The sequence below is a fragment of the Shimwellia pseudoproteus genome (assembly GCF_016415625.1).
Taxonomy (GTDB): domain Bacteria; phylum Pseudomonadota; class Gammaproteobacteria; order Enterobacterales; family Enterobacteriaceae; genus Shimwellia; species Shimwellia pseudoproteus.
On sequence record NZ_WBXP01000029.1, the window covers coordinates 1 to 48,486 of the forward strand.

A 48,486-nucleotide genomic window follows, 5' to 3' on the forward strand; every position below is an offset into this window, starting at 1 on the left:
TGAACTTTTGCTTTGTCACAGGATGTCGCTACAGGGTCAGGAGTGTGGTGATCTGATCCTAATTTCGGCTAAAAGTTCGATTTATTCAACAAAGCCGTGATGGTGGCGACCCTGGCATTCTTTGGCTTTGCTTGTGGCGAATTTGGCAAGCGCCTGCCGCTGGTGGGCAAACTGGGGGCGGCGGCGATTTGCGCCACTTTTATTCCCTCTGCGCTGGTCTACTACGGGCTGCTGCCGGATGTGGTGGTCGAGTCCACCACCAAGTTCTATAAATCTACCAATATTCTCTACCTCTATATCTGCTGCATTATCGTCGGCAGCATCATGAGTATGAATCGCACCACGCTGATTCAGGGGTTTCTGCGCATTTTCTTCCCGATGCTGTGCGGTGAAATCGTCGGCATGCTGGTGGGCATGGGCGTGGGTATCGCGTTAGGTATGGCGCCGTTTCAGATCTTCTTCTTTATCATTCTGCCGATCATGGCCGGTGGGGTGGGGTGGGGGAAGGGGCTATTCCGCTGTCTATCGGTTACGCCGCCATTCTCCATATGGATCAGGGGGTCGCCCTGGGCCGGGTATTACCGATGGTGATGCTGGGTAGCCTGACGGCGATAATCATCTCCGGATGCCTGAACCAGCTGGGTAAACGCTACCCGCACTTGACCGGGGAAGGCCAGCTGATGCCGGACCGCGCCAACAGTGAGCAAACGGCCAGCCAGGCACCGGCGTTCTCCGGCAAGGTGGATGTCACCACCATTGCCAGCGGCGCACTGCTGGCGGTACTGCTGTATATGATTGGCATGCTGGGCCATAAGCTGATTGGCCTGCCGGCACCGGTTGGCATGCTGTTTGTGGCGGTGCTGGTCAAGCTGTTTAACGGGGTGTCGCCGCGCATTCTGGAAGGCTCCCAGGTGGTTTATAAATTCTTCCAGACCTCAGTAACCTACCCGATCCTGTTTGCCGTTGGGGTGGCTATCACCCCGTGGAACGAGCTGATGGATGCCTTCACCATCAACAACTTGCTGGTGATAATCAGTACCGTTGCCGCCCTGGTGGGCACCGGTTTCCTGGTGGGTAAAAAAATCGGCATGTATCCCATTGATGTTGCCATCGTCTCCTGCTGCCAGAGCGGCCAGGGCGGTACCGGTGATGTCGCCATTCTCACTGCCGGTAACCGTATGAGCCTGATGCCCTTCGCCCAGATTGCCACCCGTATCGGTGGGGCGATTAATGTCTCGGTGTCGCTGCTGATATTGAGCAACTTCCTTTCTTAATCACGATTTCAGGAACTGTTATGAAACTCGCAAGCTTTATCTATCAGGGGAAACGCAGCTACGGCATCGTCACCCGTGGAGGGGTGATTGATTTGGGCCGTCGCCTCGGGGATCGCTACCCGGATCTGAAAGCCCTGCTGGCCGCCAGCGCGCTCCAGGAAGCCAGCCGGTTCAGCCAGGATCAGGATCTTCTGCCGCTCAGTGCCGTGGACTTCCTGCCGGTTATCGAGCACCCGGAAAAGATCCTCTGTGTCGGGATGAACTACGCCGCCAAACGCCAGGAGTTTGATCAGCATAACCCGGCGCCAACGCTTTTTGTCCGCTTTGCCGACTCCCAGACCGGGCACAATCGCCCGGTGGTAAAACCACGCTGCTCCAGCGAATTCGACTACGAAGGCGAGCTGGCGGTGATCATCGGCAAAGGGGGGGAGAATATCTCCCGGGATCAGGCGCTGGCCCATGTTGCCGGGTATAGCTGCTATATGGACGGCTCAGCCAGGGACTGGCAACACAGCTGGTTTACCGCCGGGAAAAACTGGCCCAGCACCGGCGCATTTGGCCCGTGGATGACCACCAGTGACGAGATCCCGGACCCGCACAACCTGGCGATCCGCACCTGGCTCAATGGCCATATGGTCCAGGAAGACAACACCGCCAGCATGATCCACAAAGTGGCGGAGCTTATCGAGTACATCAGCACCTTTACCCGCCTCAGCCCCGGTGACGTGATCATCACCGGCTCCCCGGGTGGTGTCGGGAAAAAGCGCAACCCGCCGCTGTTTATGAAAGCCGGTGACCGGATCGAAGTCGAGATCGAACAGATTGGCCACCTGAGTAATTTGATTGTTGATGCGCCGGTCCAGGCCGCCGCCGCGATTCACTAACTGCCACGGACGGATTTATGCAGGGAACGACAGCCATTGATTTCCGGCTTACCCGGGTGGCCAGCCAGCCGGCGCGGTTGGCGGCAATTCGCTACTTACTGGCCGACAACGGGCTGGGTATCGACAACGATATTGTCTGCTTTGTTGAGGCCTGGCGTGATAACCGGCTCGTGGGCTGCGCCGGGCTGGCGGGTAATGTGATCAAGTGCGTGGCGGTGGAGCGGGCGCTGCGCGGGGAAAACCTCAGTGCCGCACTGCTGGCAGAGGTGGAGCACGTGGCGCTCAGCCAGGGGCATTTTCACCTGTTTTTATGTACCCGCCCGGCGAATCAGGCCCGTTTTAGCCGCAGCGGTTTTTGGCCGCTGGCGGTAAGTGGCGAGGATGCGGTACTGATGGAGAACACCCCCACCGGTCTGGCCCGTTACTGCCGCAGTTTGCGGCAGTTGCGCCGCCCCGGAAAGCAGATCGGCAGCATCGTGATGAATGCCAATCCGTTCACCCTCGGCCACCGTCATCTGGTCGAGCTGGCCGCCGCCCAGTGTGACTGGCTGCACCTGTTTGTGGTGCGGGAAGATGCGTCGTTCTTCCCTTATCAGGCGCGGCTGGAGATGGTGCAGCAGGGGGTAAGCCATCTGGCCAATGTGACGATTCACGAAGGGTCCCGCTATATCATTTCCCGGGCCACCTTTCCGGCCTACTTCCTCAAAGAGAGCGGCAAAGTACACCAGGCCTGGAGCGAGATCGATGCGCTGCTGTTTCGCGACGCCATCGCCCCGGCTCTGGGGATCACCCGGCGGTTTATCGGCTCGGAGCCTTTTTGCGACATTACCCGCCAGTATAACCAAACCCTGCATCACCTGCTGACGGGACAGATAGCCGTACATGAGATCCCGCGCATCAAGGCGACCGGGAGCGCGATTTCCGCCTCTCAAGTGCGCCATTTGTTGAAAACCGGGCAGTTCCCGCGCATCCGCGAGATTGTGCCGCCCACCACTTACGCCCATCTGGTGGCCCATTACGGCGCCCAGGCGGCGGTTGCTTAACATCAGGACATGTTTATGAAAATTATTAACCAGGCGCTGGCCGGGACCATGGAGTCCAGCGACCTGATGGTCAAAATCGCCCCGGCAGACGGGGAGCTGGATGTGGTCATTCACAGTGAAGTTATCAAACAGTTTGGCGAGCAGATCCGCCAGGTCGTGATGGAGACGCTGGCCAGCTTCGGGGTAACCCAGGGCCTGATTATTATTGAAGACAAAGGGGCGCTGGACTGCGTGATCCGCGCCCGGCTGCAAACCGCGTTACTGCGCGCATCCGGCCAGGCGCTACCTATCTGGGAGGTTCTGAAATGAGCACGCTTCGTCGCAGTATGTTGTTTTTACCCGGCGCCAATGCCGCCATGCTCTCTACGGCGTTTATCTACCGCCCGGACGCCATCATGTTTGACCTCGAAGACGCCGTGGCCCTGCGTGAAAAAGACAGCGCCCGGATGCTGGTATTCCACGCCCTTCAGCACCCGATGTATCAGGACATTGAAACTGTGGTGCGGATAAACCCGCTAAACACGCCGTTTGGCCTGGCGGATCTGGAGGCGGTGGTCCGTGCCGGGGTGGATGTGGTGCGCCTGCCGAAAACCGACACCCCGGACGATATTCATTTACTGGAAAGCCATCTGGAACGCATCGAACAGGAATGTGGCCGTCCGGTGGGATCAACCCGGCTCATGGCGGCAATTGAATCCGCCGTGGGGGTGATTAACGCGGTGGCGATTGCCCGCAGCTCCCCGCGGCTGATTGGTATCGCGCTGGCAGCGTTTGACTATGTGATGGACATGCAAACGGAGCGCGGCGACGGGACCGAGCTATTCTACGCCCGCTGCGCGGTACTGCATGCCGCCCGGGCCGCCGGGATCGATGCCTTCGATGTGGTCTGGTCCGACGTTAATGACGACGCCGGTTTCCTGCGCGAAGTGGAGCTTATCCGCAAAATGGGCTTTAACGGTAAATCCCTGATTAACCCGCGCCAGATAGATCTGCTGCACAACGCCTACGCGCCGACCCAGCAAGAAGTCGACCACGCCCGGCGGGTGATAGAAGCGGCAGAAGAGGGCGAGCGTAACGGCCTCGGGGTGGTATCCCTCAACGGCAAAATGATTGATGGACCGATTATTAACCATGCGCGGGTGATGATTGAGCGCGCCGCGGCCTCCGGTGTACGCCGCTAAGGACAGAACAATGAACCAGACAGAACGTCTCCATAGCCAATTCCCGGCCCTGCGTAAGCTGGTGCCATTTGATAATGCGCTGGCCGCCACCCCGTGGCTGGCAGATGACCACGCCCGGCACAACCGCAAGATCTGTGATTCGCTGGAACAGGCCATTATGCGCAGCGGCCTGCAAAACGGCATGACAATTTCGTTCCACCACGCTTTCCGGGAAGGTGACCAGGTGATCAACCTGGTGGTTGCCACCCTCGCCAGCATGGGCTTGCGGGATTTGACCCTCGCTTCCAGCTCGCTGATGACCTGTAATGACGAGCTGATCGAGCATATTCGCCGCGGTGTGATCCGGCGGATTTATACCTCCGGTATGCGCGGCAAGCTGGCGGATGCTATCTCCCACGGCCTGATGGCCGAACCGGTGCAGATTCACTCCCACGGTGGCCGGGTGAAGCTTATCCAGGACGGTGAGCTCAACATTGATGTGGCCTTCCTCGGGGTGCCGTGCAGCGATGCATTCGGCAACGCCAATGGCACCCAGGGGGCATCCTGCTGCGGTTCTCTGGGCTATGCCATGGTTGACGCCCGCTACGCCAGCAAAGTGGTGCTGCTGACCGAGTCGCTGGTGCCATTCCCCAATATGCCCGCCAGTATTGTCCAGGATCAGGTGGACTACATCGTCCCGGTTGAGCGGGTCGGGGACCCGGCGAAAATCAGCGTCGGCGCCGCCAGGGTGACCAGTAACCCCAGAGAACTGATGATAGCCCGCAGCGCGGCAGAGGTGATTGCGCACTCCGGCTATTTTAATGACGGCTTCTCGATGCAGACCGGCTCCGGCGCGGCATCCACCGCCTGCACCCGCTTCCTGGGAGAGAAAATGGCCCGGGACGGCATCCGCGCCCGCTTTGCCCTTGGGGGGATAACCGGCAGCCTGGTGGACTTGCATGAGCAGGGGCTGATCGGCACCTTGCTGGATACCCAGTGCTTTGACAGCCAGGCGGCGGCATCCCTGGCCCATAACCCACAGCATGTGGAGATCTCAACCAACGTTTATGCCAACCCGGCCAGCAAAGCCGCCTGCTGCGATCAACTGGATGTGGTTATCCTCAGCGCCCTCGAGATTGACACTGCATTTAACGTTAACGTGATAACCGGCTCCGATGGGGTGATGCGCGGGGCCTCCGGTGGCCATTGTGATGTGGCCGCGGCGGCGAACTTGACCATTGTGGTGGCGCCGCTGCTGCGCAGCCGGATCCCCACGGTGGTGCAGCAGGTCACCACCTGTGTCACCCCCGGGAGCTGTATTGATGTGCTGGTGACTGACCATGGGATTGCGGTTAACCCCGCCCGCCCGGAGATTCGGGCACGGCTGGAAGCGGCCGGATTACCGGTCATGGACATTGAAATGCTCTGGCAGCGGGCGATTTCTTTAACCGGGGTCCCCAAAGCCATCGAATTTACCGATAGAATCGTCGGCGTGATCCGCTACCGCGACGGTAGCGTTCTCGACGTAGTTTATCAGGTGAAGGAATAACGTAATGACAGTAATGGCACCCGAATTATCGGGGGTTACTCTGAACGCGCTGCTGGCGGCAAAAGAACGCCGCGCGGCGCGCCAGGCGGACTGGCTGGGGCACTATCAGCAACCGGTGGTTTCACTGACGCTGGTTACCCCCGGCCCGGTGAAGAACAGCATCCGCTACCGCAATACCATGGGGGTGGCGCTGCAGGCATGCGATCAGCTGTTCTGGCGTAATGGCTGGCAGGTGGTTGATCGCCAGGTATTATGGTTGCCGACCGGGCCGGAGGCACTGTGGTGTGTGGCCCAGCCCGCCCAGGATATTAAGCAACACTGCCGCCAGCTTGAGCAGCAGCACCCGCTGGGGCGTATTTGGGATCTGGATGTCATTTGCCCGACCCGGGGGCCGCTGGGGCGGCAATCCCTGGGGGAGGAAATGCGCCGCTGCCTGCTGTGTGAGGAACCGGCCCACGCTTGTGTCCGCTCCCGGCGGCATCCGCTGGAGCAGGTTGTCTCCCGGGTGGAGGATATCATTGATGACTGGTTTACCCGCGACTAACCCCGGCGAGGTGGATGTGGTTGCCCTGGCAGAGCAGGCGCTCTGCCAGGAGCTGATGCTGACACCAAAACCGGGGCTGGTGGATAGCGCCAATAGCGGCGCCCACCGGGATATGAACTATATCACCTTTACCCGCAGTATTGCGGCGATCGTCCCCTGGCTGCGGGTGTTTGAGCAGTGCGGCCACCGGTATGCCCATTTACCTGCTAAGGCGATGCTGGCACAACTGCGCCCGGCGGGCATCGCCTGTGAACAGGCGATGTTTACCGCCACCGGAGGGGTCAACACCCATAAGGGAGGGATCTTTGCCCTCGGCCTGTTGTGCTGCGCCGCGGGCCGCCTGCAAGCGCGGGGGCAAGCGCTGACCGCCGGGGCGCTGTGCCGGCAGGTCAGCGCCATCTGCCAGGGGATGGTGGCCCGCGAGCTGGCGGGCAGTAAACCGGGCGCTACCGCAGGCCAGCGCCAGTATCAGCAACTGGGGTTAACCGGCGCCAGAGGGGAAGCGGAGAGCGGTTTTGCCACCGTGCGGCGCTATGTGTTGCCTGGCTGGCATCAGGCGCAGGGGGAGCGGCGGCTGCACCATGCGTTGCTGCGGCTGATGGCCATCAACCCGGACAGCAATCTGGTCTCCCGGGGGGGCATGGCGGGGCTGCGTTATGTACAGCGCTATGCGAACACCCTGCTGGAAACCGGCTGGCAGCGTGAGGATTTGCAGGTGATGGATCGGGCGCTGATTGCCAGAAACCTCAGCCCGGGGGGCAGTGCTGATTTATTGTCGGTGGCCTGGGTACTGGCGGGCGTAAATAACCAATAGCTGCGTTTATTAAATATAACGCAGCGTCAAAATTAATGAGCGGTACGAGTCTTATAAAAACAACATTAATTTAATGGCGGTGAGATACCTGTCGTTTTATATATAATAACGTAGCATGGTGATTTATGCAGGGTAGTTTTCTATTTGATTGAAAGATATGATATTTTAAAATTGATAACTGACCGGTGTAATATTACTTTATTTTTAATAAGCTATTCGTGCCGCTGCTTATAGTAAGCCGCTTGACGTGACGTTTCCTGAGTATTAATAATCGTTGTCAGCTAATTATCCCATCCCGGGAAATATTGTTGAGTTGAGAGGCTTAGAATGAAAGGTAAAATTGCACTGGAAGAACACTATCAGTCACCTGATTTTAATGCAGCTGGTTCACATGATTTTACGAAGGGGGATTATTTTGAAAATGTTAAGGAACGACTACTAAATATTGATTTGCGTATCCAGGATATGGATAAGAACGGTATTGAAACGTATATTCTGTCATTAACGCAGCCGGGGATTGAAGGCCTTACTGATGCCGTGGCGGCGCAGAAAATGGCGGTGAAAATGAACGACTACTGTGCCGCGCAGCTGGTTGCTAAACACCCGGATCGTTTACGGGCCTTTGCCTGTGTCCCTTTGCAGAACCCAGAGGCCGCAGCCAAGGAACTGGAACGTGCAGTGAAGCAGCATGGGTTTGTCGGGGCGCTGATTAACGGCTTTTCCAATATTGGTAATGAAGAAACCGCCCAGTATCTGGATGAGCCGCAAGTTGAGCCGTTCTGGGCAAAAGTTGAAGAACTGGGGGTTCCGGTATACCTGCACCCCCGTATTCCGCTGGTCACCCAGCGCCGTATCTATCAGGGATATGATGGTCTGCTGGGCTCTGCCTGGGGCTTTGGGGTGGAAACCTCAACCCACGCGGTGCGTATGATCCTCAGCGGCTTGTTTGACCGCCACCCGGGCCTGCAAATTATCCTCGGCCACCTGGGGGAAGCGCTGCCGTTCACGCTGCCGCGTCTTGAACACCGTCTGCGTCACCAGCGTGCGGAAACCCAGGGCAGCCATAAACTTCCGGTAACGGAATATTTGCGGAAAAACTTTTATTTGACCACCAGCGGCACGTTCCGCACCCAGGCATTGCTGGATACCATGCTGGAAGTGGGCTCGGATCGTATTCTGTTTTCTGTCGACTCCCCTTATGAAGACGCCAGTGAATTAAGCCCGTGGTTTGATGCGGCCCCGATCAGCGATAACGACCGGGTTAAAATTGGCCGTGAAAATTCCCGCCAGTTATTTAAATTGTAATTCGGGCTCTACATCTACCTTGTTTTGTGCCTGGGCTTGATAAGCCCATTAATAAGCTCCCAGGGACGGGAGTTTATTAATAATGTGTTGTGTTAGCTATTAGCTCTGTTTGTATTTAAAAAATGCCCACGCTGATGTGGGCATTTTTTATGGTCCCGCCGGGCGGCAGTACCGCTTAGCGCGCGTTGCGGTAATTGCTCTGGGCGCTATTGACCTTCGATAAATAACGGCGCGACTCTGCCGACGGATGGCGAGTGGTCAGAGTCTGGTAAACGTCATCCGGGGTCATGGTGTTAATAATATTTACCGCTTTCACCCGGTCATTGGAAAATATCCGCAATACACTGCCTGCGCCGCCGTTATAGGCGGTAATAATCGCGTAGCGCCGGGAGGTCGGATTATCGATCCCGGACAGGTAGACGTCGTTTAACATCGCCAGATAGGCGGTGCCGGTATCAATGTTGCTCTGGGGATCAAACAGATAGCTGCGGCTCGGGGTGCCCCATTTCCCCTGGGAGCGGAACACATCTTTCCCGGCACTGTGTTGCACCACCTGCATCAGCCCCAGGGCATCAGCATGGCTGACAGCATAAGGGTTGAAGCTGGATTCAGTCTGCATAATCGCGAGGATCAGCGACTCATCAATACCGTATTTACGGGCGGCCTGGCGCACCATCGCGATATATTTATGGGCGCGTTTATCGAGGTGGTTTGGCACCAGGCTTATCGTCACGCTGTAAATAATGCGCAGGCCATTACTGCGGCTTTTCAGCCGGGTCTGGAGCAAATAGTCGGCAAATTTAGCGGCGCGCCCTTCCCAGCGAATGGGCTGGCCGGTGTTATCCACCACCTGGCCGTAGAGGAACGGCTGGCGTGAGATAAGCACGTCGTTGGCGTCAGAATAGAGGTCAATAGAGCCGGGATCATCCCCCATCAGCAGGGTGGTGATGATGGCCTTGCGCAGGTGCTCTGCCGGATCGGTACCGGCGATGGTTTCAACGGTAATGGTGCCTTCATCAAAGTTGATGTGGCTACGTGTTTGATATTTATCGGTATATTTTACGTAGTCTTTAGGACCCGCAATCAATACCTCATTGAAACCCCACAGATTTTCGATATTGTTGGCAAACTGCCCCATCAGAATATCAAAACCGTTGGTGTCCTTTACCCAGGCTTCGTTATAGGTCTCGGCGTTCTTTTTGTTACTGGAACAAGAGATCAACAACGGTGCCACCAGAGCCAGCGCTAAAAATTTTTTCATGTTCAGGCGTGCATGTTGTTCAACAGGGGTGCCATAGCCCCCCTGTCAGCGGGTGTGAGCACCCGCTTTTGTTGTTGTTACCGGAAGGATATCTGTGATCACTTCTCTGGCGGCGTAAAACCTTCAATATGGACATCCTTGCCTTCGAACAGGAAGTTGACCATTTCTTGTTCCAGCAGCTTGCGGTGTTCAGGATGCATCATGTTGAGCTTTTTCTCGTTAATCAGCATGGTCTGTTTGGTCTGCCACAGTTTCCATGCCTCTTTGGAGATTTCATTATAGATTCGTTTGCCCAGATCGCCCGGGTAAAGCTGAAAATCCTGACCCTCGGCATCGCGCTGCAGGTAGGTGCAAAAAATAGTTCGGCTCATGATTAATCCTCTCTTTTTACCGGCTTACCGGTACGGCGCAATCGGCAACGGCCCCTGCTCGTAATTGTTGTAACAGGCGCTCAACGGGCGCCGCTAACCCCACGGATGGCGGCTGGCCTAAGTTATACCAAAGACCGGGACGCTCATCCATGCATCCGCGGATGGATGACACACTCAGCCACATGGGGACGATATCCAGATGGAAATGGCTGAAAGTATGCCGGAAAGCCGTTAGCTGGTGCAGATTATCTGCTGAAATGTGCCGTTGCGCCAGCCATGCACGCAGGGCGGCTTCATCGTCAAACTGCGGAAAACAATATAACCCGCCCCACAGCCCAACCGGCGGGCGCTGCTGAAGGAAGACCTCGCCGTCGTGCTGCATCAGCAGAAAATAGCCGGTGCGCTCCGGCAGGGTCTGTTTGGGCTTTTTGCCCGGGTAGAGCGCCTGGCTCCCGGTGGCTAAGGCTTCACAGCCGCTGTTCAGCGGGCACAGCTCGCATTTAGGGCGTGAGCGGGTACACACCATGGCCCCCAGATCCATCATCGCCTGGTTGAAACGCGCAACGCCATCGGCCGGGGTAACGGACTCACTTAATTGCCAGAGACGGTTTTCCACTTCTTTTTTACCCGGCCAGCCGGACACCGCATAGCAGCGGGCCAGTACCCGTTTCACATTGCCATCAAGAATAGGAAAATGCTGACCGAGAGAGAGTGATAAAATCGCCCCCGCAGTGGACCGGCCAACACCGGGTAGTGCGGCAACTTCATCGAAAGTTTGCGGAAACTCGCCGTTATGCTGTCCGGCAACCTGTTGGGCGGCTTTATGGAGGTTTCTTGCCCGGGCGTAGTAGCCGAGACCGGTCCACAGATGCAATACTTCATCCAGCGGCGCGTTGGCTAAATCCGTCACCGTGGGGAACTGCGCCATAAAGCGCTGGAAGTAAGGTATCACCGTGGTGACCTGCGTTTGCTGAAGCATTACTTCGGAGAGCCAGACTTTGTATGGGGTTTTCTCCTGTTGCCAGGGAAGGGTCTTACGACCATATTTGTCATACCAGTCAAGTACCTGGCGGGAAAACTGAAGAGGTTGCATCATCACAGGGTCATTTTTGCACAGTAGGGATTTTGGCTGCCGATTCCAGCACAACAGCGCTGTAACTGTAAACCGGAACTTTCCCGTGCTTGCATCCCGGTACTAACTTTGGATAATGCCCGTTTCCTGAACTTTTACGCGAGTAGATTTGAATCTCATGATTAACGACGTCATATCACCGGAATTTGATGAAGATGGTCGCCCAATGCGACGCATTCGTAGTTTTGTCCGTCGCCAGGGGCGCCTGACGAAAGGGCAGCAGTTCGCGCTGGATAACTACTGGCCGGTGATGGGCGTAGAATACGTCGCACAGCCGCTGGATCTGGCGGCGCTGTTTGGCCGCGAGGCGCCGGTGGTGCTTGAGATAGGCTTCGGCATGGGGGCTTCCCTGGTGACGATGGCGAAAAATAACCCGCACCAGAACTTCCTTGGGATAGAGGTACACTCTCCCGGGGTCGGGGCTTGCCTGAGCGCGGCCCATGAAGAAGGGGTCACCAACCTGCGCGTGATGTGCCATGACGCGGTAGAAGTGCTGGAAAATATGATCCCCTGCAACGCGCTGTCCATGGTGCAGTTGTTTTTCCCCGATCCCTGGCACAAAGCGCGCCATAATAAGCGCCGCATCGTTCAGGTACCGTTTGCCGATCTGGTGAAAAGCAAGCTGAAACTGGGCGGCGCCTTCCATATGGCAACGGACTGGGAACCTTATGCTGAACATATGCTCGAAGTGATGGTCTCTATTGATGGCTACCATAACTGCTCAGCAGAAGGGAATTATGTACCGCGTCCGGAATCACGTCCGGTCACTAAATTTGAACAGCGTGGCCAGCGTCTGGGCCACGGCGTATGGGACTTAATGTTCGAGAGGGTGAAGTAATGGCAACACAACGTAGTCGTCGTCTGCGTAAAAAAATGCATATCGACGAGTTTCAGGAAATCGGTTTTTCTGTCGCCTGGCGTTTTCCTGAGGGCACCAGCGAAGAACAGATAGACAGCGTCGTCGATCTGTTTATTGAGCAGGTTATTGATGCCAACGGCCTGGCGTTTGACGGCAGCGGTTATCTGGCCTGGGAAGGGCTTATCTGTCTGCAAGAAATTGGTAAGTGCACCGACGCGCACCAGGCGCTGGTCCGCGCGTGGCTGGAAGAGCACAAACTGGAAGCAATCCGCACCAGCGATTTATTTGATATCTGGTGGGATTAAGTTGTCGCAGGGCCGGTTTTCCGGCCCTTACTGTCTGGGTTACCTATCAGGAGCAGGTATGATTCGTAAAGTTCTCACCGGCGTATTGTTGTGCGCCGCCATGCAGGCCCATGCTGATTACCAGTGCAGTGTTACCCCAAAAGATGATGTGGTTATCAATCCCCAGCAGGTTCAAGTCGTGGGGGAGAACGGCAACCTGGTGATTAACCCCGCCGGGGATGTGCAGTTCAATGGTAAGCAACACACGCTGAGCGCCGCACAGCGCCAGCTGGCGGTAAGCTACCAGCAATCACTGCGCAGCGATTTACCCTGGATTAATAACGGGGCGCTCTCGCGGGTGGATAAAAGCCGGGTCGCCCTGGATAACATCATCACCCAGCAGATGGGGGCCAGCAGCAATATGCATGGCCGTCTGACCAAGCTGGACAAGCAGCTTAAAGAGCAGATGAGCCGGATTATCGAACAGCGCCAGGATGGTCTGACTTTCCACTATAAAGGTATCGATCAGGTGCGTGCCGATGGCCAGCAACTGATTAACCAGGCGATGGGCGGTATCTTGCAGGACAGCATCAATGAAATGGGTGCCAGGGCGGTGCTGAAGGGCGGTTCCAACCCGCTGCAAAGCGTGCTGGGCAACCTGGGCGGTATGCAGACCGCGATTCAGGACGAATGGAAAAATCAGCAGCAGGATTTTGAACAGTTTGGCCGCGATGTCTGCCAGCGCGTTGTCTCACTGGAAGATCAGCGCACTAAGCTGGTTTCCGGCCTGAAATAATTCCCGCACCGCAGAGTAATCCCCGCCGGTTACCACTGCCAGATTCTGGACGGGGTAACCACCGCGGGTAGCGGAATATCCCAGGACTCACTCGGCAGGGCATCGACTTGCTGGCAGTCGTGGGCATAGCCCACCGGCTGCAGCCGGTATTGCCGCCAGTTTTGCAGGGTACGATCATAAAACCCGCCCCCCATTCCCAGGCGCTGGCCGTGAACGTCAAAGGCCACCAGCGGCACCACGAGCACATCCAGCGCCGCCAGCGGCAACACATGGCGCACATCGAGGTGCGGCTCCGCAATATTAAAGATATTGACCCGTAGCGGCGTGTGTGGCGTGTAGTGCAGAAACAGCAGGTTACCCGGGCTGAAGGGATGCAGCACCGGTAAATAGACCGCTTTCCCGGCCTGCCACAGGGCGTCAATCAGCGGGCGGGTATTCAGCTCACCATCAAAGGAGAGCGACACGGCCACGCGCTGTGCGTGCTGTAGCGGCGCATAGTGCATCATCTGGCTGGCGGCCTGATGGGCAAATTGCTGTTGTTGTTCGGGAGTAAGGGCGCGGCGGCGCTGACGAATATGTTTGCGGATATCGTGACGCAGTGTGGCAGTAGTCACATGAATGCTCACAGAAAGAGGATAATGCGGGAAAGGTAGTGGGAATCTCCGAGATGCCGCAGCAGGCTGTAACCCTTGAACCCTTGGTTCAAGGTGAATGTGTCGTCATGGTCTTAAGGCTTCTCGGGCGGACCGAGCATGCGCACCGATCATGGAGCGCCACATTCTTGTGGTTTGAAATATCGGCTCAGGGGACTGGCCCACTTGCAAACATCTCAGAGAAATTTTTATCTGAGGTCACTCTACCATAGTTAACCGCAGATTGTTATTCAAAAGTGCTTCCCGGCCTTTCAGCATTGCGACCTTGCTCAAGGAGCGCGTCTTCAATAGTTTGCTGAAGCATTTTGATCCGCTGTTCCATACTGGAGGCGTAATCCCGGGTTTTGGCTTTTTCCTGCGCCAGTTCATAACAGATGTTAAGTGCCGCGATAAAAACCAGTTGTTCACTATTGGTGACTCTAGTGCGAACTTTTAAATCTTGCAACCGCTGATCCAGCTCTTCCGCTGCCTGGTTCAGCGCATCCCGCTGTTCTGGCGGACAATTTACCCGCAAAGAACGACCGAATATTTGGATATCGACTGGTTGTGCAGACATGCCACCTTCCTGCTGATTAACGCCCCTATAGAATCACAGCCTGTCCGGGGCTGCGCGGGGGGCAAAATATAGCTACCCTGAAACAAAGATACAAGCCCTGATATCGTCCTTTTTGCGGTTCGGTTTCAGGCCGGGGTCAGGTGGTCAGAGGTATCACACCTGCAAATACTCCGCAACTGTGCTGACATAACTACCGGTGTCACCCAGGGGATTCTGGTATCTCCGGGGGCCAAAGTGGTAGCATATCATGAACATTACCTTCCAACGATGGCGAAAGCGCATGTCTATACAGAACACAATGCCTGACTACGAGAAAGTAGCTCAGTTACTCAACCAACAAAACATTGGCCTGACCCCGGCAGAAATGCACGGTTTGATCAGTGGCATGCTTTGCGGCGGTTGCAAAGACAGCGCCTGGCAGCCCTTAGTGCATGACCTGACCAACGAAGGGCTGGCCTTCAGCCAGGATCTGGCGGAAGCGGTGCGCCAAATGCACGCGGCCACCAGTGACGCGCTGGAAGATGACAGCTTTTTGTTTCAGCTTTACATCCCCAATGACGACGACGCCAGCGTGTTCCAGCGTGCTGATGCCCTGGCCGGCTGGGTAAACCATTTCCTGCTGGGGCTGGGTGTCACCCAACCCAAACTGGATAAAGTCAGCGGTGAAACCGGCGAAGCCATTAGCGATCTGCGTAATATCGCCCAGTTGGGGTACGATGAAGACGAAGACCAGGAAGAGCTGGAAATGTCCCTGGAAGAGATCATCGAATATGTCCGGGTTGCGGCGTTACTGTGCAATGACACATTCAATCATCCGGAACCCACCGCCCCGGAAGTGCGCAAACCGACATTACACTAAACGATAGCGGCCCGCAGTCATTGACGTCATCCTGCGGCGGCAGATAACAACACGCCGGTAAAGGGTTAACTGGCGCGTTTGCCGCCAGCATATTCCTGCGTCTGGCATGGCGGGCTCCCGGTTTAATAAGGAGATGTCATGACCCAGCAAGAATTTACCCGTCGCCGCCAGGAGCTGCTCAGCAAAATGGCGCCCGCCAGTGCCGCACTGATTTTTGCCGCCCCCGAGGCGACCCGCAGCGCGGACAGCGAATACCCGTATCGTCAGAATAGCGATTTCTGGTACTTCACCGGTTTTAATGAGCCGGAAGCGCTGCTGGTACTGATCAAAAGCAATGAGTCCCACAGCCACAGCGTGATTTTCAACCGCCTGCGGGATAAAACCGCAGAGATCTGGTTCGGGCGCCGGCTGGGCCAGGAGGCCGCCCCCGCTGCGCTGGGGGTCGATCGCGCGCTGGCATTCTCCGAAGTTAACCAACAGCTCCACCTGCTACTGAATGGCCTGGATGTGGTGTACCACGCCCAGGGCGAGTACCCCTATGCCGATACCCTGGTGTTCAGCGCCCTGGATACGCTGCGCAAAGGGGCCCGCCAGAACCTGCACGCCCCGGCCACGCTAACCGACTGGCGGCCCTGGGTTCACGATATGCGGCTGCATAAATCCCTCGAAGAAGTGGCCGTGATGCGCCGCGCCGGGGAAATCTCCGCGCTGGCCCATACCCGGGCCATGGAAAAATGCCGCCCGGGGATGTTTGAATACCAGCTGGAAGGGGAGATTCTGCACGAATTTACCCGCCACGGGGCGCGCTACCCCTCCTACAACACTATCGTCGGGGGCGGGGAGAACGGCTGTATTCTGCATTACACCGAAAACGAAAGTGAATTGCGCGCCGGGGACCTGGTGCTGATTGACGCCGGGTGTGAGTACCAGGGGTATGCCGGTGATATTACCCGCACCTTCCCGGTGAGCGGCACCTTTACCCCGGCCCAGCGGGCGGTGTATGACATCGTGCTGGACGCGCTGGACACCGCCACCCGGCTGTACCGCCCGGGGACCTCTATTCAGGAGGTCACCGGGGAAGTGGTGCGCGTGATGGTGCGTGGCCTGGTGGGGCTGGGCATCCTGCACGGCGAGGTAGACACCCTGGTGGCGGAAAACGCCTACCGGCCTTACTTTATGCACGGGCTGAGCCACTGGCTGGGGCTGGATGTCCACGATGTCGGGGACTACGGCCAGGAGCGCTCGCGAACGCTGGCCCCGGGCATGGTGCTCACCGTGGAGCCGGGCCTGTATATTGCCCCGGATGCCGACGTCCCGGCGCAGTATCGCGGCATTGGTATCCGTATTGAAGATGACATTCTGATCACCGACTCCGGTAACGAAGTGTTGACCCGCGGTGTCGTGAAAACCGCGGATGAGATTGAGGCGCTGATGGCAGCGTCCCGCCAATGAGCGTGATTATCACCGGGGGAGGTATGGCCGGGGCCACGCTGGCGCTGGCCCTTTCCCGGCTCACCGCCGGCCAGTTACCGATTCACCTGGTGGAGTCGAGAGCACCGGAATCGGCCGCGCACCCCGGGTTTGATGCCCGGGCCATTGCCTTATCCCACGGCACCTGCCAGCATTTGCAGCGGTTCGATATCTGGCCTGCCCTGGCCGATTGTGTGACCCCGATAACCCGGGTGCATGTCAGTGACCGCGGCCACGCCGGGTTCACCACCCTCGACGCCGGTGATTATGATATCGACGCGCTCGGCCACGTGATTGAACTGCATGAGGCCGGGCAGCGGCTGTTTACCCTGCTGCGCCAGGCACCCGGGATCACCCTGCATTGCCCGGCCAGCGTGACCGGGGTGGAGCGTACCGCTGACCACGCCCGGGTGACTCTGGACAACGGCACCGCCTTAAGCGCGCAACTGCTGGTGGCGGCGGACGGGACGCGTTCGGCCCTGGCCGGTCGTTGCGGTATTACCTGGCAACAGCGGGACTATCAACAAGTAGCGGTGATAGCCAATGTGTCCACGGCGCTGCCTCATCAGGGGCGCGCCTGGGAGCGGTTCACCGCCGATGGCCCACTGGCAATGTTACCGATGTCCGGTAACCGCTGCTCTCTGGTATGGTGCTTCCCGGCGGCGCGCCGCCAGGAGATTGAGCAGTGGAGCGACGCGCGTTTTTGCCATGAATTACAACAGGCCTTTGGCTGGCGGCTGGGGCAGATAACCTACAGCGGCCAGCGTCACTGTTACCCGCTGGCGCTGACCCAGGCGGATCGCAGTGTCACTCACCGGCTGGCGCTGGTGGGGAATGCCGCCCGGACCCTGCACCCGATTGCCGGGCAGGGGTTTAACCTCGGGATCCGCGATGTGGTTAGCCTGGCGGAGGCACTTGCCCAGGCCTGGGCACGCGGCGAGGATATTGGCAGCCGTGGGATATTGTCCGGCTATCAGGCCCGCCGGGCAGCAGACAAAGCCGCCACGATTGGGGTAACAGATGGCCTGGTCAGCCTGTTTGCTAACCACTGGTTCCCGCTGGTTATTGGCCGCAACCTGGGCCTGATGACCATGGAATGGCTCTCTCCGGCGCGTAATGCGCTGGCTTATCGCACCCTTGGCTGGGTCGCCCGTTAACAGGAGTGTAGATGTGCAAAGCGTAGATGTGGCAATTGTTGGTGGCGGAATGGTGGGTCTGGCGGTGGCCTGTGGGCTACAGGGCAGCGGCTTACGGGTCGCCGTTCTTGAACAGACCCCGCCGCAGCCTGCCGCGGCGGATGCCTCTGTGGGGCTGCGCGTGTCGGCAATCAATGCCGCCAGCGAAAAGTTACTCAGCCACTTAGGGGCCTGGGAGGCGATTATCGGCGAACGGGCCAGCCGCTACCACGGCATGGAAGTCTGGGAGCGGGACAGCTTCGGGCGTATTGAATTTGATGACAAATCCTTTGGTTACAGCCACCTTGGGCACATTGTTGAAAATGACGTGATCCACCGTGCGCTGTGGGCCCGGGCCGCCCAGTGCCGGGATGTGACCCTGCTTGCCCCGGCGCAAATCCAGCAACTGGCCCGGGGGGAGAACGACGCTTTCCTGAGCCTGACAGACGGGACGATGCTCACCGCCCGGCTGGTGGTAGGGGCCGATGGCGCCAACTCCTGGCTGCGCAAGCAGGCAGATATCCCGCTGACATCCTGGGATTATTGCCACCATGCGCTGGTGGCCACGGTGCGTACCGAACGCCCTCACGATGCGGTGGCGCGCCAGATTTTCCACGGGCAGGGGGTTCTGGCATTTCTCCCCCTCAGCGACGGGCAGTTAAGTTCGATTGTCTGGTCCCTGCCGCCGGAAGAGGCGCAGCGGGTTGCCCAGCTGGATGACGCGGATTTCAACCGCGAGCTGGCGGTGGCCTTTGATATGCGCCTCGGGATGTGCGAGGTGCAAAGTGCGCGGCTGAGCTTCCCGCTGACCGGCCGTTATGCCCGGCAGTTTGCCGCCCACCGGCTGGCGCTGGTGGGGGACGCGGCGCATACCATCCACCCACTGGCCGGGCAGGGGGTAAACCTCGGTTTTATGGATGCAGCCACGCTGATTGCTGAACTGCGCCGCCTGCATAAAGACGGTAAAGATATTGGCGAGCACCTCTACCTGCGCCGCTATGAGCGCGACCGCAAACACAGCGCGGCGCTGATGCTGGCAGGGATGCAGGGCTTTCGCGAACTGTTCGCCGGCAGCAATCCGGCGAAAAAGCTGTTACGTGATGTGGGCTTAGCGCTGGCGGATACCCTGCCGGGCGTTAAACCGCAACTGCTGCGCCAGGCCATGGGCCTGCATGACCTGCCGGAATGGCTGCGTTAACCCGCTAACCGATCCCTTCCCGCTGGCCGGGCGGGGATCGCGCTCCCTCATTTGAAATATTCTAATTTGACTCGCCTAATCGGATTAGTTTTTGTAATCCGACACCGTTTTTGATGTAGTGATTTTGTTTTTGAATTTAGCAGAAATGTTATCTTCTTCTGATTTCTGCGTGGACTAATCACCAGATGTGCGGCATTTGTCGCATTTTACTAGTTAGAATCACTGGCTGCCTTCCGGCTATTACTGGCCATAAGCTAATGTGATGACCACGGCGCACTTATGGTTTAACGCCGGGTTCAGTGGTAAGTTTGCCAGCAAAGAGAACGTTTGCGTCGCCCCCCCATGGCGCGGGGGAACGGGCGTTTTGTGGGCCGCGTCAGGCGGCCCGAGTGGACTGAAAGAGGATAAAATGGCTCAGCAGACCCCGTTATTTGAACAGCACAACCTGTGTGGTGCCCGCATGGTGGATTTCCACGGCTGGATGATGCCGCTGCACTATGGCTCCCAGATTGACGAGCACCATGCCGTACGTACCGATGCCGGGATGTTTGATGTCTCCCACATGACCATTGTTGACCTGCACGGCAGCCGCACCCGCGAGTTCCTGCGCTATCTGCTGGCAAACGACGTGGCTAAGCTCCAGACCCCGGGCAAAGCGCTGTACAGCGCCATGCTTAATGCCTCCGCCGGTGTGATTGACGATCTGATTGTCTACTTCCTCGCTGAAGACGATTTCCGGTTAGTGGTTAACTCCGCTACCCGCGACAAAGACCTCGCGTGGATCAACGAACATGCGGAAAAATTCGCCGTGACGGTGACGGTGCGCGATGATCTGGCGCTGATTGCGGTACAGGGGCCACATGCCCAGGCGAAGGCCCAGACCCTGTTCACCGAACAACAGCGCCAGGCCGTGGCGGGGATGAAGCCCTTCTTCGGCGTGCAGGCCGGTGACTTCTTTATTGCCACCACCGGGTATACCGGTGAGGCGGGCTACGAAATCGCCCTGCCTAAAGACCAGGCCGCCGGGTTTTGGGCCGCCCTGGTCAAGGCCGGGGTCAAACCCTGTGGCCTGGGGGCCCGCGATACGCTGCGCCTCGAAGCCGGGATGAACCTCTACGGCCAGGATATGGACGAAGGTATTTCCCCGCTGGCGGCCAATATGGGCTGGACCATCGCCTGGCAACCGGCTGACCGGGCGTTTATTGGCCGGGAAATGCTCGAATTACAGCGGGAAAAAGGCACCGATACCCTGGTGGGCCTGGTCATGACCGAGAAAGGCGTGTTGCGTAGCGGCCTGCCGGTGCGTTTTTTTGATGAAAATGGCCATTGCAAAGAAGGGGTGATTACCAGTGGTAGCTTCTCCCCGACGCTGGGATACAGTATTGCCCTGGCGCGTGCCCCGGCTGGCGCTGGCCAGCGCGCCGTGGTCCAGATCCGTAACCGCGAACTGCCGGTTACCGTTACCAAACCTGTTTTTGTTCGCGCCGGTAAACCCGTCGCGCAGTAAATATTTACCAGGAGATAACAATGAGCAATGTGCCTAATGAACTGAAATACAGCAAAGAGCATGAGTGGCTGCGTAAAGAAGCAGACGGTAGCTATACCGTCGGCATCACTGAGCACGCCCAGGAGCTGTTGGGCGATATGGTCTTTGTCGACCTGCCGGAAACCGGCGCAACGGTAGCGGCGGGTGACGATTGTGCCGTGGCCGAGTCCGTGAAAGCGGCGTCCGATATCTACGCCCCGATAAGCGGCGAGATTGTGGCCGTTAATGACGCGCTGAGCGACGCCCCGGAACTGGTGAACAGCGAGCCTTATGGGGCCGGCTGGATTTTCAAAATCAAAGCCGACGACGACGCTGAGGTTGCCGCGCTGCTGGATGCCGCAGCCTATGAAGCGCTGTTAGAAAACGAGTAATTGTAGTGGGCCGGGTTTTCCCGGCCTGTTTGTTTCTGATTGTTATATCTGGTCCTATTACCCCGGCCAGGATGTTGCAGGAATAACCGCTCATGACCCAAACCTTACCGCAGCTTGAACACAATGATGCTTTCATTGACCGCCATATCGGCCCCTCTGCTGAACAACAGCAAGAGATGCTGGCCGCCGTGGGGGCCGAGTCGTTAAACGCGTTAACCGCGCGCATTGTCCCGGCCGATATTCAACTGGCCCGGCCGCCACAGATTGGCGGTGCCGCCACGGAATTTGCCGCGCTGGCAGAGCTGAAAGCCATCGCCGGGCGCAATAAACGGGTTAAAACCTATATTGGGATGGGTTACACCGCGGTGCACACACCGCCGGTTATTCTGCGCAATATGCTGGAAAACCCCGGCTGGTATACCGCGTATACCCCGTATCAGCCGGAAGTGTCCCAGGGGCGGCTGGAAGCGTTACTGAACTTCCAGCAGGTGACCCTCGATCTGACCGGGCTGGACATTGCCTCGGCATCATTACTGGATGAAGCGACCGCCGCCGCCGAAGCGATGGCGATGGCCAAACGCGTCAGCAAACTGAAAGGGGCCAACCGCTTCTTTGTGGCGGCCGATGTTCACCCCCAGACCCTGGATGTGGTGCGCACCCGTGCTGAAACGTTCGGTTTTGACGTTATCGTCGATGATGCGGCTAAAGTGCTCGACCACCAGGATCTGTTTGGCGTGCTGTTGCAGCAGGTGGGCACCACCGGTGAAGTACACGATTACCGCGCCCTGATTACTGAGCTGAAAGCCCGTAAAGTGGTGGTCAGCGTGGCGGCAGACTTGATGACGCTGGTATTGCTGACCGCGCCGGGTAAGCAGGGGGCCGATATTGTCTTTGGCTCCGCCCAGCGCTTTGGCGTGCCGATGGGCTACGGTGGCCCGCACGCGGCGTTCTTCGCCAGCCGTGATGAATATAAACGCTCAATGCCGGGCCGGATCATCGGGGTGTCGAAAGATGCCGCCGGGCAGACCGCGCTGCGCATGGCGATGCAGACCCGCGAGCAGCATATCCGCCGCGAGAAAGCCAACTCGAACATTTGTACTTCCCAGGTGCTGCTGGCCAATATCGCCAGCCTGTACGCGGTCTATCATGGCCCTCAGGGGCTGCGGCGCATCGCCCAGCGTATTCACCGCTTTGCGGATATCCTCGCCGCCGGGTTACGCCACCAGGGGCTGAGCCTGCGCCACGATAGCTGGTTTGATACCCTGTGCGTTGAGGTGGCGGACAAAGCCGCGGTGCTGGCCCGGGCGCAAGCCGGCCACATCAACCTGCGCAGCGATATCCACAACGCCGTGGGCATCACCCTGGATGAAACCACCACCCGCGAAGATATTGCCAGCCTGTTTGCGGTGTTACTGGGGGACGGCCACAGCCCGGATATCGACGCGCTGGATCAAGACGTTGCCCTGGACAGCCGCTCGGTACCGGCGGCGATGCTGCGCGATGACGCTATCCTTACCCATCCGGTATTCAACCGCTACCACAGCGAAACCGAGATGATGCGCTATATGCACAGCCTGGAGCGCAAAGATCTGGCCCTTAACCAGGCAATGATCCCGCTGGGCTCCTGCACCATGAAGCTGAACGCCGCGGCGGAGATGATCCCTATCACCTGGCCGGAGTTTGCGGAACTGCACCCGTTCTGCCCGGCGGATCAGGCCGAGGGGTATCACCAGATGATAGCCCAGCTGTCTGACTGGCTGGTTAAGCTGACCGGTTATGACGCGCTGTGCATGCAGCCAAACTCCGGGGCGCAGGGGGAGTATGCCGGTCTGCTGGCTATCCGCCGCTACCATGCCAGCCGCAATCAGGCCCAGCGCGATATCTGCCTGATCCCCAGCTCTGCCCACGGCACTAACCCGGCATCGGCACAAATGGCCGGGATGCAGGTTGTGGTGGTGGCCTGTGATAAACAGGGCAACATTGATCTTGACGATCTGCGGGCCAAAGCTGAACAGTCGGCGGCGCAGTTGTCCTGCATTATGGTGACCTATCCGTCCACCCACGGGGTGTACGAAGAGACCATCCGCGAGGTGTGCGACATCGTGCACCAGTTTGGCGGCCAGGTGTATCTGGACGGGGCCAATATGAATGCCCAGGTGGGGATCACCTCCCCGGGCCATATCGGGGCGGATGTGTCGCACCTGAACCTGCATAAAACCTTCTGTATTCCCCACGGCGGTGGCGGCCCGGGCATGGGGCCTATAGGCGTGAAAGCACACCTGGCCCCGTTTGTGCCGGGCCACAGCGTGGTGCAGATTGACGAGATGCTCACCCAGCAAGGGGCGGTATCCGCCGCACCGTTTGGCAGTGCGTCGATTTTACCGATTAGCTGGATGTACATTCGCATGATGGGCGCCGAAGGGCTGAAAAAAGCCAGCCAGGTGGCTATCCTCAATGCCAACTACATTGCCACCCGCCTGAAAGGGGCGTATCCGGTGCTGTACACCGGCGATAACGGCTATGTGGCCCACGAATGTATTCTCGACATTCGCCCGCTGAAAGAGCAAACCGGCATCAGTGAGCTGGATATTGCCAAGCGGCTGATTGATTTTGGCTTCCATGCGCCAACCATGTCTTTCCCGGTGGCGGGTACCCTGATGGTGGAGCCTACCGAATCCGAAAGCAAAGCGGAGCTGGATCGCTTTATCGACGCGATGCTGGCTATCCGCAGTGAGATGGATCGGGTGGCTGCCGGGGAATGGCCGCTGGAGGATAACCCGCTGGTCAATGCGCCGCATATTCAGCAGGAGCTGGTCAGCGAGTGGGCACACCCCTACAGCCGCGAGCTGGCGGTGTTCCCGGCGGGCATCAGCAATAAATACTGGCCGACGGTAAAACGCCTTGATGATGTTTATGGTGACCGTCATCTGTTCTGTGCCTGCGTGCCGATGAGCGAATACCAGTAGTTATTACCCGTAGGATAACAGGGCGCTGCGGCGCCCTTGTTTATTATTATGACGCCATCTCCGTATTACCTGGCCCGCCGCTGATGGCATCCACCCGGGCCTGATGGCGCCCACCTTCAAAGGTCGCCCCCAGCCAGCCGTCCACAATCATCTTCGCTAACGCATCCCCCACCACCCGGGCGCCAAACGCCAGAATATTGCTGTCATTGTGCTGGCGGGATAGCTGCGCGGAATAGGGCTCGCTACACACTACCGCCCGGATACCGGCCACTTTGTTGGCGGCAATCGCCATCCCCACCCCGGTGCCGCAGATCAAGATACCGCCATCGGCTTCACCACTGGCCACCGCCAGGGAAACGGCCCGGGCATAGTGGGGGTAATCGGTCCGGGTGGCGGATGTGGTGCCTTTATCCATCACCGTAAACCCGTTTTCGATCAGATGGGCCACAATGGCGGCCTTCAGGGAAAGTCCGACATGGTCGCAGCCAATCGCCAGTGTTTGCATGGTGCCTCCTTGAGTGTCGGCTTCACGAATCAATCGCCACTGTGAAGAAATGTCTGAGGAATGCGCCAGAGAACCGGCGCCGGAATAACGGATTCTTAGGGATAACTGCGGCGGTAAACAATAGCGATGCGTCGATTTTTGTACGTTATAGCGGGAAGGTAGTGCGTTGTTTATTGGTGGTGTATTAAGGCTTAATTTAAGGTGTTATTTTTACGTAAGCTATTAATAATAAAAAACTTTATTGAATTTAATCTTCTGTGAAGTCGGTTGCATATTTCGTCTGCCGCTTATGGTTGTATAGTCGCCAGGTTACTTTTTCACCAGGGGCGAGGATGGCATATTCAGCGCAGGACAAAATTCCACAGGGGATCGGGCTGGCCCCCTGGCTGCGGATGCGCCAGGAGGGGATGACAGGCAATGAGAGCCGGATTGTTGACTGGCTGCTGGTGCCCGGTAATCTGAATGCTCGCCCGGCCATCAAAGAGGTGGCAGAAGCGCTGGGCGTCTCTGAAGCGATGATTGTCAAAGTTGCCAAACTGCTGGGGTTTAGCGGGTTCCGCCAGTTGCGTAGCGCTATCGGGGCGTATTTTGTCCAGTCTGAACAGGTGCTACCGGCGGAGCTGGCCTTTGATGAGGCCCCCCAGGATGTGGTGAACAAAGTGTTCAATATCAGCCTGCGCACCATTATGGAGGGGCAGTCGATCGTCAATGCCGAAGAGATCCGCCAGGCGGCGCGTTGCTTCTGGCAGGCGAAGCAGCGGGATCTTTACGGGGTGGGTGGTTCGAATGCTATCTGTGCCGATATTCAGCACAAGTTTTTGCGCATCGGCATCCGCTGCCACACTTACGGTGACACGCACCTGATGGCGATGTCCGCGGCGCTGCTCCAGCCCGGGGACGTGGTACTGGTGGTGACCCACTCCGGCCAGACCAGTGACCTTATCGCCGCGGTAAAGCTGGCAAAAGACAACGGGGCGCAGGTTATCTGCATTACTCACAGCCACCATTCACCTGTCGCCCGGCTGGCTGATTTTATTATTTGTTCACCAGCGCCGGATACCCCTCTGCTGGGGCGCAATGCATCGGCGCGGATATTACAGTTGACCCTGCTGGATGCTTTTTTTGTTTCTGTGGCCCAGCAGGATACCGCCCAGGCTACGGCCAATATGCAGAAAACGGCGGCCATTGTTGCCCTGTTTCCCCGCTGGCAGTGGGGTAATTAGACTTTAGAAATAAATCCAGACACCGCCACCCCGGTGGGGTGAGCCACACCACAATCCTGAACCAGACAGTGAGAATATGATGATGAATAACTATCTGAAATATTTCAGCGGCGCCGTTATGGGTATGATGCTCAGCGCCAGCGTAATGGCCGCCGCAGACTATGCCGTGGTATTAAAAACATTATCTAACCCGTTCTGGGTGGATATGAAAAAAGGTATTGAGGACGAAGCCAAAACCCTGGGGTTCAGCGTTGATATTTTTGCATCGCCCTCGGAAGGCGATTTCCAGTCCCAGCTTCAGCTGTTTGAAGATTTAATTAATAAAAAATATAAAGGCATCGCATTTGCGCCATTGTCGTCGGTCAATCTGGTTATTCCGGTGGCGAAAGCCTGGAAAAACGGCATTTACCTGGTCAACCTCGATGAGAAAATTGATATGGAAAATCTCAGTAAAGCCGGGGGGAATATTGAAGGCTTTGTCACCACTGATAATGTTGCCGTCGGTGCTAAGGGGGCGGAATATATTATTAACGCCCTCGGGGACGCGGGGGGCGAGGTGGCTATTATTGAAGGTAAAGCGGGGAATGCCTCAGGGGAGGCCCGGCGCAGCGGCGCGAATGCGGCCTTTACGCAGCAGCGCCAGATAAAACTGGTGGCCAGCCAGCCGGCGGACTGGGATCGCATCAAAGCCCTCGACGTTGCTACCAATGTATTGCAGCGCAACCCGGGGCTTAAAGCCTTCTACTGCGCCAATGACACCATGGCGATGGGGGTTGCCCAGGCGGTGGCCAATGCCGGGAAAACCGGGGAGATTATGGTGATCGGCACCGATGGTATCCCCGAAGCGCGCAAGATGGTGGCCAGCGGCATGATGACCGCCACCGTCGCCCAGGACCCCCAGGGGATCGGCGCCACCGGGCTGAAAATGCTGGTCAACGCGGCGCAGTCCGGTAAGCCCATTCCCCGGGAGGGCCAGCCGGTATCCGAGACGGTAGACTCCCTGCTGGTAACCCGTAACGCCACCGACGGCTAACCCCTGGCGCAATACTCCGGCAGCCTGTGCTGCCTATTATGAGGGCCCATTATGACCACGCCTTATATTTCAATGGCGGGGATCGGTAAGCCTTTTGGTCCGGTTCACGCATTAACCTCTGTCGATTTGAATATTTACCCCGGGGAGATCCACGCCCTGCTTGGGGAGAATGGCGCCGGTAAATCGACATTGATGAAAATATTATCCGGTATTTATTCTCCGAGCCGCGGAGTTATCACGATTAATAATAACGAATACCGCCAGCTTGATCATAAGCAGGCGGCAGAGCAGGGTATCGGTATTATTTATCAAGAGTTAAGTGTTATTGATGAACTGAGCGTACTGGAGAATCTCTATATTGGCCGCCATCTGACTAAACGTTGTGGCGGAATTAAGATGATTAACTGGCCTGAAATGCGCCGCCGGGGAGCCATGATGTTATTACGGGTTGGGCTACATGTGTCGCTGGATGAGAAAGTGCGTAATTTGGCAATTGGCCATAAGCAAATGCTCGAAATAGCCAAAACACTGATGCTCGATGCCCGGGTCATTATTATGGATGAACCCACCTCGTCATTAACCAATAACGAAGTGGACTATTTGTTCCTGATTATGCGCCAGCTGCGCAGCGAGGGGACAGCCATTGTGTATATCTCCCACAAGCTGGCAGAGATCCGGCGAATTTGCGACCGCTATACGGTTATGAAAGACGGCAACACGGTGTGTAGCGGCATGGTGAACGCGGTGACCAATAACGATATTGTCCGGCTGATGGTGGGCCGGGACGTAGCGCCGCGCAGCGGTTCGCGCCAGCCTCCCGGGGATGATGCCCCCGTAGCCCTTGAGGTTACGCAGGTTACCAGCCGCGATAAACGACGGGTGCGCAATATCTCTTTTAGCGTCAGGCGCGGTGAGATTTTAGGCTTCGCCGGGCTGGTGGGGGCAGGGCGCACGGAGCTGATGAACTGCCTGTTTGGGGTAGATAAGCGCAGCAGCGGTGAAATCCGGCTGAACGGCACGCTGATCACCCCGCGCTCCCCGCTGGATGCGCTGAAGAAGGGCATGGCCTACATCACTGAGAACCGCCGGGAAACCGGGATTTTTGCCAACTTTTCCATTGCCCAGAATATGGCCATCAGCCACAGCCTGAAGCAGGGGGGCTATAAAGGCGCCCTGGGGTTAATTAACCGCAGGGAGGAGCAGGCTCAGGCGCAACACCAGCGCCAGCTACTGGGGCTGAAGTGCCACTCACTGGGGCAAAACATTGGCGAGTTGTCTGGCGGTAACCAGCAGAAGGTGCTGATTTCCCGCTGGTTATGCTGTACCCCGCAGGTCATTATTTTTGATGAGCCCACCCGCGGCATTGATGTGGGGGCCAAAGCAGAAATTTACCGGGTAATGCGCCAACTGGCCCGCGAGGGAAAAGTGATCCTGATGGTTTCTTCCGAGCTGCCGGAAATTATTGCGGTCTGCGATCGCATTGCGGTGTTTTGCGCCGGGCAGCTAACACACACCCTGACTAACCGCCCCGATATCAGCGAAGAGGAGATCATGGCATGGGCACTCCCGCAAACGTAAAACCGACGTCTGACGGCGTATCCGGGCTTAGTTTTGCCCGCTTCTGGGACCAGTACGGCACCTTTTTTATCCTTGCGATTATTGTGGCTATTTTTGGCAGCCTCTCCCCGGAATATTTTCTGACCGGTAATAATCTCACCCAAATCCTGGTGCAGAGTGCGGTCACGGTACTGATCGGCATGGGCGAGTTTTTTGCCATCCTGGTGGCCGGGATCGATCTGTCCGTCGGGGCGATCCTCGCCCTGTCGGGCATGGTGACCGCCAAACTGATGCTGGCAGGCTGGGACCCGGTACTCGCCGCCCTGGTCGGCGGTGTGCTGGTGGGAGGGCTACTGGGGGCGATTAATGGCTGCCTGGTCAACTGGACCGGGCTGCACCCCTTTATTATCACCCTCGGCACCAATGCGATTTTCCGTGGTGTTACCCTGGTTATCTCCGATGCCAATTCGGTGTATGGCTTCTCTTTTGAGTTTGTGAACTTCTTCGCCGCCAGCGTATTGGGTATTCCGGTACCGGTGATTTTTGCCCTGCTGATTGCCGGCCTGTTGTGGTTTATGACCACCCACACCCGCCTGGGGCGCAATATTTATGCCCTCGGCGGCAATAAATCATCGGCGTTTTATTCCGGTATCGATGTGAAGTTCCACATGCTGGTGGTGTTTGTTATTTCCGGCATTTGCGCAGGCCTGGCGGGGGTAGTGTCCACGGCGCGACTGGGGGCGGCGGAACCACTGGCCGGAATGGGGTTTGAAACCTACGCCATTGCCAGCGCCATTATTGGCGGCACCAGCTTCTTTGGCGGCAAGGGGCGTATTTTCTCGGTGGTGATTGGCGGGCTTATCATCGGCACCATCAATAACGGATTAAACATTCTCCAGGTCCAGACCTATTACCAACTGGTGGTGATGGGGGGCCTGATTATTGCCGCTGTCGCACTGGATCGGCTGATCAGTAAATAACACCAACCACAGGAGTGATAATGAAAATTTCCCCTTCGCTGATGTGCATGGATCTGGCGGATTTCAGATCGCAAATTGAATTCCTCAACTGCCATGCGGACTATTTTCATCTCGATATTATGGACGGCCACTTTGTGCCGAACCTTACCCTGTCGCCGTTTTTTGTCAGCCAGGTCAGCAAGCTGGCGACCCTGCCGCTGGATTGCCACCTGATGGTCACCCGCCCCCAGGATTACATAGCGCCGCTGGCGGAGGCCGGGGCGCAGATGCTGACGCTCCACCCCGAGACCCTGAACGGCCAGGCGTTCCGGCTGATTGGCCACATTCGTGAACGGGGGATGAAAGTGGGGCTGATTATTAACCCGGAAACCTCCCCGGAGGTGATGAAATACTATCTGCACTACGCGGATAAAGTTACCGTGATGACGGTTGACCCGGGCTTTGCCGGCCAGCCGTTTATCCGCGAGATGCTTAATAAAATCACGGAACTCAAAAACTGGCGCACCCGGGAAGGGCTGGGCTATGAGATTGAAGTGGACGGCTCCTGCAATACCGCTACCTGGTTGCCGCTGATCGGTGCCGGCGCCGATGTGCTGATTGTTGGCTCCTCAGGCCTGTTTAATCGCAGTGACGATCTTAGCCACGCCTGGGAGCTGATGCGCGCAGAGATAAACCACGCCCGACAGGTATTACACAATGCGGCCGTTTCCTAGCGCGGGGCCACAGGGGGCGCGTGGCCTGGTTGCCGGGGTGGACATGGGGGCCACCCATCTCCGGCTCTGCCTGCAAGATCCCCAGGGTGCGCTGGTGTACAGCACACAGCAACCCACCGCCACGGTGATCCGGGACGGAATTGCCCGTGGCGTGGCGAATCTTATTACCGGGCAGTTATCCCGGCTCGGGGCGCGCTGCACCGGGCTGGTGATGGGCTTCCCGGCGCTGGTGGCGAAAGACCGGCGCACGGTAGTTTCCGCCCCGAATCTGGCGCTGGCGGAGCATGCCTTTGACGGGCTGGCCGGGAGGCTGGAACAGTCCCTTGGCTGCCCGGTGGCGTTTTATCGCGATGTGAACCTGCAACTGCGCTGGGACGTGGCGGAAAACCGCCTTGAGCGGCAGGTGGTACTGGGGGCCTATCTGGGCACCGGCATGGGCTTTGCCGCCTGGCTACAGGGGGAGCCCTGGACCGGCGCCCACGGTGCGGCGGGGGAGCTGGGGCATATCCCGCTGGGTGACCCGCAGCAAACCTGCACCTGCGGTAACCCGGGGTGCCTTGAAACGCTGTGCTCCGGCCGGGCGATGGCCCGCTGGTATCATCAGGCCGCGCGGGATTACCCCCTTGGTGAGCTGTTCCGCTATGCGGTCGATGAGCCAGCTATCCAGTTAATGCTAGTGCGCGGGGCCCAGTCCATCGCCACGGCCATTAATTTGTTTGATCCGGATGCGGTGATCCTCGGCGGCGGTGTGATGGATATGCCGTCATTTCCGCGCGGGTATTTTATTGCGCATATTCGACAGCATGTGCGCCAGCCGCTGCCCGGAAACCGGGTGCGGTTTATCGCCGCCTCGTCATCGGCATTTAATGGCGCCAGAGGGGCGGCAATGCTGGCCGCCCGCCCTGTTGATGGCGCGCCCGGGGATTAAAAAGTGGCAAAAACCCCTGACTGCATCCAGGGTAAATAGCAACAATGTTAGCCACTGAGGAGCCAGGATAATGGCGATGGCACTGGCAACCGGCGGGAGCCGGGGGATTGGCAAGGCAACGGCGCTGCAACTGGGCCGGGAAGGCTACACCGTGGTGGTGAACTACCGGGAAAATCATGCCGCCGCGGAAGCGGTCGTGGCCGAAATTATCAGCAAAGGCGGGCGGGCGTTTTGTATCCAGGGGGATATCAGCAATGAAGCGCAGGTCAACGGGCTGTTTGCTACCCTCGATCATCAGGAAGAATCCCTGACAGCACTGGTCAATAACGCCGGGGTCCTGTTCAGCCAGGGAACGATTGAACAACTGAGCGCCGCGCGGATTAATGCCGTGCTTGCCACTAACGTGACCGGCTACTTCCTCTGCTGCCGGGAGGCGGTAAAGCACATGTCCTACCAGCACGGTGGCCAGGGCGGGGCGATTGTGAATGTTTCTTCCGCCGCCGCCCGGCTGGGGGCTGCCGGGGAATATCTGGATTACGCGGCCTCCAAGGGGGCGGTTGATACGCTGACGGTGGGGCTCTCCCTGGAGGTGGCAGCCCAGGGCATCCGGGTTAACGGGGTCAGACCGGGGTTTATCTACACCGACATGCACGCCAGCGGCGGTGAACCAGGCCGGGTGGACCGGGTTGGCCCGTCACTCCCTATGCAGCGCGGTGGCCGCCCGGAAGAAGTGGCCGAGGCGATAGCCTGGCTGCTGAGCAGTAAAGCGTCTTATGTGACCGGCAGTATTATTGATATGGCGGGAGGGAAATAATTGCCGGGGGCAGAGGCCCCCCGGGGATTAGCTGATATACAGATAAATGGCCAGGAAGTGGCACACGCTGCCCCCCAGCACAAAACCGTGCCAGATGGCGTGGTTATAGGGAATGCGTTTACAGACGTAAAAAATAACCCCCAGCGAGTAGACGACACCGCCTGCCGCCAACAGGGTGACCCCGCCTATTGAGAGTTTGATTGCCAGCTGGTAGACCACAATCAGCGACAGCCAGCCCATCACCAGATAGGTCACCAGCGACAGTATCTTAAAGCGGTGGGCAATGGTGAGCTTAAACAGGATCCCCAGCAACGCCAGGCTCCAGATGACGATCATCAGCCCTTTTGCCAGCGGCGAGTTCAGCCCCACCAGCAAAAACGGGGTATAAGTCCCGGCAATCAGCAGGTAAATAGCGCAGTGGTCGAATTTTTTTAGCCAGGGTTTGGCCCGCTGGTGCGGAATGGCGTGATACAGGGTTGAGGCCAGAAACAGCAGGATCATGCTGCCGCCGTACAGGCTATAACTGGTAATGGCGGTTGCGCCGGCATTGGTATCTATTGCCTGAACCAGCAATAACACCAGCCCGACAATACCGAATACCAGACCAATACCGTGACTGATACTGTTGGCTATCTCCTCAGCCAGAGAATATCCTTGTGCAATTAATGGCTTACGGATCATTGTGCTCCCTCCGGGAAGCCGGAACAGAAATTACATTCACTAGCCTAACTGAGAATGATTCCAGTGAACACCTGTTAGCTAAAATAATATTGTGAACTGATGTAACCCGTCCGACAACCGGCTGTGATAACTTCTTTAACAGTATTATGACGTAGCGAGATGACATCCTGGTGAATAACGATCCTCTGCAACAAACTATCGGCTTTTTAATGGAGCTGGACGCCCTGAAACGGGTTACCCGCCGCACCCGTCTGCTAAACCACGGCCGCCATGAGAACTCGGCGGAACACAGCTGGCATTTTGCGATGGCGGCCATGAGCCTCGCCCCCTGGGCTCCCGAAGGGACCACTATTAGCCGGGTGATCGAGATGGCATTAGTGCACGATATTGTCGAAATCGACGTGGGGGATGTTCTGGTTTACGATCTGGCCGGGCGGGCTGCCGTTGCCGAACGGGAAGCGGCAGCGGCCCGGCGTATATTCGGGTTGCTTCCGGCGGCGCAGTCGGCGCGATTTCTGGCGCTCTGGGAAGAGTATGAAGCAGGCACCACGGCGGAAGCCCGTTTTGCCGGTGCGCTGGACAGGCTGCTGCCGGTTATCCAGAATCTACACAATGAAGGACAAAGCTGGCGGGAGAATGACATCGCGCTGGAGCAAGTGCTGTCCCGTAATGCCCATGTGGCGCAAACCCTGCCAGCACTGTGGGACTATGTTGAACAGCAATTATACTCCGCCCGGGACCAGGGCTGGCTACGCTGAGCCAGGCACCGGACGATAACAGGGAATCGGTACGTGACAATGTTTACCCACGCCGCCATTGCCAGCCTGAACGGGCTGGAAATGATGGTTTACAACTATGTGATTAAAAATCGCGATAAGGTGATGTACATGACCATTCGCGAGCTGGCAGAAGCGGCCGGGGTTTCCACCACCACGGTACTGCGCTTTTGTCGCAAACTACATTGTGATGGTTATTCTGAATTTCGCGTTCGTTTTAAATTATATCTCGAACAGGATGAGCCACTGGATAGCCATTTTGGCACCAGCGAGATAATTAGTTTTTTTAAAAGTGTCAGCAATGATGAGTTTGAAAACCTGCTCGATAATGCTGTTGATATTATATTAAGTTCAGAGCGGGTGATATTTGTTGGTGCGGGTACATCAGGCGCCCTGGCAAAATATGGTGCGCGCTTCTTTTCTAATGTCGGTAAATTCAGTAACCATATTGATGATCCTTATTTCCCGGTGAGCAACGATATGGCAAAAAATGCGCTGGCGATTGTGCTGTCTGTCTCCGGTGAGACTGCAGAGATACTGCGCTTTGCCAGCCAGTTCAGCCTGCATAACTGCAAGGTGATGTCGATCACCAGTCATGATAATTCCGCCCTCGCCAGACTGGCGGATTTTAACCTCTCCTGGCATATTCCCCAAACCCGCGTTGGCGGCGTTTACGATATTACCACTCAAATTCCGGTAATATATATACTGGAAACCCTGGGGCGTAAACTTGCTAAAAAAATGGCGTAAAATCGTTATTAAATAACAGGGTGTTTTTTCGGTGTAACAAATTACCTGAGGGGTGATTTGTTATATCGTGACATTTCATTTTGCTTTGTTAGACTCCAGTTATCCGATTACAGCTCAAACGAGCGGTGACTATTTAACATCCTGTCCAGGGAGCCTGACGATGAAAAAATTGACTCTGCCAAAAGACTTTTTATGGGGTGGCGCGGTGGCGGCGCACCAGGTGGAAGGTGGCTGGAACCAGGGGGGCAAAGGCCCGAGTATTTGTGATGTGCTGACCGGCGGCGCCCACGGTGTCCCGCGTGAGATAACCCGCGAGGTGGACGCCGATAAATACTACCCCAACCATGAAGCCGTCGATTTTTACGGCCACTACAAAGAAGACATCAAACTGTTTGCCGAAATGGGGTTTAAGTGTTTCCGCACCTCCATTGCCTGGACGCGGATCTTCCCGCTGGGTGACGAGCAGCAGCCCAACGAAGCAGGGCTGAAGTTTTATGACGACATGTTCGATGAGTTGCTCAAGTACAACATTGAGCCAGTCATCACCCTGTCTCACTTTGAGATGCCGCTGCATCTGGTGCAGGAGTACGGCGGCTGGACCAACCGCAAAGTGGTGGACTTCTTCGCCCGCTTTGCTGAAGTGGTGTTCGAGCGCTACAAGCACAAAGTGAAATACTGGATGACCTTTAACGAGATCAATAACCAGCGTAACTGGCGTGCGCCGCTGTTTGGCTACTGCTGCTCCGGGGTGGTGTTCACCGAGCATGACAACCCGGAAGAGACCATGTACCAGGTGCTGCACCACCAGTTTGTGGCCAGCGCGCTGGCCGTGAAGGCGGCGCGCCGCATTAACCCGGAGATGCAAGTGGGTTGTATGCTGGCGATGGTGGCGCTGTACCCGTTCTCCTGCAAACCGGACGATGTGATGTTTGCGCAGGAGTCGATGCGTGAGCGTTATGTGTTCACCGATGTGCAGCTACGGGGTTACTACCCGTCTTATGTGCTCAATGAGTGGGAACGCCGCGGTTTTACCATCCAGATGGAAGACGGTGACGCGCAGATCCTGCGTGAAGGCACCTGCGATTATCTGGGCCTCAGCTACTACATGACCAATGCCGTGCAGGCGTCTGGCGGCAGCGGCGATGCGATTTCCGGGTTTGAAGGCAGCGTGCCGAACCCCCATGTGAAGGCGTCTGACTGGGGCTGGCAGATTGACCCGGTAGGCCTGCGTTATTCACTGTGTGAACTGTATGAGCGCTACCAGAAGCCGCTGTTTATTGTTGAAAACGGCTTTGGTGCTTATGACAAGGTGGAAGCGGACGGCAGCATTAACGACGATTACCGCATTGATTACCTGCGTGCCCATATTGACGAGATGATCAAAGCCGTGACTTACGACGGGGTTGATCTGATGGGCTACACCCCCTGGGGTTGCATTGACTGCGTATCCTTCACCACCGGGCAGTACAGTAAGCGCTATGGGTTTATCTACGTCAACAAGCATGACGACGGCACCGGGGATATGTCCCGCTCCCGTAAGAAGAGCTTTGACTGGTATAAAAATGTTATCGCCAGCAATGGCGAGACGTTATAAAAAATCAACCGGGGCCCACAGCCCCGGTTTTTCATTACGCCGTTACGGCGCGGTTATTCTTCTTCCGCCAGTGAGTAGGGCAACTGCTGGATAGTCAGGTTGCCGCTGGCATCGTCACGCACCCGGAATACGCTGTCCGGCGCCATGTCGTTGTTCATCACCACCTGGACTTCCAGGCGATCGTTTTCCAGCATGACCGCCGCCAGTACCGTCCCGGTACGGCGCCAGTTGTCGCCCAGTTTCAGTTCCAGATCTTCACCCGCTGCCGGCACCCGGCTGGCGCGACCTGCCAGGGTCCAGAGTGCGCGCTTATTCGCCCCGCGGAATTTCGCCCGGGCCACGGTTTCCTGGCCGGTGTAACAGCCTTTTTTAAAGCTGATCCCCCCGAGGGCCTGGATATTGGTGGCCTGAGGAATTAACTGGGCGCTGTTGGGCTCGTCGATAACCGGTAGCCCCGCTTCGATATTCAGCGCCAGCCACTGCTCGCTGTTGTTAAGTTGGGCGCTGTCCTGCAATGCGGCAACCATCTGGGTGGCAACCTCTTCGCGGGTGATAACCAGGAAGCGTTCTGCCGGCAGGCCAAACCACAGCAGGGTGGTGTCATCGCTGTGGGTGACCTGGGTGGTGGCGTCCGGCAGAGAAGGGAAGATCCCGGCCAGGGCTTCACGGGCCTGGTGCCCGGCCACGCCGATCATGACCCGGGAGTCGTCGGCGCTGATGGTGACTTTGGAAAAGACGGCGTATTTCTTCAGCGCCGCCAACTGGCTTTGCTGAACGCTGCGGCGCTCAATCCAGAAAAAATCACTGCCATGCCTGAAAATGCGCAAATTACTCCACATTTTTCCTTTAGCATCGCAGTGTGCCGTCAGTAGATGTTGTTCTGCGGTAAGCTGGGTGACATCCGCGGTGACTTGTCCCTGGAGATATTTTTCACTGTCCGGGCCGCTGATAACTGACAGCGCCCACGCGTCGAGTGAGATAAGCGTCAGAGGGAGATGCCCGGCATCAGCGGGTTGTCGCGCAGGAAATGGGGTGAGTGCCATAGAAAAGCTCCGGTTACACAACAGATTGTTGACCTAATGGTAAAATAGGCACCTGCCATTGCAAATGCTTTCATCATGCGATTTGTGCCGTTAGCCGATAAACCCCGGAGGATAAGGGCGCCGGGGGTAAGGGAAAAAATAAACTAATCAGTAACATTGCCTGATGCTGAAACGTAAAACACGTTACACTAGCGGCCAGACCAGGTAATTACACAGGATGGATTTCATGGATATCAATAACAAAGCCCGTATCCACTGGGCCTGTCGCCGCGGAATGCGCGAACTGGATATTTCCATCATGCCGTTTTTCGAGCATGAGTATGACACCCTTAGTGATGGCGATAAACAGACCTTTATCCGCCTGCTGGAATGTGACGATCCAGACTTATTCAACTGGCTGATGAATCACGGTAAACCCGCGGATGCTGAACTCCAGCATATGATTGCTTTGATCCAGCAACGGAACCGGGAACGTGGCCCTGTGGCAATCTGAATTACGCGTCTCCTGGCGCGCACAATGGCTTTCATTACTGCTCCACGGTGTTGTGGCGGCGGTAGTGCTGCTGCTTCCCTGGCCCCTGAACTATCTGCCGGTATGGCTGTTGTTGTTGTCGCTGGTGGTGCTGGACTGCGTACGCAGCCAGCGGCGAATTAACGCCCGTCATGGGGTGATTAAACTGCTGGAAAATCAGCGCGTACGCTGGCAGGAGCGGGACTGGCAGATTCAGGGAAAACCCTGGGTTATTCGCAGTGGCATATTACTGCGCCTGCGCGATGTTGCCACCGCCCGGCGCCACTATTTGTGGATAGCCGCCGACAGCCTCGACCAGGAAGAGTGGCGCGAGTTGCGCCAGGTTCTGGCCAATAATGATATGCAAACCCCGTCCTGATGGCGGGGTTTTTTATTGTCTTGTTTCCGCTATCGCTATAGGCCGCAGGATAATGCCTGGTTGCTATGTTCTGGCGCGATCTGAACGCTTAACACCGCTTCCCTAAGGCAAAAATCACAATACTTCACTGCGCTAACCGCCCGCCATTCCTTACTATCTCTCCCCATTGTTACTACCGAAAATCTCAATCCCGGCCCCCCGGTTTACAACCCTGTGCTGATGCCGCCCGGACGTGGCGGTTTTTATTTAACATGTTGAAAAATAAGGAGTATGTTAAATGTTTTGCTTGACATGCAAATGGCTGGTCAGTATAATTACGGGCTTTTACAACCAGCACGGTGATATTTCTTTCCTTTCCAGCAACGATTCATGCCGTAGACATTCCCCCTCAGGATGTACACACTGTGGTTTCGGTCGACTATGATCGGAGCGGTGCTTTTGCCACATATACTATCCTGAAAAAACACCCCGCATAAAGCGGGGTGTTTTTGTGTCATCTGAAGGGCTGGCGTTAGCTAAAGCGCTCTGCCATTTCCCCGAGGATTTGTTCGCACCAGGTTTGCAGCCGCTCGTCGCTCAGGTCGTACTGGTTGGTCTCATCCAGCGCCAGGCCCACAAACAGCTCACCGTCGGCAACCACCGGTTTTTTACTGGTAAATTCATAGCCGTCGGTGGGCCAGTAACCAATAAAATTAACCCCCAGCGGGGCGAGCTTATCGTGTAGCATTCCCAGGGCATCAAGGAACCATTCGCCGTAACCCAGTTGATCGCCCATACCGTACAGTGCGACAATTTTACCGGCCAGCGTAAGCCCGGCCAACTGATCCCAGATAGCTTCCCAGTCTTCCTGAAGTTCGCCAAAGTCCCATGTCGGAATACCGAGGATCAGCACATCATACTGTTCCATTAACGCCGGGCTGTCGTCTTTAAGATTATGCAGGGTCACCAGCTCCGGGCCGATGATATCGCGGATTTTCTCCGCCGCCATTTCGGTGTAACAGGTGCTGGAACCATAAAACAGGCCAATTTTCATAGGGTAAAAAACTCAACTCGTCTCACGCATGGCGGGCAGTGTACCAGATCATGGCACTCTTCAGGCATAATGAGCACAATCAACACAATCAGGAGGCGACCGTGGAGCGGGACGTTGAGCAAGCGATAGCGCAAGAAAAACAGCAAGATCTTGCCTGTATTGAACAATTCCTCGATACGCTCTGGCTGGAGCGCAACCTGGCAGAAAATACCTTAAGCGCCTACCGGCGCGATCTGACCATGACCCTCGACTGGCTGCATCACCACCAGCGCGATTTGCTGACGGTCCAGGCGGATGATTTACAACAACTGCTGGCAGAGCGCCTGGAAGGGGGCTATAAGGCCACCAGTTCAGCCCGGCTACTGAGTGCGCTGCGCCGTCTGTTCCAGTACCTGTACCGGGAAAAATTGCGCCCTGACGATCCCAGTGCGCTGTTGTCTTCACCAAAATTGCCCCAGCGGCTGCCGAAAGATCTCTCTGAGGCCCAGGTAGAGCGCCTGCTCCAGGCCCCGGTGGTGGATCAGCCCATTGAACTGCGCGATAAAGCCATGCTGGAGCTGCTCTATGCCACCGGGCTGCGCGTCTCGGAACTGGTTGGCCTGGTGATGAGCGACATCAGCCTGCGCCAGGGGGTGGTGCGGGTAATCGGCAAAGGCAATAAAGAGCGCCTGGTGCCCCTTGGTGAGGAGGCGGTCTACTGGCTGGAGAATTACCTGGAATATGGCCGTCCCTGGCTGCTTAACGGCCAGTCACTCGACGTGGTGTTCCCCAGCAACCGGGCCAGACAAATGACCCGCCAGACCTTCTGGCATCGGATTAAACATTATGCGACGCTGGCGGGTATCGACAGCGAAAAGCTCTCGCCGCACGTTTTGCGCCATGCCTTCGCCACCCATTTGCTTAATCATGGTGCCGATTTACGTGTGGTTCAGATGTTGCTTGGGCATAGTGACCTGTCCACAACACAAATTTATACCCATGTGGCGACCGAGCGATTGCGCCAGCTACATCAACAGCACCACCCGCGAGCGTGAGTGCCGGATCAACTCAAAAGGATGACAGAATGAAAAAAGGTGTATTACTGCTGGCCCTGCTGGCAACAACAGTTTCCGGTATTGCCCACGCTGATGATGCCGCCATCAAACAGGCGCTGAGCCGTTTAGGGGTCGCCAATCCGGAGATCCAGCCAGCGCCACTGGCCGGCATGAAGACCGTATTGACCGATAGCGGCATTCTGTATGTGACTGAAGACGGCAAGCACGTCCTTCAGGGGCCGCTGTACGATGTCAGCGGGAAACAACCGGTGAACGTCACTAACCAGCTGCTGATGGGCAAACTGAACGGGCTGGAAAAAGAGATGATCATCTACAAAGCCCCGAATGAAAAATACACGGTCACCGTGTTTACCGACATCACCTGTGGCTACTGCCACAAACTGCACGAAGAGATGGCGGACTACAACGCGCTGGGGATCACCGTGCGTTATCTGGCCTTCCCGCGCCAGGGGCTGAACAGCCAGGCGGAGCAGGACATGAAAGCGGTCTGGTGTGCGAAAGACAGCAATAAAGCCTTCGATACCGCCATGAAAGACGGCAAAGTGGCGGCGGCCAGCTGCGCTATTAATCTCGCCAGCCACTACCAGCTGGGTATTCAGTTCGGCATCCAGGGCACCCCGGCCATCGTGCTGAATGACGGCACCATGATCCCGGGTTATCAGGGGCCGAAAGAGCTGAAAGAGTTTCTTGATAATCATCGTAAAGCGTCAGCGGGTGGTCGGTAACGGGTGGAACAAAAAACACAACTTCGCCGCCGGGTCGTCAATGACGCGGCGGCCCTGCCAGACACGCTTGCACCGATCCTGAAACGTATTTATGCCAGCCGTGGCGTGTTGAGCGCGGCGGACCTGGAGCGCAGTGTCAAAGGGATGCTGCCCTGGCAGCAGCTTAATGGGATTGAGAGCGCCGTCGCGTTACTGCATGACGCGCTGCAACACCAGCGCCATATCATGATAGTCGGGGATTTCGATGCCGATGGCGCCACCAGTACCGCATTAAGCGTGCTGGCGCTGCGCGCCATGGGCGGCCAGCGGATTAGCTTCCTGGTGCCAAACCGTTTTGAAGACGGCTACGGGCTTAGCCCGGAAGTGGTTGATCAGGCCCACGCCCGCGGTGCCGAGGTAATCATGACCGTGGATAACGGGATCTCGTCTCACAGCGGCGTGGCCCGGGCCCATGAACTGGGGATCCCGGTGCTGGTGACCGATCACCACCTGCCCGGCGATGTGCTGCCTGCCGCAGAGGCTATCATCAACCCTAACCTGGCGGACTGTACCTTTCCGTCCAAATCCCTGGCTGGGGTGGGGGTGGCATTTTACCTGATGCTGGCCATGCGCACCCATCTGCGCGATGTGGGCTGGTTTGAGCAGCAGGGGATAGCGATCCCGAACCTTGCCGAGCTGCTGGACCTGGTGGCGCTGGGCACCGTTGCGGATGTGGTGCCCCTCGACATGAACAACCGTATTCTGACCTGGCAAGGGCTGAGCCGCATTCGCGCCGGGAAATGCCGCCCGGGTATTCGCGCGCTACTGGAAATTGCGAATCGGGATGCCGCGCGGCTGACGTCGACGGATCTCGGGTTTGCCCTCGGCCCGCGGCTTAATGCTGCCGGCAGGCTGGATGATATGTCCGTTGGGGTCTCGTTGCTGCTCAGCGATAACCTCGCTCAGGCGCGGATGCTGGCCAATGAGCTGGACGCCCTTAACCAGACCCGCAAAGAGATTGAGCAGGGCATGCAGAGTGAAGCGCTGACCTTGTGTGACGATCTGGGGCGCCGGATGCAAAACCTGCCTGCCGGGCTGGCGCTGTATCACCCCCAGTGGCATCAGGGGGTGGTGGGTATTCTGGCATCGCGGATTAAAGAGCGCTTCCACCGGCCGGTGATTGCTTTTGCCCCGGCGGGGGATGGCTTGCTGAAAGGCTCAGGCCGTTCGGTACAGGGCCTGCATATGCGCGATGCGCTGGAGCGCCTCGATACGCTGCACCCGGGGATGATGCAAAAATTTGGTGGCCACGCCATGGCGGCGGGGTTAACCCTTGAGGAGGCGCAGTTCGAGGCGTTTAGTGAGCGCTTTGCGGCGCTGGTGAACGACTGGCTGGACCCGGCCATGCTCCAGGGGGAGATCTGGTCAGACGGCCCGCTCACTGCCCCGGAAATGACCATGGAGACAGCGGAGCTACTGCGCGATGCGGGCCCCTGGGGGCAAATGTTCCCGGAACCAGTATTTGACGGTAAGTTTCGCCTGTTACAGCAGCGCATTGTGGGCGAGCGCCACCTTAAGGTGATGGTGGAACCGGCTGGGGGTGGCCCGCTGCTGGACGGCATCGCGTTTAATATTGACCCCGCCCGCTGGCCGGATAACGGCGTACGCGAGGTAGAGCTTGCCTATAAGCTGGATGTGAACGAGTTTCGCGGTAACCGCAGCCTGCAATTGATTATTGACAATATCTGGCCATTATGACGCCAGATTCGCTATAAAAGGTCCAGGGGATACGGTAGACTCGGATCTTTACACTATGACTATTTTTTCTGCCATTTACTAAAGATTCTACAAAATATGTTTGAAATTAATCCAGTAAATAACCGCATTCAAGACCTCACTGAGCGCAGCGACGTTCTTAGGGGGTATCTTTGACTACGATGCCAAGAAAGAGCGTCTTGAAGAAGTAAACGCCGAGCTGGAACAGCCGGATGTATGGAATGAGCCTGAACGTGCTCAAGCTTTAGGCAAAGAGCGTTCTTCTCTGGAAGCAATTGTTGACACTTTGGACCAGATGCGGCAGGGTCTTGAAGACGTCTCCGGTTTGCTTGAGCTGGCTGTTGAGGCGGATGATGAAGAAACGTTCAACGAGGCTGTTGTCGAGCTGGACGGGTTAGAGGCCAAATTGGCACAGCTGGAGTTCCGCCGGATGTTCTCTGGCGAATATGACAGCGCAGATTGCTACCTGGATATCCAGGCAGGCTCCGGCGGTACCGAGGCTCAGGACTGGGCCAGTATGTTAGTCCGTATGTATCTGCGCTGGGCTGAGGCCCGGGGTTTCAAAACTGAGATTATTGAAGAATCTGAAGGCGAAGTGGCCGGGATAAAATCTGCGACGATCCGTATCGCAGGGGACTATGCTTATGGCTGGCTGCGTACTGAAACCGGTGTTCACCGTTTAGTTCGCAAAAGTCCATTCGATTCCGGCGGCCGTCGCCACACTTCATTCAGTTCCGCGTTTGTTTATCCGGAAGTGGACGAAGATATAGATATTGAAATCAACCCTGCGGACCTGCGTATCGATGTGTATCGTGCGTCAGGTGCTGGTGGGCAGCACGTTAACCGTACAGAATCCGCGGTGCGTATTACCCACGTTCCAACGGGATTGGTAACGCAGTGCCAGAACGATCGTTCGCAGCATAAGAACAAAGATCAGGCCATGAAGCAGATGAAGGCGAAGTTGTACGAGCTGGAAATGCAGAAGAAAAATGCCGAAAAACAGGCGGTGGAAGAGACAAAATCTGACATCGGCTGGGGCAGCCAGATCCGTTCCTATGTTCTGGATGATTCGCGCATTAAAGACTTGCGTACCGGGGTTGAAACCCGCAATACACAGGCCGTATTGGATGGCGATCTGGACAAATTTATCGAAGCAAGTTTGAAAGCTGGATTATGAGGAACCAAAATGTCTGAACAACAATCACAGGGCACCACCGAAGTCGCACAGGATCTTAACAACGAATTACAGACTCGTCGTGAGAAGCTGGCGGCACTGCGCAAGCAGGGCGTGGCATTCCCTAACGATTTCCGCCGTGATCATACCTCTGACCAACTGCATGCCGACTTCGACGCTAAAGACGCTGAAGAGCTGGAATCACTGAATATTGAAGTCAGTGTTGCTGGCCGCATGATGACCCGCCGTATTATGGGTAAAGCCTCTTTTGTGACCTTGCAGGATGTGGGTGGTCGTATTCAGTTGTATGTATCCCGTGACGATCTGCCGGAAGGCATTTATAACGACGAATTCAAGAAATGGGACCTCGGGGATATTCTGGGTGCACGCGGTAAGTTGTTTAAGACCAAAACCGGCGAGCTGTCCATCCACTGTACTGAACTGCGTCTGCTGACTAAAGCACTGCGTCCTCTGCCGGATAAATTCCACGGCCTGGCTGACCAGGAAACACGCTATCGTCAACGTTATCTGGACCTGATTGCTAACGACGAATCCCGTAAAACGTTCCAGACCCGTTCCCGTATCCTGGCCGGTATTCGCCAGTTCATGGTTGAACGCGGTTTTATGGAAGTTGAAACCCCGATGATGCAGGTTATCCCGGGCGGGGCGTCTGCGCGTCCGTTTATCACTCACCACAATGCGCTGGATATGGACATGTATCTGCGTATTGCCCCGGAACTGTACCTGAAACGTCTGGTGGTGGGTGGCTTCGAACGCGTGTTCGAAATCAACCGTAACTTCCGTAACGAAGGTATCTCTGTACGCCACAACCCTGAGTTCACCATGATGGAACTCTATATGGCGTATGCGGATTACAAAGACCTGATCGAGCTGACCGAGTCTCTGTTCCGTACGCTGGCAGAAACCGTTCTGGGCCACACTGATGTTCAGTACGGCGAGCATGTGTTTGATTTCGGCAAACCGTTTATCAAACTGACCATGCTGGAAGCTATCAAAAAATACCGTCCGGAAACCAACATGGATGACCTGAAAAACTTTGACAGTGCGAAAGCGCTGGCTGAGTCTCTGGGCATCAAAGTTGAGAAAAGCTGGGGCCTGGGCCGCGTAACTGCTGAAATCTTTGATGAAGTTGCAGAAGCGCATCTGATCCAGCCGACCTTTATTACCGAGTACCCGGCAGAGATTTCTCCGCTGGCGCGCCGTAATGACGTTAACCCGGAAATCACCGACCGCTTTGAATTCTTCATCGGCGGCCGTGAAATCGGTAACGGCTTCTCCGAGCTGAACGATGCTGAAGACCAGGCTGAACGTTTCCGCGAGCAGGTTGACGCGAAAGCCAACGGCGATGACGAAGCAATGTTCTACGATGAAGACTATGTGACTGCACTGGAACATGGTCTGCCGCCGACCGCTGGCCTGGGTATCGGTATCGACCGTCTGATGATGCTGTTCACCAACAGCCACACCATTCGCGACGTTATCCTGTTCCCGGCCCTGCGTCCGCAGAAATAATCTTCCGCCCGTGGCGTGCCACGCAGGCTGAACAATACCGCCCATCCGGGCGGTATTTTTTTGGCTGTTATTCCGCGGCAACGGCGATGTTTCTGCGGCGCTGAAAATGTTAACATTCCCGCCCCGGCAGCAGAGAAACAGGAGAAAGGACACCATGGTGAGCAACGGATCGCAATTCGCCCTGTGGCGCCAGCGTATCATTAGCCTGGTCTGCTGCCTGATGCTGGCCGCCTGCGCCAGTAAAAGCGGCGGTGGCAGCAATAGCGGCTCGACCTGGACGGTAAAGCGCGGCGACACGCTGTACCGGATCTCCCGGGAGACCGGCACCCCGGTTGCCGATCTGGCCCGGCTTAACGGCCTGAAACACCCGTATACCATCACCGTTGGCCAGAAACTGCGGGTTAACGGCGCTACCGCGAGCGCCAGCAAGCGCAGCCGCCCACCGGCGGCTTCCGGCCAGCGTACTACCGGGGTGGCGCGTATGCCGTCTAAACCGGCGGCGGGCTGGCCACCCATTGGCGAGCGCTGCTGGCGCTGGCCCGCCAGCGGTAAAGTGGTGCTGCCATATTCCAGTGCCGATGGCGGTAACAAAGGGATTGATATTGCCGGCACCCGCGGGGATCCGATTTATGCCGCCGGGGCCGGGACCGTGGTTTACACCGGGAACCAGCTGCGCGGTTACGGCAATCTGATCATGATTAAGCACGATCAGCAGTACATCACCGCCTATGCCCATAACGACACCATGCTGGTGCGTAACGGTGAGAAGGTTGCCGCCGGGCAGAAGATTGCCACCATGGGCAACAGCGGGGCGGAGTCGGTGCGTTTGCACTTCCAGGTTCGTTATAAGGCGACGGCTATTGATCCACAGCGTTATCTGCCATTACCGGGGAAAAGTCCATCCTGTTGATGGGCTTATTGGGGTCGCAAGCGGGGGAGGGTGAAAATAAACGCGCTCAAATGCTTAAAATACCATCACTTAACGCAATCTGCTCTTGCCAGTGTGGTGTGAAGGTTTATAATGCCAATCGCACTCCAGATGCGGGCGTAGTTCAATGGTAGAACGAGAGCTTCCCAAGCTCTATACGAGGGTTCGATTCCCTTCGCCCGCTCCAAACAAACATTTCTCAACGTCTACCCAAGTCCACAAAAGCCACCAACTACAAGTCTTAGCGCTAATTCTCGTTATTTCTACGTCTACTTTCATCTACCGAAATCTATACATCTATGTGTATAGTAATGCGTATAGCCCGCGCTCTACACTCTGGAACTATACACAATGCCACTTACAGACCTTGAAATCAGGCGCTCTAAGCCACGTGAGAAGCCCTATACACTTAATGATGGTAGCGGCCTGTCTCTACTCATTGAGCCGAACGGATCAAAGGGGTGGCGTTTCCGGTATCGTTTCGACGGAAAGCCCAAAATGCTGTCGCTTGGCACATATCCTGATATTCCTTTGACCGAAGCTAGGTTGAAACGCGATGAGGCTAAAAAGCTGGTGGTAGCAGGCATAAACCCCAGCGATGTACGTAAGAGAGAAAAGCAGGTAAGGGAGGAAGAAAGGGGGAATACCTTTGAAGCTATCGCCCGCGAGTGGTACGAAAAGCGCACTGATCGCTGGTCTGCTGGTTATGCCGAAGAAATGATGAAGACGTTTGAGACTGACGTATTTCCGTTTATTGGCGGGCGTCCTATCGCTGAAATTAAGCCGATGGAACTGATGGGCGTCCTTTCCCGGCTGGACGAGCGCGGGGCGACCGAGAAGCTACGTAAAGTCCGGCAACGCTGCGGCGAGGTGTGGCGTTATGCCATCGTTACTGGTAGGGCTGAGTATAATCCCGCACCTGATCTCGTAAGTGCTTTTGTCCCGCATAAGAAAGAGCATTACGCATTTTTGAAACACGAAGAATTGCCAGAATTTTTTAGAACGTTGAATACCTATAGCGGCAGCATTGTGGTTAAGCTGGCAATGCGCTTGCAGGTGCTTACTGGTTTGCGACCCGGTGAACTACGGCAAGGGGAGTGGGCTGAAATTGATTTTGAAAAGCGCTTATGGGAAGTACCGCCTTCCAGAATGAAAAAGCGTCGTCCTCACTGCGTACCGTTATCCGATCAGGCTATTGCCATTCTGGAACAGCTAAAGCCAATCACCGGGCACTATCAGTTTATTTTCCCTGGAAGGATTCATCACAGTAAGCCGATGAGCGAAATGGCTATGAACGTCCTGATTCGTCGTATTGGGTATGCCGGGCGTGTAACCGGCCACGGATTCCGCCACACCATGAGCACAATTCTCCACGAACAGGGCTACAACACAGCGTGGATTGAAACGCAGCTGGCACACGTAGATAAAAACTCGATCCGTGGCACGTACAACCACGCCCAGTATCTGGACGGACGCCGAGAAATGCTTCAGTGGTATGCCGACTATATGGATAGCCTGGAGCATGGCGGAAATGTGGTTCACGGCTCGTTTGGTAAGGTCTCATAACTGGACGAATAGACAGTATAGGTATACCGGAGTAGACTCCAGTAGACGAACAAAGAATAGGCTATGTCTAGGCTGATCCCCGAAAACCCGTACACCTCTGCGGGCTGGTATAGCCGCCAAAATCAGAGGGCGCGAGGTGGCGTATGGCTAGAGCGACAAAAAAAGATTTATCGTGGTTTGATATTAATAACTATAACTTCATCAATGGGTTAACTCTCTCTCAATTTATCAAAGAACTTGAGTGGCGGGATTTCCTTTATCGGAATGTTGATGATGATCCTTCATTGTTTGGTAGGGAAGATGCTATTAAATATGAGCGTATTTTTTCAGGAGATCCCAATCTTGATGTGCCTAACAAAGAAGAAAAAGAAATCGAGGAGTTCATAGAAAGCGCACATGCCCAAGGCGATTCCTTGCGAAGCATTTACGGCGATCTTCCCAAAATCGCATCAGCTTTGGGTGTCAGTCCAATTACTTTTACTGAGCTTTCGATGTATGGATATGCTGCTATTGATCAGGGTTTTTTTAAAAGAGATGAGGAATACTTCTATATAAAACCTGAATCAATGCTCGCAAGTGTCTCTGGCAATCTTGAAAAATGCTTTACGAATATGGTGCTAGTGTCTATCGATCTAGAAGATGCCACTGATGAAGAAATAATAGCCAGCATGACCAAGGTGCTCCCCTTATGGAGAAAACAATTGGAATTGCCTGAGCAGGCTCATGTTGCACGAAAAAGAATTGGACTAAAAACCATCAAAAAGCTAATGGCTAATAGAGTCCTGCCTATCCTTGACCTGCTTATTTGGGAGAGAAGGAACGGCAAGGAAGTGTCTAACCCTATGATAGGTGCGCTAGTTTTTAACGATGATCCCAAAGATACCCAAGCCATCAAAGAAACTATCAAACCCTTCGCATTAGAGGCTATGAGTGAGCAATATACTCGTTTACTTCGCCTGTATATGAATAAGGATGGAGAAATCAACTCGTCTAAAATGTCTGAGTTGATGAGTAGATTTTTGTAGTGCTTAAAATTCTACAAAAATAAGACATGCATTTTCCTAGGGAAGGTGCGAATAAGCAGGTCATTTCTTCCCAAGCTGACTCGCTGATTAAAATTTCGCGGATCTGGGCCGATTTTTTTCCCGCAAACACATCGA

Annotated in this window: 47 protein-coding genes, 1 tRNA gene, 1 other RNA gene and 1 pseudogene; 40 read left to right on the top strand and 10 right to left on the bottom strand. The window is 56.4% G+C overall.

All coding sequences use genetic code 11. From position 1 onward, the window contains the following. Positions 1-96: 96 nt before the first annotated feature. The 9 genes and pseudogenes from F9C28_RS13110 to F9C28_RS13150 form a co-directional block, all read left to right on the top strand. Positions 97-1,274: pseudogene (locus tag F9C28_RS13110) on the top strand (2-hydroxycarboxylate transporter family protein); the annotation flags it as partial. 20 nt (positions 1,275-1,294) lie between these two features. After that, on the top strand, positions 1,295-2,158 hold the full coding sequence (locus F9C28_RS13115; protein WP_199015814.1) for a fumarylacetoacetate hydrolase family protein: 864 nt from the start codon (positions 1,295-1,297) through the stop codon (positions 2,156-2,158). Positions 2,159-2,175: 17 nt separating this feature from the next. Continuing rightward, positions 2,176-3,201 carry a [citrate (pro-3S)-lyase] ligase gene (gene citC / locus F9C28_RS13120; protein ID WP_199015815.1) on the top strand — a complete coding sequence of 342 codons (1,026 nt, stop codon included), beginning with the start codon at positions 2,176-2,178 and terminating at the stop codon, positions 3,199-3,201. A 15-nt stretch (positions 3,202-3,216) separates the two neighbouring features. Beyond that, on the top strand, positions 3,217-3,510 hold the full coding sequence (gene citD, locus F9C28_RS13125) for a citrate lyase acyl carrier protein (protein ID WP_199015816.1): 294 nt from the start codon (positions 3,217-3,219) through the stop codon (positions 3,508-3,510). Next, positions 3,507-4,382, top strand: coding sequence for a citrate (pro-3S)-lyase subunit beta (gene citE, locus F9C28_RS13130; protein WP_199015817.1), 876 nt, complete (start codon positions 3,507-3,509; stop codon positions 4,380-4,382). Before citD ends, citE begins: the two co-directional genes overlap by 4 nt. Positions 4,383-4,392: 10 nt before the next feature. Continuing rightward, a complete protein-coding gene (gene citF / locus F9C28_RS13135) occupies positions 4,393-5,910 on the top strand; it encodes a citrate lyase subunit alpha (RefSeq protein ID WP_199015818.1) in 1,518 nt (505 codons plus the stop codon). A gap of 4 nt (positions 5,911-5,914) precedes the next feature. Continuing rightward, positions 5,915-6,454 carry a citrate lyase holo-[acyl-carrier protein] synthase gene (gene citX, locus F9C28_RS13140; RefSeq protein WP_199015819.1) on the top strand — a complete coding sequence of 180 codons (540 nt, stop codon included), beginning with the start codon at positions 5,915-5,917 and terminating at the stop codon, positions 6,452-6,454. Beyond that, positions 6,432-7,268, top strand: a complete 837-nt coding sequence (citG, locus tag F9C28_RS13145; RefSeq protein ID WP_199015820.1) for a triphosphoribosyl-dephospho-CoA synthase CitG — start codon at positions 6,432-6,434, stop codon at positions 7,266-7,268. Before citX ends, citG begins: the two co-directional genes overlap by 23 nt. Positions 7,269-7,595: 327 nt before the next feature. Further along, positions 7,596-8,573, top strand: a complete 978-nt coding sequence (locus tag F9C28_RS13150) for an amidohydrolase family protein (RefSeq protein WP_199015821.1) — start codon at positions 7,596-7,598, stop codon at positions 8,571-8,573. Positions 8,574-8,748: 175 nt separating this feature from the next. On the opposite strand, the gene mltC is transcribed toward F9C28_RS13150, so the two are convergent. The 3 genes from mltC to mutY form a co-directional block, all read right to left on the bottom strand. Beyond that, complete coding sequence (gene mltC, locus F9C28_RS13155) at positions 8,749-9,834, bottom strand: membrane-bound lytic murein transglycosylase MltC (protein ID WP_199015822.1); 1,086 nt, start codon at positions 9,832-9,834, stop codon at positions 8,749-8,751. Positions 9,835-9,932: 98 nt separating this feature from the next. Then, complete coding sequence (locus F9C28_RS13160; RefSeq protein ID WP_199015823.1) at positions 9,933-10,205, bottom strand: oxidative damage protection protein; 273 nt, start codon at positions 10,203-10,205, stop codon at positions 9,933-9,935. Between the two features lie 16 nt (positions 10,206-10,221). After that, the gene (gene mutY / locus F9C28_RS13165; protein WP_199015855.1) at positions 10,222-11,298 is read right to left on the bottom strand and encodes an A/G-specific adenine glycosylase; all 1,077 of its coding nucleotides are present in this window, start codon (positions 11,296-11,298) and stop codon (positions 10,222-10,224) included. Between the two features lie 157 nt (positions 11,299-11,455). Here mutY and trmB point away from each other — a divergent pair, with 157 nt between their 5' ends. From trmB to F9C28_RS13180, 3 genes are read left to right on the top strand one after another with little or no spacing between them, the layout of a single operon-like run. After that, positions 11,456-12,175 carry a tRNA (guanosine(46)-N7)-methyltransferase TrmB gene (gene trmB / locus F9C28_RS13170; protein ID WP_199015824.1) on the top strand — a complete coding sequence of 240 codons (720 nt, stop codon included), beginning with the start codon at positions 11,456-11,458 and terminating at the stop codon, positions 12,173-12,175. Continuing rightward, positions 12,175-12,501, top strand: coding sequence for a YggL family protein (locus F9C28_RS13175; RefSeq protein ID WP_199015825.1), 327 nt, complete (start codon positions 12,175-12,177; stop codon positions 12,499-12,501). The genes trmB and F9C28_RS13175 overlap by 1 nt, the downstream gene beginning before the upstream one ends. 58 nt (positions 12,502-12,559) lie before the next feature. Continuing rightward, positions 12,560-13,276, top strand: coding sequence for a YggN family protein (locus F9C28_RS13180; RefSeq protein ID WP_199015826.1), 717 nt, complete (start codon positions 12,560-12,562; stop codon positions 13,274-13,276). A gap of 29 nt (positions 13,277-13,305) precedes the next feature. Here F9C28_RS13180 and F9C28_RS13185 read toward each other — a convergent pair whose 3' ends face one another. The 3 genes from F9C28_RS13185 to zapA form a co-directional block, all read right to left on the bottom strand. Continuing rightward, entirely contained in the window at positions 13,306-13,890 is a 585-nt protein-coding gene (locus F9C28_RS13185; RefSeq protein ID WP_408641525.1) for a 5-formyltetrahydrofolate cyclo-ligase, read from the bottom strand. A 41-nt stretch (positions 13,891-13,931) separates the two neighbouring features. Then, positions 13,932-14,115, bottom strand: a non-coding RNA gene (gene ssrS, locus F9C28_RS13190) — 6S RNA. A 40-nt stretch (positions 14,116-14,155) separates the two neighbouring features. Beyond that, positions 14,156-14,485, bottom strand: coding sequence for a cell division protein ZapA (gene zapA, locus F9C28_RS13195; protein ID WP_199015828.1), 330 nt, complete (start codon positions 14,483-14,485; stop codon positions 14,156-14,158). Positions 14,486-14,765: 280 nt separating this feature from the next. On the opposite strand from zapA, the gene F9C28_RS13200 reads away from it, so the two are divergent. The 7 genes from F9C28_RS13200 (at position 14,766) to gcvP (ending at position 24,070) form a co-directional block, all read left to right on the top strand. Continuing rightward, complete coding sequence (locus F9C28_RS13200; protein WP_199015829.1) at positions 14,766-15,344, top strand: YecA/YgfB family protein; 579 nt, start codon at positions 14,766-14,768, stop codon at positions 15,342-15,344. A 138-nt stretch (positions 15,345-15,482) separates the two neighbouring features. Continuing rightward, entirely contained in the window at positions 15,483-16,796 is a 1,314-nt protein-coding gene (gene pepP, locus F9C28_RS13205; protein WP_199015830.1) for a Xaa-Pro aminopeptidase, read from the top strand. Next, the gene (ubiH, locus tag F9C28_RS13210) at positions 16,793-17,971 is read left to right on the top strand and encodes a 2-octaprenyl-6-methoxyphenyl hydroxylase (protein WP_199015831.1); all 1,179 of its coding nucleotides are present in this window, start codon (positions 16,793-16,795) and stop codon (positions 17,969-17,971) included. The genes pepP and ubiH overlap by 4 nt, the downstream gene beginning before the upstream one ends. A 13-nt stretch (positions 17,972-17,984) precedes the next feature. Continuing rightward, the gene (gene ubiI / locus F9C28_RS13215; protein WP_199015832.1) at positions 17,985-19,187 is read left to right on the top strand and encodes an FAD-dependent 2-octaprenylphenol hydroxylase; all 1,203 of its coding nucleotides are present in this window, start codon (positions 17,985-17,987) and stop codon (positions 19,185-19,187) included. Positions 19,188-19,596: 409 nt separating this feature from the next. Then, on the top strand, positions 19,597-20,694 hold the full coding sequence (gcvT, locus tag F9C28_RS13220; protein ID WP_199015833.1) for a glycine cleavage system aminomethyltransferase GcvT: 1,098 nt from the start codon (positions 19,597-19,599) through the stop codon (positions 20,692-20,694). A gap of 20 nt (positions 20,695-20,714) precedes the next feature. Continuing rightward, positions 20,715-21,104: a glycine cleavage system protein GcvH gene (gene gcvH, locus F9C28_RS13225; protein WP_199015834.1), complete on the top strand. Its 390-nt coding sequence runs from the start codon at positions 20,715-20,717 to the stop codon at positions 21,102-21,104. 92 nt (positions 21,105-21,196) lie between these two features. Continuing rightward, complete coding sequence (gcvP, locus tag F9C28_RS13230; RefSeq protein WP_199015835.1) at positions 21,197-24,070, top strand: aminomethyl-transferring glycine dehydrogenase; 2,874 nt, start codon at positions 21,197-21,199, stop codon at positions 24,068-24,070. A gap of 46 nt (positions 24,071-24,116) precedes the next feature. On the opposite strand, the gene rpiB is transcribed toward gcvP, so the two are convergent. Further along, positions 24,117-24,575 carry a bifunctional allose-6-phosphate isomerase/ribose-5-phosphate isomerase RpiB gene (rpiB, locus tag F9C28_RS13235; protein ID WP_199015836.1) on the bottom strand — a complete coding sequence of 153 codons (459 nt, stop codon included), beginning with the start codon at positions 24,573-24,575 and terminating at the stop codon, positions 24,117-24,119. Between the two features lie 332 nt (positions 24,576-24,907). Between rpiB and alsR the strand changes: the two genes are divergently transcribed. The 7 genes from alsR (at position 24,908) to F9C28_RS13270 (ending at position 31,823) form a co-directional block, all read left to right on the top strand. After that, positions 24,908-25,798: a transcriptional repressor AlsR gene (gene alsR, locus F9C28_RS13240; protein WP_199015837.1), complete on the top strand. Its 891-nt coding sequence runs from the start codon at positions 24,908-24,910 to the stop codon at positions 25,796-25,798. Positions 25,799-25,880: 82 nt separating this feature from the next. Beyond that, positions 25,881-26,831: a D-allose transporter substrate-binding protein gene (alsB, locus tag F9C28_RS13245; protein WP_199015856.1), complete on the top strand. Its 951-nt coding sequence runs from the start codon at positions 25,881-25,883 to the stop codon at positions 26,829-26,831. Positions 26,832-26,882: 51 nt separating this feature from the next. After that, positions 26,883-28,409 (top strand): D-allose ABC transporter ATP-binding protein AlsA, encoded by a 1,527-nt coding sequence (gene alsA, locus F9C28_RS13250; RefSeq protein WP_199015838.1) that lies wholly within the window; start codon positions 26,883-26,885, stop codon positions 28,407-28,409. After that, positions 28,388-29,368 carry a D-allose ABC transporter permease gene (alsC, locus tag F9C28_RS13255; RefSeq protein WP_199015839.1) on the top strand — a complete coding sequence of 327 codons (981 nt, stop codon included), beginning with the start codon at positions 28,388-28,390 and terminating at the stop codon, positions 29,366-29,368. The genes alsA and alsC overlap by 22 nt, the downstream gene beginning before the upstream one ends. Before the next feature lie 20 nt (positions 29,369-29,388). Beyond that, positions 29,389-30,081 (top strand): D-allulose 6-phosphate 3-epimerase, encoded by a 693-nt coding sequence (alsE, locus tag F9C28_RS13260; RefSeq protein WP_199015840.1) that lies wholly within the window; start codon positions 29,389-29,391, stop codon positions 30,079-30,081. Continuing rightward, the gene (gene alsK / locus F9C28_RS13265; RefSeq protein ID WP_199015841.1) at positions 30,065-31,009 is read left to right on the top strand and encodes an allose kinase; all 945 of its coding nucleotides are present in this window, start codon (positions 30,065-30,067) and stop codon (positions 31,007-31,009) included. The genes alsE and alsK overlap by 17 nt, the downstream gene beginning before the upstream one ends. A gap of 70 nt (positions 31,010-31,079) precedes the next feature. Then, positions 31,080-31,823: an SDR family oxidoreductase gene (locus F9C28_RS13270; protein WP_199015842.1), complete on the top strand. Its 744-nt coding sequence runs from the start codon at positions 31,080-31,082 to the stop codon at positions 31,821-31,823. Positions 31,824-31,850: 27 nt separating this feature from the next. Here F9C28_RS13270 and trhA read toward each other — a convergent pair whose 3' ends face one another. Next, positions 31,851-32,504: a PAQR family membrane homeostasis protein TrhA gene (gene trhA, locus F9C28_RS13275; protein WP_199015843.1), complete on the bottom strand. Its 654-nt coding sequence runs from the start codon at positions 32,502-32,504 to the stop codon at positions 31,851-31,853. Positions 32,505-32,713: 209 nt separating this feature from the next. Here trhA and F9C28_RS13280 point away from each other — a divergent pair, with 209 nt between their 5' ends. The 3 genes from F9C28_RS13280 to F9C28_RS13290 all read left to right on the top strand — a co-directional run bounded on the left by F9C28_RS13280 (position 32,714) and on the right by F9C28_RS13290 (position 35,624). Further along, a complete protein-coding gene (locus F9C28_RS13280; protein ID WP_199015857.1) occupies positions 32,714-33,262 on the top strand; it encodes an HD domain-containing protein in 549 nt (182 codons plus the stop codon). 39 nt (positions 33,263-33,301) lie between these two features. Next, on the top strand, positions 33,302-34,030 hold the full coding sequence (locus tag F9C28_RS13285; protein ID WP_199015858.1) for a MurR/RpiR family transcriptional regulator: 729 nt from the start codon (positions 33,302-33,304) through the stop codon (positions 34,028-34,030). 160 nt (positions 34,031-34,190) lie between these two features. Then, positions 34,191-35,624, top strand: a complete 1,434-nt coding sequence (locus F9C28_RS13290; RefSeq protein ID WP_199015844.1) for a 6-phospho-beta-glucosidase — start codon at positions 34,191-34,193, stop codon at positions 35,622-35,624. Between the two features lie 53 nt (positions 35,625-35,677). Here F9C28_RS13290 and ygfZ read toward each other — a convergent pair whose 3' ends face one another. After that, complete coding sequence (gene ygfZ / locus F9C28_RS13295) at positions 35,678-36,667, bottom strand: tRNA-modifying protein YgfZ (RefSeq protein ID WP_199015845.1); 990 nt, start codon at positions 36,665-36,667, stop codon at positions 35,678-35,680. Between the two features lie 226 nt (positions 36,668-36,893). Here ygfZ and sdhE point away from each other — a divergent pair, with 226 nt between their 5' ends. Both sdhE and F9C28_RS13305 read left to right on the top strand, forming a co-directional pair. Further along, positions 36,894-37,160 carry an FAD assembly factor SdhE gene (sdhE, locus tag F9C28_RS13300; protein WP_199015846.1) on the top strand — a complete coding sequence of 89 codons (267 nt, stop codon included), beginning with the start codon at positions 36,894-36,896 and terminating at the stop codon, positions 37,158-37,160. Continuing rightward, entirely contained in the window at positions 37,141-37,557 is a 417-nt protein-coding gene (locus F9C28_RS13305) for a protein YgfX (protein ID WP_199015847.1), read from the top strand. The genes sdhE and F9C28_RS13305 overlap by 20 nt, the downstream gene beginning before the upstream one ends. Before the next feature lie 511 nt (positions 37,558-38,068). Here the strand turns inward: F9C28_RS13305 and fldB are convergent. Beyond that, complete coding sequence (fldB, locus tag F9C28_RS13310; RefSeq protein ID WP_199015848.1) at positions 38,069-38,590, bottom strand: flavodoxin FldB; 522 nt, start codon at positions 38,588-38,590, stop codon at positions 38,069-38,071. A 50-nt stretch (positions 38,591-38,640) separates the two neighbouring features. Between fldB and xerD the strand changes: the two genes are divergently transcribed. The 9 genes from xerD (at position 38,641) to F9C28_RS13355 (ending at position 48,351) form a co-directional block, all read left to right on the top strand. Beyond that, positions 38,641-39,624, top strand: a complete 984-nt coding sequence (gene xerD, locus F9C28_RS13315) for a site-specific tyrosine recombinase XerD (RefSeq protein WP_233149066.1) — start codon at positions 38,641-38,643, stop codon at positions 39,622-39,624. A gap of 29 nt (positions 39,625-39,653) precedes the next feature. Then, positions 39,654-40,370: a bifunctional protein-disulfide isomerase/oxidoreductase DsbC gene (dsbC, locus tag F9C28_RS13320; protein WP_199015849.1), complete on the top strand. Its 717-nt coding sequence runs from the start codon at positions 39,654-39,656 to the stop codon at positions 40,368-40,370. 3 nt (positions 40,371-40,373) lie between these two features. Then, positions 40,374-42,107: a single-stranded-DNA-specific exonuclease RecJ gene (gene recJ, locus F9C28_RS13325; protein ID WP_199015850.1), complete on the top strand. Its 1,734-nt coding sequence runs from the start codon at positions 40,374-40,376 to the stop codon at positions 42,105-42,107. A 96-nt stretch (positions 42,108-42,203) separates the two neighbouring features. Beyond that, positions 42,204-43,302 (top strand): peptide chain release factor 2 gene (prfB, locus tag F9C28_RS13330; RefSeq protein WP_199015851.1). Its coding sequence is split into 2 segments (ribosomal slippage): positions 42,204-42,278 and positions 42,280-43,302, totalling 1,098 coding nucleotides; the frame shifts between segments, so codons are not numbered across the junction. Between the two features lie 9 nt (positions 43,303-43,311). Beyond that, a complete protein-coding gene (lysS, locus tag F9C28_RS13335) occupies positions 43,312-44,832 on the top strand; it encodes a lysine--tRNA ligase (RefSeq protein ID WP_199015852.1) in 1,521 nt (506 codons plus the stop codon). Positions 44,833-44,986: 154 nt separating this feature from the next. After that, entirely contained in the window at positions 44,987-45,742 is a 756-nt protein-coding gene (gene actS, locus F9C28_RS13340) for an amidase activator ActS (protein ID WP_199015853.1), read from the top strand. A gap of 131 nt (positions 45,743-45,873) precedes the next feature. Beyond that, a tRNA-Gly gene (locus F9C28_RS13345) sits at positions 45,874-45,947 on the top strand. Positions 45,948-46,111: 164 nt separating this feature from the next. After that, complete coding sequence (locus F9C28_RS13350; protein WP_129304265.1) at positions 46,112-47,326, top strand: tyrosine-type recombinase/integrase; 1,215 nt, start codon at positions 46,112-46,114, stop codon at positions 47,324-47,326. Between the two features lie 143 nt (positions 47,327-47,469). Then, positions 47,470-48,351: a DUF6387 family protein gene (locus F9C28_RS13355; protein ID WP_199015854.1), complete on the top strand. Its 882-nt coding sequence runs from the start codon at positions 47,470-47,472 to the stop codon at positions 48,349-48,351. The last annotated feature ends 135 nt before the right edge of the window (positions 48,352-48,486 follow it).

What these genes read in the sequence shown, in the direction of transcription:
- F9C28_RS13115 (WP_199015814.1), top strand. Translation starts at nt 1,295, where the DNA reads ATGAAACTCGCAAGCTTTATCTATCAGGGGAAACGCAGCTACGGCATC.
- citC (WP_199015815.1), top strand. Translation starts at nt 2,176, where the DNA reads ATGCAGGGAACGACAGCCATTGATTTCCGGCTTACCCGGGTGGCCAGC.
- citD (WP_199015816.1), top strand. Translation starts at nt 3,217, where the DNA reads ATGAAAATTATTAACCAGGCGCTGGCCGGGACCATGGAGTCCAGCGAC.
- citE (WP_199015817.1), top strand. Translation starts at nt 3,507, where the DNA reads ATGAGCACGCTTCGTCGCAGTATGTTGTTTTTACCCGGCGCCAATGCC.
- citF (WP_199015818.1), top strand. Translation starts at nt 4,393, where the DNA reads ATGAACCAGACAGAACGTCTCCATAGCCAATTCCCGGCCCTGCGTAAG.
- citX (WP_199015819.1), top strand. Translation starts at nt 5,915, where the DNA reads ATGACAGTAATGGCACCCGAATTATCGGGGGTTACTCTGAACGCGCTG.
- citG (WP_199015820.1), top strand. Translation starts at nt 6,432, where the DNA reads ATGACTGGTTTACCCGCGACTAACCCCGGCGAGGTGGATGTGGTTGCC.
- F9C28_RS13150 (WP_199015821.1), top strand. Translation starts at nt 7,596, where the DNA reads ATGAAAGGTAAAATTGCACTGGAAGAACACTATCAGTCACCTGATTTT.
- mltC (WP_199015822.1), bottom strand. Translation starts at nt 9,834, where the DNA reads ATGAAAAAATTTTTAGCGCTGGCTCTGGTGGCACCGTTGTTGATCTCT.
- F9C28_RS13160 (WP_199015823.1), bottom strand. Translation starts at nt 10,205, where the DNA reads ATGAGCCGAACTATTTTTTGCACCTACCTGCAGCGCGATGCCGAGGGT.
- mutY (WP_199015855.1), bottom strand. Translation starts at nt 11,298, where the DNA reads ATGCAACCTCTTCAGTTTTCCCGCCAGGTACTTGACTGGTATGACAAA.
- trmB (WP_199015824.1), top strand. Translation starts at nt 11,456, where the DNA reads ATGATTAACGACGTCATATCACCGGAATTTGATGAAGATGGTCGCCCA.
- F9C28_RS13175 (WP_199015825.1), top strand. Translation starts at nt 12,175, where the DNA reads ATGGCAACACAACGTAGTCGTCGTCTGCGTAAAAAAATGCATATCGAC.
- F9C28_RS13180 (WP_199015826.1), top strand. Translation starts at nt 12,560, where the DNA reads ATGATTCGTAAAGTTCTCACCGGCGTATTGTTGTGCGCCGCCATGCAG.
- zapA (WP_199015828.1), bottom strand. Translation starts at nt 14,485, where the DNA reads ATGTCTGCACAACCAGTCGATATCCAAATATTCGGTCGTTCTTTGCGG.
- F9C28_RS13200 (WP_199015829.1), top strand. Translation starts at nt 14,766, where the DNA reads ATGTCTATACAGAACACAATGCCTGACTACGAGAAAGTAGCTCAGTTA.
- pepP (WP_199015830.1), top strand. Translation starts at nt 15,483, where the DNA reads ATGACCCAGCAAGAATTTACCCGTCGCCGCCAGGAGCTGCTCAGCAAA.
- ubiH (WP_199015831.1), top strand. Translation starts at nt 16,793, where the DNA reads ATGAGCGTGATTATCACCGGGGGAGGTATGGCCGGGGCCACGCTGGCG.
- gcvT (WP_199015833.1), top strand. Translation starts at nt 19,597, where the DNA reads ATGGCTCAGCAGACCCCGTTATTTGAACAGCACAACCTGTGTGGTGCC.
- gcvH (WP_199015834.1), top strand. Translation starts at nt 20,715, where the DNA reads ATGAGCAATGTGCCTAATGAACTGAAATACAGCAAAGAGCATGAGTGG.
- gcvP (WP_199015835.1), top strand. Translation starts at nt 21,197, where the DNA reads ATGACCCAAACCTTACCGCAGCTTGAACACAATGATGCTTTCATTGAC.
- rpiB (WP_199015836.1), bottom strand. Translation starts at nt 24,575, where the DNA reads ATGCAAACACTGGCGATTGGCTGCGACCATGTCGGACTTTCCCTGAAG.
- alsR (WP_199015837.1), top strand. Translation starts at nt 24,908, where the DNA reads ATGGCATATTCAGCGCAGGACAAAATTCCACAGGGGATCGGGCTGGCC.
- alsB (WP_199015856.1), top strand. Translation starts at nt 25,881, where the DNA reads ATGAATAACTATCTGAAATATTTCAGCGGCGCCGTTATGGGTATGATG.
- alsA (WP_199015838.1), top strand. Translation starts at nt 26,883, where the DNA reads ATGACCACGCCTTATATTTCAATGGCGGGGATCGGTAAGCCTTTTGGT.
- alsC (WP_199015839.1), top strand. Translation starts at nt 28,388, where the DNA reads ATGGGCACTCCCGCAAACGTAAAACCGACGTCTGACGGCGTATCCGGG.
- alsE (WP_199015840.1), top strand. Translation starts at nt 29,389, where the DNA reads ATGAAAATTTCCCCTTCGCTGATGTGCATGGATCTGGCGGATTTCAGA.
- alsK (WP_199015841.1), top strand. Translation starts at nt 30,065, where the DNA reads ATGCGGCCGTTTCCTAGCGCGGGGCCACAGGGGGCGCGTGGCCTGGTT.
- F9C28_RS13270 (WP_199015842.1), top strand. Translation starts at nt 31,080, where the DNA reads ATGGCGATGGCACTGGCAACCGGCGGGAGCCGGGGGATTGGCAAGGCA.
- trhA (WP_199015843.1), bottom strand. Translation starts at nt 32,504, where the DNA reads ATGATCCGTAAGCCATTAATTGCACAAGGATATTCTCTGGCTGAGGAG.
- F9C28_RS13280 (WP_199015857.1), top strand. Translation starts at nt 32,714, where the DNA reads ATGGAGCTGGACGCCCTGAAACGGGTTACCCGCCGCACCCGTCTGCTA.
- F9C28_RS13285 (WP_199015858.1), top strand. Translation starts at nt 33,302, where the DNA reads ATGTTTACCCACGCCGCCATTGCCAGCCTGAACGGGCTGGAAATGATG.
- F9C28_RS13290 (WP_199015844.1), top strand. Translation starts at nt 34,191, where the DNA reads ATGAAAAAATTGACTCTGCCAAAAGACTTTTTATGGGGTGGCGCGGTG.
- ygfZ (WP_199015845.1), bottom strand. Translation starts at nt 36,667, where the DNA reads ATGGCACTCACCCCATTTCCTGCGCGACAACCCGCTGATGCCGGGCAT.
- sdhE (WP_199015846.1), top strand. Translation starts at nt 36,894, where the DNA reads ATGGATATCAATAACAAAGCCCGTATCCACTGGGCCTGTCGCCGCGGA.
- fldB (WP_199015848.1), bottom strand. Translation starts at nt 38,590, where the DNA reads ATGAAAATTGGCCTGTTTTATGGTTCCAGCACCTGTTACACCGAAATG.
- xerD (WP_233149066.1), top strand. Translation starts at nt 38,641, where the DNA reads ATGGCACTCTTCAGGCATAATGAGCACAATCAACACAATCAGGAGGCG.
- dsbC (WP_199015849.1), top strand. Translation starts at nt 39,654, where the DNA reads ATGAAAAAAGGTGTATTACTGCTGGCCCTGCTGGCAACAACAGTTTCC.
- lysS (WP_199015852.1), top strand. Translation starts at nt 43,312, where the DNA reads ATGTCTGAACAACAATCACAGGGCACCACCGAAGTCGCACAGGATCTT.
- actS (WP_199015853.1), top strand. Translation starts at nt 44,987, where the DNA reads ATGGTGAGCAACGGATCGCAATTCGCCCTGTGGCGCCAGCGTATCATT.
- F9C28_RS13350 (WP_129304265.1), top strand. Translation starts at nt 46,112, where the DNA reads ATGCCACTTACAGACCTTGAAATCAGGCGCTCTAAGCCACGTGAGAAG.
- F9C28_RS13355 (WP_199015854.1), top strand. Translation starts at nt 47,470, where the DNA reads ATGGCTAGAGCGACAAAAAAAGATTTATCGTGGTTTGATATTAATAAC.